The 44,278-nt window shown below is 72.3% G+C and carries 38 protein-coding genes; 12 read left to right on the top strand and 26 right to left on the bottom strand.

Annotation, left to right across the window (positions count from 1 at the left end; all coding sequences use genetic code 11):
• From ABWO84_RS14430 to ABWO84_RS14415, 4 genes are all read right to left on the bottom strand, one after another.
• Nucleotides 1–697: VOC family protein (locus ABWO84_RS14430; protein WP_353115759.1), on the bottom strand; the 697-nt coding region annotated here is incomplete at its 3' end.
• A gap of 1 nt (nucleotide 698) precedes the next feature.
• Nucleotides 699–2,201 (bottom strand): 5-carboxymethyl-2-hydroxymuconate semialdehyde dehydrogenase, encoded by a 1,503-nt coding sequence (gene hpaE / locus ABWO84_RS14425; RefSeq protein ID WP_353115757.1) that lies wholly within the window; start codon nucleotides 2,199–2,201, stop codon nucleotides 699–701.
• Entirely contained in the window at nucleotides 2,201–2,893 is a 693-nt protein-coding gene (locus tag ABWO84_RS14420) for a GntR family transcriptional regulator (protein ID WP_353115755.1), read from the bottom strand. The genes hpaE and ABWO84_RS14420 overlap by 1 nt, the downstream gene beginning before the upstream one ends.
• Nucleotides 2,890–4,395: a fumarylacetoacetate hydrolase family protein gene (locus ABWO84_RS14415; protein WP_502915421.1), complete on the bottom strand. Its 1,506-nt coding sequence runs from the start codon at nucleotides 4,393–4,395 to the stop codon at nucleotides 2,890–2,892. Before ABWO84_RS14415 ends, ABWO84_RS14420 begins: the two co-directional genes overlap by 4 nt.
• A gap of 71 nt (nucleotides 4,396–4,466) precedes the next feature.
• On the opposite strand from ABWO84_RS14415, the gene ABWO84_RS14410 reads away from it, so the two are divergent.
• A complete protein-coding gene (locus tag ABWO84_RS14410; RefSeq protein ID WP_353115751.1) occupies nucleotides 4,467–5,849 on the top strand; it encodes an MFS transporter in 1,383 nt (460 codons plus the stop codon).
• A gap of 126 nt (nucleotides 5,850–5,975) precedes the next feature.
• Here the strand turns inward: ABWO84_RS14410 and ABWO84_RS14405 are convergent, their stop codons facing one another.
• Entirely contained in the window at nucleotides 5,976–6,680 is a 705-nt protein-coding gene (locus ABWO84_RS14405; protein WP_353115749.1) for an IclR family transcriptional regulator, read from the bottom strand.
• A 148-nt stretch (nucleotides 6,681–6,828) separates the two neighbouring features.
• Between ABWO84_RS14405 and ABWO84_RS14400 the strand changes: the two genes are divergently transcribed.
• On the top strand, nucleotides 6,829–8,700 hold the full coding sequence (locus ABWO84_RS14400) for an FAD-dependent monooxygenase (RefSeq protein WP_353115747.1): 1,872 nt from the start codon (nucleotides 6,829–6,831) through the stop codon (nucleotides 8,698–8,700).
• 25 nt (nucleotides 8,701–8,725) lie between these two features.
• Here the strand turns inward: ABWO84_RS14400 and ABWO84_RS14395 are convergent, their stop codons facing one another.
• Together ABWO84_RS14395 and ABWO84_RS14390 are read right to left on the bottom strand one after the other, a co-directional pair.
• Nucleotides 8,726–9,571 (bottom strand): PhzF family phenazine biosynthesis protein, encoded by an 846-nt coding sequence (locus ABWO84_RS14395; protein ID WP_353115745.1) that lies wholly within the window; start codon nucleotides 9,569–9,571, stop codon nucleotides 8,726–8,728.
• Nucleotides 9,572–9,614: 43 nt separating this feature from the next.
• Nucleotides 9,615–11,273, bottom strand: coding sequence for a thiamine pyrophosphate-binding protein (locus ABWO84_RS14390; protein ID WP_353115743.1), 1,659 nt, complete (start codon nucleotides 11,271–11,273; stop codon nucleotides 9,615–9,617).
• Nucleotides 11,274–11,421: 148 nt separating this feature from the next.
• On the opposite strand from ABWO84_RS14390, the gene ABWO84_RS14385 reads away from it, so the two are divergent.
• Nucleotides 11,422–11,931 (top strand): phosphoribosyltransferase, encoded by a 510-nt coding sequence (locus ABWO84_RS14385; protein WP_353115741.1) that lies wholly within the window; start codon nucleotides 11,422–11,424, stop codon nucleotides 11,929–11,931.
• Nucleotides 11,932–11,943: 12 nt separating this feature from the next.
• On the opposite strand, the gene ABWO84_RS14380 is transcribed toward ABWO84_RS14385, so the two are convergent.
• Nucleotides 11,944–12,717 carry an IclR family transcriptional regulator gene (locus ABWO84_RS14380; RefSeq protein WP_353115739.1) on the bottom strand — a complete coding sequence of 258 codons (774 nt, stop codon included), beginning with the start codon at nucleotides 12,715–12,717 and terminating at the stop codon, nucleotides 11,944–11,946.
• 168 nt (nucleotides 12,718–12,885) lie between these two features.
• Here ABWO84_RS14380 and dhaK point away from each other — a divergent pair, with 168 nt between their 5' ends.
• From dhaK to ptsP, 3 genes are read left to right on the top strand one after another with little or no spacing between them, the layout of a single operon-like run.
• On the top strand, nucleotides 12,886–13,881 hold the full coding sequence (gene dhaK / locus ABWO84_RS14375; protein ID WP_353115737.1) for a dihydroxyacetone kinase subunit DhaK: 996 nt from the start codon (nucleotides 12,886–12,888) through the stop codon (nucleotides 13,879–13,881).
• 41 nt (nucleotides 13,882–13,922) lie between these two features.
• Nucleotides 13,923–14,567, top strand: coding sequence for a dihydroxyacetone kinase subunit DhaL (gene dhaL / locus ABWO84_RS14370; protein WP_353115735.1), 645 nt, complete (start codon nucleotides 13,923–13,925; stop codon nucleotides 14,565–14,567).
• Nucleotides 14,567–17,068, top strand: a complete 2,502-nt coding sequence (gene ptsP, locus ABWO84_RS14365) for a phosphoenolpyruvate--protein phosphotransferase (protein ID WP_353115733.1) — start codon at nucleotides 14,567–14,569, stop codon at nucleotides 17,066–17,068. The genes dhaL and ptsP overlap by 1 nt, the downstream gene beginning before the upstream one ends.
• 69 nt (nucleotides 17,069–17,137) lie before the next feature.
• Here ptsP and ABWO84_RS14360 read toward each other — a convergent pair whose 3' ends face one another.
• The 4 genes from ABWO84_RS14360 to pdhA form a co-directional block, all read right to left on the bottom strand.
• Nucleotides 17,138–18,466, bottom strand: a complete 1,329-nt coding sequence (locus ABWO84_RS14360; protein WP_502915422.1) for an MFS transporter — start codon at nucleotides 18,464–18,466, stop codon at nucleotides 17,138–17,140.
• 121 nt (nucleotides 18,467–18,587) lie between these two features.
• Nucleotides 18,588–19,946, bottom strand: coding sequence for a dihydrolipoamide acetyltransferase family protein (locus tag ABWO84_RS14355; protein WP_353115729.1), 1,359 nt, complete (start codon nucleotides 19,944–19,946; stop codon nucleotides 18,588–18,590).
• Nucleotides 19,943–20,968, bottom strand: a complete 1,026-nt coding sequence (locus tag ABWO84_RS14350) for an alpha-ketoacid dehydrogenase subunit beta (protein ID WP_353115727.1) — start codon at nucleotides 20,966–20,968, stop codon at nucleotides 19,943–19,945. The genes ABWO84_RS14355 and ABWO84_RS14350 overlap by 4 nt, the downstream gene beginning before the upstream one ends.
• A complete protein-coding gene (pdhA, locus tag ABWO84_RS14345; RefSeq protein ID WP_353115725.1) occupies nucleotides 20,965–22,068 on the bottom strand; it encodes a pyruvate dehydrogenase (acetyl-transferring) E1 component subunit alpha in 1,104 nt (367 codons plus the stop codon). Before pdhA ends, ABWO84_RS14350 begins: the two co-directional genes overlap by 4 nt.
• A 180-nt stretch (nucleotides 22,069–22,248) precedes the next feature.
• Here pdhA and ABWO84_RS14340 point away from each other — a divergent pair, with 180 nt between their 5' ends.
• From ABWO84_RS14340 to ABWO84_RS14330, 3 genes are all read left to right on the top strand, one after another.
• Complete coding sequence (locus ABWO84_RS14340; protein WP_353115723.1) at nucleotides 22,249–22,686, top strand: Lrp/AsnC family transcriptional regulator; 438 nt, start codon at nucleotides 22,249–22,251, stop codon at nucleotides 22,684–22,686.
• A gap of 132 nt (nucleotides 22,687–22,818) precedes the next feature.
• On the top strand, nucleotides 22,819–24,258 hold the full coding sequence (locus ABWO84_RS14335; RefSeq protein WP_353115721.1) for an aldehyde dehydrogenase family protein: 1,440 nt from the start codon (nucleotides 22,819–22,821) through the stop codon (nucleotides 24,256–24,258).
• 3 nt (nucleotides 24,259–24,261) lie between these two features.
• Nucleotides 24,262–25,737, top strand: coding sequence for a GMC family oxidoreductase (locus ABWO84_RS14330; protein WP_353115719.1), 1,476 nt, complete (start codon nucleotides 24,262–24,264; stop codon nucleotides 25,735–25,737).
• 3 nt (nucleotides 25,738–25,740) lie between these two features.
• On the opposite strand, the gene ABWO84_RS14325 is transcribed toward ABWO84_RS14330, so the two are convergent.
• From ABWO84_RS14325 to ABWO84_RS14300, 6 genes are all read right to left on the bottom strand, one after another.
• Nucleotides 25,741–26,913 (bottom strand): acyl-CoA dehydrogenase family protein, encoded by a 1,173-nt coding sequence (locus ABWO84_RS14325; protein ID WP_353115717.1) that lies wholly within the window; start codon nucleotides 26,911–26,913, stop codon nucleotides 25,741–25,743.
• On the bottom strand, nucleotides 26,913–28,187 hold the full coding sequence (locus ABWO84_RS14320) for a beta-ketoacyl-[acyl-carrier-protein] synthase family protein (RefSeq protein WP_353115715.1): 1,275 nt from the start codon (nucleotides 28,185–28,187) through the stop codon (nucleotides 26,913–26,915). The genes ABWO84_RS14325 and ABWO84_RS14320 overlap by 1 nt, the downstream gene beginning before the upstream one ends.
• Nucleotides 28,184–29,704, bottom strand: a complete 1,521-nt coding sequence (locus tag ABWO84_RS14315; protein WP_353115713.1) for a class I adenylate-forming enzyme family protein — start codon at nucleotides 29,702–29,704, stop codon at nucleotides 28,184–28,186. The genes ABWO84_RS14320 and ABWO84_RS14315 overlap by 4 nt, the downstream gene beginning before the upstream one ends.
• 257 nt (nucleotides 29,705–29,961) lie before the next feature.
• Complete coding sequence (locus ABWO84_RS14310; RefSeq protein ID WP_353115711.1) at nucleotides 29,962–31,617, bottom strand: amidohydrolase; 1,656 nt, start codon at nucleotides 31,615–31,617, stop codon at nucleotides 29,962–29,964.
• 1 nt (nucleotide 31,618) lies between these two features.
• Nucleotides 31,619–32,455 carry a MoaF C-terminal domain-containing protein gene (locus ABWO84_RS14305; RefSeq protein WP_353115709.1) on the bottom strand — a complete coding sequence of 279 codons (837 nt, stop codon included), beginning with the start codon at nucleotides 32,453–32,455 and terminating at the stop codon, nucleotides 31,619–31,621.
• A 54-nt stretch (nucleotides 32,456–32,509) separates the two neighbouring features.
• On the bottom strand, nucleotides 32,510–33,952 hold the full coding sequence (locus ABWO84_RS14300) for an APC family permease (RefSeq protein ID WP_353115707.1): 1,443 nt from the start codon (nucleotides 33,950–33,952) through the stop codon (nucleotides 32,510–32,512).
• Between the two features lie 219 nt (nucleotides 33,953–34,171).
• Between ABWO84_RS14300 and ABWO84_RS14295 the strand changes: the two genes are divergently transcribed.
• Nucleotides 34,172–34,915 (top strand): SDR family NAD(P)-dependent oxidoreductase, encoded by a 744-nt coding sequence (locus tag ABWO84_RS14295; RefSeq protein ID WP_353115705.1) that lies wholly within the window; start codon nucleotides 34,172–34,174, stop codon nucleotides 34,913–34,915.
• A 28-nt stretch (nucleotides 34,916–34,943) separates the two neighbouring features.
• Nucleotides 34,944–35,759, top strand: a complete 816-nt coding sequence (locus ABWO84_RS14290; RefSeq protein WP_353115703.1) for an SDR family NAD(P)-dependent oxidoreductase — start codon at nucleotides 34,944–34,946, stop codon at nucleotides 35,757–35,759.
• Nucleotides 35,760–35,783: 24 nt separating this feature from the next.
• Here ABWO84_RS14290 and ABWO84_RS14285 read toward each other — a convergent pair whose 3' ends face one another.
• The 8 genes from ABWO84_RS14285 to ABWO84_RS14250 all read right to left on the bottom strand — a co-directional run bounded on the left by ABWO84_RS14285 (nucleotide 35,784) and on the right by ABWO84_RS14250 (nucleotide 43,374).
• A complete protein-coding gene (locus ABWO84_RS14285; RefSeq protein WP_353115702.1) occupies nucleotides 35,784–36,434 on the bottom strand; it encodes an HAD-IA family hydrolase in 651 nt (216 codons plus the stop codon).
• Between the two features lie 64 nt (nucleotides 36,435–36,498).
• Nucleotides 36,499–37,191, bottom strand: a complete 693-nt coding sequence (locus ABWO84_RS14280) for an ABC transporter ATP-binding protein (protein ID WP_353115700.1) — start codon at nucleotides 37,189–37,191, stop codon at nucleotides 36,499–36,501.
• Nucleotides 37,188–38,960, bottom strand: coding sequence for a branched-chain amino acid ABC transporter ATP-binding protein/permease (locus tag ABWO84_RS14275; RefSeq protein ID WP_353115698.1), 1,773 nt, complete (start codon nucleotides 38,958–38,960; stop codon nucleotides 37,188–37,190). Before ABWO84_RS14275 ends, ABWO84_RS14280 begins: the two co-directional genes overlap by 4 nt.
• A complete protein-coding gene (locus ABWO84_RS14270) occupies nucleotides 38,947–39,807 on the bottom strand; it encodes a branched-chain amino acid ABC transporter permease (RefSeq protein ID WP_353115696.1) in 861 nt (286 codons plus the stop codon). The genes ABWO84_RS14275 and ABWO84_RS14270 overlap by 14 nt, the downstream gene beginning before the upstream one ends.
• A gap of 59 nt (nucleotides 39,808–39,866) precedes the next feature.
• Nucleotides 39,867–41,030 (bottom strand): ABC transporter substrate-binding protein, encoded by a 1,164-nt coding sequence (locus ABWO84_RS14265; RefSeq protein WP_353115694.1) that lies wholly within the window; start codon nucleotides 41,028–41,030, stop codon nucleotides 39,867–39,869.
• 23 nt (nucleotides 41,031–41,053) lie between these two features.
• Complete coding sequence (locus ABWO84_RS14260; RefSeq protein WP_353115692.1) at nucleotides 41,054–41,443, bottom strand: nuclear transport factor 2 family protein; 390 nt, start codon at nucleotides 41,441–41,443, stop codon at nucleotides 41,054–41,056.
• A 13-nt stretch (nucleotides 41,444–41,456) separates the two neighbouring features.
• Nucleotides 41,457–42,245, bottom strand: a complete 789-nt coding sequence (locus ABWO84_RS14255; RefSeq protein WP_353115690.1) for a MoaF C-terminal domain-containing protein — start codon at nucleotides 42,243–42,245, stop codon at nucleotides 41,457–41,459.
• Nucleotides 42,246–42,258: 13 nt separating this feature from the next.
• Nucleotides 42,259–43,374 (bottom strand): zinc-dependent alcohol dehydrogenase, encoded by a 1,116-nt coding sequence (locus tag ABWO84_RS14250; protein ID WP_353115688.1) that lies wholly within the window; start codon nucleotides 43,372–43,374, stop codon nucleotides 42,259–42,261.
• Between the two features lie 209 nt (nucleotides 43,375–43,583).
• Here ABWO84_RS14250 and ABWO84_RS14245 point away from each other — a divergent pair, with 209 nt between their 5' ends.
• A complete protein-coding gene (locus ABWO84_RS14245) occupies nucleotides 43,584–44,252 on the top strand; it encodes a class I SAM-dependent methyltransferase (protein ID WP_353115686.1) in 669 nt (222 codons plus the stop codon).
• Nucleotides 44,253–44,278: the final 26 nt, after the last annotated feature.

Raw genomic sequence — 44,278 nt, 5'->3', positions numbered from 1 at the left:
GCCCGTCGCCGCCGGTCATGGCGGTGTCGTGCACGGTGGGCTTGCGGCGCATCCAGGCGGCGTAGACGGTGCCCTCGTCGTCCTGGATGTCCTCGGTGACGCGGAAGCCCAGCGACTGCATGAAGTTCACCGCGCGCGGCACGTCGGGGGTCACCTGGTTGAAGTGGTCCAGGCGCACCAGCTCGCCGGGGGTGTGCAGGTCATAGCGCCACGACAGCCGCTCGACGTGCTCCACGTCGTGGAAGAACTCGTAGGGGAACCCGAGCGGGTCGACCACGCGCACCGACGCGCCGATGCCCTTCGTGAAGCCCTCCGGCGCGCGGCGCACCTCGCAGCCCAGCTCGCGGTAGAACGCCTCGGCCCGGTCGAGGTCCTCCGGCGTGCGCACGCGGTAGGAGAACGCGGCGACCGCCGCGACGTCCCCCCGGCGCAGCACGAGGTTGTGATGGATGAACTCCTCGGTCGACCGCAGGTAGATCGAGTCCTCGTCCTCCTCGGTGACGTAGAGGCCGAGCACGTCGACGTAGAACACGCGGGAGGCCGCGAGGTCGGTCACCACGAGCTCCATGTAGGCGCAGCGCAGGATGTCCGGCGGCGAGGCCTGCGGCGTGGGCACCGGGTTGTCCGTGCGGATCGGGGCCTCCTGCGACACGTAGTAGCCGGCCGAGGTCAGGGTCATGTCTTCGCGGTTGGTCATGTCAGCGTCCTTGCTTGCCGAAGGTGGGGTTGTGCGGGGCGCCGAGCGTGATGTGCACGCTCTGCTGGTCGGTGTAGAAGTCGATCGAGCGGTAGCCGCCCTCGTGGCCGAGGCCGGAGGCCTTCACCCCGCCGAAGGGGGTGCGCAGGTCGCGCACGTTGTTCGAGTTCAGCCACACCATGCCGGCTTCGACGGCCTGGGCGAAGTTGTGCCCGCGCCGGAGGTCGTTGGTCCACACGTAGGCGGCGAGGCCGTACTTGGTGTCGTTCGCGAGGGCGAGCGCCTCCTCGTCGGTGTCGAACGGGGTGATCGCCACCACCGGGCCGAAGATCTCCTCCTGGAAGATCCGGGCATCGGGCTTCACGTCGGCGAACACCGTCGGCGCGACGTAGTTGCCGGTGGGGAAGCCCTCGGGGCGCCCGCCCCCGGCGACGAGCCGGCCCTCGGTCTTGCCGATCTCGACGTAGCTCATGACCTTCTCGTAGTGCTCCGGGTGCACCAGTGCGCCGACCTCGGTGGACGGGTCGTGCGGGTGGCCCACCTTCACGCGCTGCGCCTGCGCGGCGTAGCGCTCGACGAACTCGTCGTACACCTCGCGCTGGACGAGGATGCGGGAGCCGGCGGTGCAGCGCTCGCCGTTGAGGGAGAAGACGCCGAAGATGCAGGCGTCGATCGCGACGTCGAGGTCGGCGTCGGCGAAGACCACCGCGGGGCTCTTCCCGCCGAGCTCCATCGAGAGGCCCTTGAGGAAGGGCGCGGCGTTGCCGAAGATGATCTGCCCCGTGCGGCTCTCGCCGGTGAAGGAGATGAGCGGCACCTCGGGGTGCTTCACCAGCGCGTCGCCGGCGTCCTCGCCGAGGCCGTTGACGAGGTTGAACACGCCCTGGGGGAGGCCGGCCTCCTCGAAGATGCCCGCCCACAGCGAGGCGGAGAGCGGGGTGAACTCGGCCGGCTTCAGCACCACCGTGTTGCCGGTCGCGAGCGCGGGTCCGAGCTTCCAGGACTCGAGCATGAAGGGGGTGTTCCACGGGGTGATGAGGCCGGCGACGCCGATCGGCTTGCGGTTGACGTAGTTCATCTGGCGGCCGGGCACCTTGAACGCGTCATCGGCCTGGGCCACGATCAGGTCGGCGAAGAACCGGAAGTTCTCGGCTGCGCGGCGGGCCTGGCCGAGCGCCTGGGTGATCGGCAGGCCGGAGTCGTAGGACTCCAGCTCGGCGAGGCGGGCGTCGCGCGACTCGACGATGTCGGCGATGCGGTGCAGCACACGGGAGCGCTCGCGCGGCAGCATCCGCGGCCACGGCCCCTCCTCGAAGGCCCGCTTCGCCGCGGCGACGGCGCGCTCGACGTCGGCCTTCTTGCCGGCGGCGGCATGCACATAGGTCTCGTTCGTGACGGGGTTGAGCACCTCGAAGGTGTCGCCGTCGAGGGAGTCGACGAACTCGCCGTCGATGTAGTGCTGGATCTTCTCCGGCAGGTCAGCCGGAACATACACGTCGGTCATCATCGTCCTTCCGATGCGGGGGCGGTTGCGGGGGTGCTGTGCCGCGACGTCAGGAACGCGTCCATGGTGCGCCAGCGGTGGTCTCGGGCGGCGAGCTCGATCTCGAGGGGATCGGCGCCGCGGCGGATGAGGTCGAGGATCTGCACGTGCTCCTCCACGGAGTGGCGGGCGCGGCCGGGCACGAACGCGAAGGTGGAATCGCGGATGCCGGACAGGCGCGACCAGCCGCGGTGCACGAGGTCGAGCAGATGCGGGTTGGGGCAGGGCTCGTAGAGCACCGAGTGGAAGTCGCGGTTGAGGGTGGTGAACGCGTGGGCGTCGAAGTGGTCGAGCAGACCCAGCATCCGGTCGTTGATCGCCGAGGCGCGGTCGAGCGCCTCGCCGTCGAGGAACGGCGCCGAGAGCGCGGTCGCCGCGCCTTCGACGAGGCCGAGCGTCTGCATCGTGTGGGCGTACTCCGACTCGTCGACGAGCGCGACCCGGGCGCCGACGTTGCGCTCGAACGTCACCAGGCCCTCGGCCTCGAGCCGGCGGATCGCCTCGCGCACGGGCACGACGCTCATCCCGAGCTCGTCCGCGATGCCGCCGAGCACGAGACGGTAGCCGGGGCCGAAGGCATGGCCCGCGATGCGCTCGCGGATCCAGGCGTAGGCGACCTCGGACTTGCTGCCCCGGTCGAGCACGGTCGTCATCCGCGCGCCTCGTACTTCGCGCGCCACTCGGCGTTCATCGGGAACAGGCCGTCCACCGGACTCCCCGTGGCCACCTGCTCGGCGATCCAGGCGTCCTCGTCCTCCTGCGCGAGGGCCTCGTCGACGACCTCGTCGACGAGCGCGGGCGGGATGACGATCACGCCGTCGCCGTCGCCGACGATGATGTCGCCGGGCTGCACGGTCGCCCCTCCGCAGGCGATCGTCACGTCGACGTCCCACGGCACGTGGCGGCGTCCGAGCACGGAGGGGTGCGCCCCTCGGGAGAAGACCGGGAGGCCGATCTCGGCGACCGCGTCGTAGTCGCGCACTCCGCCGTCGGTGACCACGCCCGCGGCCCCAAGGGTCTTCGCCCGGAGGGCGAGGATGTCGCCCAGCGTGCCGGTGCCCGCTTCGCCGCGCGCCTCGATCACCACGATCTCGCCGGGGCGGATCGCGTCGAACGCGCGTTTCTGTGCGTTGTAGCCGCCGCCGTGGGTGCGGAAGAGGTCCTCACGGGCCGGCACGAAGCGCAGCGTCTTCGCGACGCCGACGATCTTCGCGCCCGGAAGGTTCGCGGCGACGCCGTCGATGAAGCAGGAGTGCAGACCGCGCTTGCGCAGCTGACTGGACAGTCCCGCCGTGGGAGCGGCCTCGAGCTTCGCGCGCAGCTCGGGGGAGAGGGCGTCGGATGCGGGCTCGTCCTCCGCCGGGAGGCCGGCGGCCTCGCGGGACCCCCACGCCTCGGTGCGCTGCAGGTCGTCGACCGCGGGCAGGGAGCCGAGCGCGGGGTCGAAGGGGACCTCGCCCTGGACGACCGTGGTGCGCAGGGCGCCGCTGGTGGGCGCGCCGGGGGCGGTGGGGGCGTCGACCTCGATCTCGACCACGTCGCCCGGGCCGATCACGCTGGACCCGGCCGGGGTGCCGGTGAGGATGACGTCGCCCGGCTGCAGCGTGAAGTGCTGCGAGAGGTCGGCGACCAGCTGCGCGAGGGGGAAGATCATGCCGCCGGAGGTGTCGTCCTGCCGCAGCTCGCCGTTGACCCAGGCGCGCACGCGCAGGGCCTCGGGGTCGACCGTGCGCGCGTCGATGTAGTCCGGGCCGAGCGGGGTGAAGCCGTCGCCGCCCTTGGAGCGCACGTTGGAGCCCTTGTCGTTCGCGCGGAGGTCGTAGACGCCGAGGTCGTTCGATGCGGTCACCCACCCCACGTGCGACCAGGCGTCGGAGAGGGGGACGCGGCGGGCGGCGGTGCCGATCACGAGGGCGATCTCCGCCTCGAAGGCGAGCAGCTCGGCGCCGGCGGGCCGCTCGACCGTGCCGCCGCTCTCGCCGATCGAGCTGAGCGGCTTGAAGAAGTAGGAGGGGGCGGCAGGCCGTCTTCCGCGCTGGTCGGCGCGCGAGGCGTAGCTGAGGTGGATCGCGATGATCTTGCCGGGCCGGGGGACGGTTGCCGTCACGGGGCGCCTCCTTGCGTCTTGTGGGTCGTATTCGAAATCGTATATCATCTCGTCACGCCCCGGCAAGCATCGAAAGCGCCGCCGCCGCAGACACCGACGTCACCTCGAAGGAGAGACACATGAGTGGCCAGCCAGAGGACGGGTTCACCCCGACCGGAACCATCGCGAGCCACGCGGATCGCCGCCGCGTCGTCTTCGCCACCGTGATCGGCACCACGGTCGAGTGGTACGACTTCTTCATCTACTCCTCGGCGACGGCGCTCGTCTTCGGGCAGCTGTTCTTCTCGCCGTTCGGGAAGGGGACCGAGCAGATCCTCGCCTTCCTGACGATCGGCATCAGCTTCCTGTTCCGCCCCCTCGGCGCCTTCCTCGCCGGGCACTTCGGCGACCGGATCGGGCGCAGGGCGGTGCTGATGATCACGCTCATCCTGATGGGCGCCTCGACCGCGCTCATCGGCCTCCTGCCGACGGCGCAGGTGATCGGCTTCGCCGCTCCCGTGTTGCTGATCCTGCTGCGCGTGCTGCAGGGCGTCTCCGCCGGCGGCGAGTGGGGAGGCGCGGTGCTGATGGCCGTCGAGCACGCCCCCAAGAAGAAGCGCGGGCTGTTCGGCGCCGCTCCCCAGATCGGCGTCCCGCTCGGTCTCCTCCTCGCCTCCGGGGTGATGGCCGTGATGGCGACGATCGCCCAGGGCGACGCGTTCACGCAGTGGGGCTGGCGCGTGCCGTTCCTGCTGTCGTTCGTGCTCATCCTCGTCGGGTACTACGTGCGCCGCCGCGTGGAGGAGAGCCCGGTGTTCGTCGAGATCGCCGAGCGCCGCGAGCAGACCCGGATGCCGATCGTGCAGCTCTTCCGCAAGCACGCCCTGCTGGTGATCGTCGCCGCGCTCGTCTTCGCGGGCAACAACGCGGTGGGCTACATGACCACCGGCGGCTACATCCAGAACTACGCCACCGACCCGGAGGGCCCGCTGAGGCTCGACAAGAGCCCGGTGCTCTGGGCCGTCGCGGGCTCCGCGGTCACGTGGCTGATCTTCGCCGCCTTCGCCGGGTGGATCTCCGACCGCATCGGACGGCGGACCACCTACATCGCCGGATGGATCCTGCAACTGGTCGGCGTCGTCGCCCTGTTCCCGCTGGTGAATCAGGGGGGCATCTGGTCGCTGTTCGCGGGCCTCGCGATCCTGACGGTCGGCCTCGGTCTCACCTACGGCCCCCAGGCGGCGCTCTACGCGGAGCTGTTCCCTGCGTCGATCCGGTTCTCCGGGGTGTCGATCTCCTACGCGATCGGCGCGATCCTCGGCGGCGCGTTCGCCCCCACGATCGCGAAGGGGCTGGTGGAGGCGACCGGCACGACGACGTCGGTCACCTGGTACCTCGTCGGCATGACCCTGCTCGGCCTGATCGCGACGCTGCTGCTGCGCGACCGCACCGGGATCCCCCTCGGGCCCGACCACGAGGCCGAGCAGTCGGTGAGCCCGATCCGCGGCCTGTCCCGCACCTGACCCGGAGCGCGTCATCTCGGCGCCCGGAGGGTGGTCGTCGAACGAGCGGAGCGAGACGGAACGAGTGGCGGGGATGTGCGTCTCGTCTCGGGCGCCTGCGGCGTCCCCGCCCGACGGCGGTGCGCGTCAGCCGCCGAGCGCGTCGCGGATGGTCCGGGCCGAGCGCTGCAGGCGGACGGCGATCTCCTCGTCGGTGAAGGCCGAGGCCACGTGCACGACCGCGAGGGCGGCGGGGCGCTGCCCGCGCAGCTCGAGCGGCACGGCGACGGACTGCACGGTGGGGATGACCTCGTCGTGGCTGGTCGCGTGCCCCTGGGAGCGCACGAGGGCGACCTCGGCGCGCAACTCGTCGCCGCGCTCGCCCCAGTCGGCCCACTCCGCATCGGCGAGCTGCGCGAGGATCGCCTTGCCCGGGGCCCCCACGGTGACGGGGTGCCGCGCTCCGGGCCGCTGGGCGACGCTCGCGACCGTGTGCCGGGGCTCGACGCTCGTCAGGGTGATGCACTCGCGGCCGTCCAGCACTGCGAGGAAGCAGGTCATGCCCAGGTCGTTGGCGACCGCGGTGAGCTCGGGCAGCGCCTCCGCCTGGAGGTCGTGGGCGACCCCCGCGGCGAGGGCCGCCATGCGCGGCCCCAGGGCGGCGAGGCCCGAGGCGTCGCGCACCACGAGCCCGTGGTCCTCGAGCGTGCGCAGCAGCCGGTAGGCGATCGACCGGTGCACTCCGAGCCGGCCGGCGATGTCGTCGATCGAGAGGGCGCCGCGGGTGTCGGAGAGGATCTCGAGGATCCGGACGCCGCGGCTGAGCGTCTGGGATGCGGGGCCGTCGGCCATGGATCCTCCTCGACGTGAGGCCCGGTCTTGATCCGTCGCGGGCCGAGCGGGTACGCTGTGTTCAATAGTAGAACATCATGTTCGAATATAGAACACGTTCTCCTTCGAGAGCAACCCCGACGGCGCCGTCAGGAAGGAATCGACGACGATGCAGTTCCACCACCACGGATACGTCTCCGGAGACCCGCGGGTCCTCCCCGCCGAGGGCACCGGCGTCGACCGCCCTGTTGAGCTCCCCGACGAGATCGACGTCCTGATCGTCGGCTCCGGTCCGGCGGGGATGCTCCTCGCCGCGCAGATGTCGCAGTTCCCCGGCGTCACGACGCGCATCATCGAGAAGCGCGACGGGCGGCTCGTGCTCGGTCAGGCCGACGGCATCCAGCCCCGCAGCGTCGAGACCTTCCAGGCGTTCGGCTTCGCCGAGCGGATCATCGCCGAGGCGTACAACATCGGCTGGATGAACTTCTGGGGACCCGACCCGGAGCGCCCGGAGAACATCGTCCGCACCGCGCGCACGGCCGACTACGCCTACGACATCTGCGAGTTCCCGCACCTCATCGTCAACCAGGCCCGCGTGCTGGACTACTTCGCCGAGGCGGCGGCCGACGGGCCGGGGCGGATCCTCCCCGACTACGGCGTGGAGTTCACCGGGCTCACCGTGCACGACGCGGGGGAGCATCCGGTCGAGGTGCGCGTGCGCCACGTCGCGGGGCCGCGCGAGGGCGAGGAGCGCACGATCCGCGCGAAGTACGTGGTGGGCTGCGACGGCGCCCGCAGCGGTGTGCGCGACGCGATCGGCCGCACGCACGTCGGCGGCATCTCCGCGCACGCCTGGGGCGTCATGGACGTGCTGGTGAACACCGACTTCCCGGACTGGCGCACCAAGTGCGCGATCAACTCCGAGGCGGGGAACATCCTGCACATCCCCCGTGAGGGCGGGTACCTCAGCCGCATGTACATCGACCTCGGCGAGGTCGCCGACGACGACAACCACGAGGTGCGCAAGACCCCGATCGAGGCGATCATCGCCAAGGCGAACGCCATCCTGCATCCCTATGCGATCGACGTGAAGGAGGTCGCCTGGCACAGCGTGTACGAGGTCGGCCACCGCATCACCGACGGGTTCGACGACGTGGACGCGGGCTCGACGGCCGCGCCCCGGGTGTTCCTCACCGGCGACGCCTGCCACACCCACAGCGCGAAGGCCGGGCAGGGGATGAACGTCTCGATGCAGGACGGGTTCAACATCGGCTGGAAGCTGGGCGCCGTGCTGACCGGCCGCAGCCCCGAATCGCTGCTCTCGACCTACGGCGCCGAGCGCCGGCCTGTCGCGCAGCAGCTCATCGACTTCGACCGCGAGTGGTCGACCCTGATGGCGCGCAAGCCCGAGGAGATCTCGGATCCCCAGGAACTCGCGACCTACTACCTGGCCACCGCCGAGTTCCCCTCGGGGTTCATGACGCAGTACACCGCCTCGATGATCACCGGAACGGACGCGCATCAGGGGCTGGCGACGGGCTTCCCCCTCGGCAAGCGCTTCAAGTCGGCCGAGGTCGTGCGGGTGGCGGACGGCAACGTCGTGCACCTCGGTCATCACGCCAAGGCCGACGGACGCTGGCGCGTCTACGCGTTCGGCGACGAGAGCGGCGCGGGCGTCGACGCCTGGGCCGCGGCCGCCGAGCCGCTGTTCGCGCGGTTCACGCCCACCGCCGCCGACGTCGACGCGGTCTTCGACGTGAAGGCCGTGTACCGGCAGGCCGCCGAGGATCTCGACGTCACGTGCGCGCCGGCGCTGTTCCAGCCGAAGACCGGACCCCTCGGGCTCACCGACTGGGAGAAGGTCTACGCCTCGGGTCCGTCGAAGTGGACCGCGGCCGACGTCTTCGCCGATCGCGGCCTGTCCGCCGACGGTGTGGTGATCGTGGTGCGCCCCGACCAGTACGTCGCCGCGATCCTGCCGCTCACCGCCGTGGACGAGCTCGCCGGGTTCCTGGAGGGCGCCTTCCTCCCCGCGTCCTGAGCCCCCGAGGAGACGGGCGGGACGCTCAGTCCCGGATCGCGGTCGCACCCCCGGAGACGACGATCCCGCCCTCCGACGGGATGCGCACGGTGAGTATGCTCGGGCGGCCGACGTGCCCGCCCTGGCGGATGTGCACGATCCGCTCCGGACGGCCCACGGCGCGCAGGTAGGCGCCGACCGATGCCGCGGCGGACCCCGTCGCGGGGTCTTCGGTGATCCGGCCGACGGGGAAGAGGTTGCGCGCGAGGTAGACGCCGTCGCCTTCGGGATGCAGCACGGTGACGGTGCCGGCCCAGCCCTGTTCCCTCATGAGCGCGGCGACCTCGCCGGGAGCGAACCGGAACTGGTGGAACAGTTCCCGATCAGCGAGCACGATCACCGGGTGGCGGTTGCCGGCGAAGGACTCGCGCGGAGGGAAGCCGGGGGAGAGGTCGTCGTCGTGCAGGCCGAGCATCCCGAGGAGGCGGGTGAGCACCGGGGCGTCCAGCTCCCGCACCGCCGGCTCGACGCTGGTGAACGCGACGGTCACCCCCTGTACGTCCGCGGACGCGGTGAGCACGACGTCTCCGGCCGCCGTGGCGAAGGTCATCTCCCCGGGACCGTCGCGTTCGGCGAGGGCGACGGCGGTCGCCACGGTCGCGTGGCCGCAGAACGGCACCTCCGCGGCGGGGGACCAGTATCGCACCCGGTGGCGCCCGTCGGCTTCCCGCCCGGTCACGAAAGCGGTCTCCGAATAGCCGACCTCGGCGGCGATCCGCTGCATCCGCTCGTCGTCGAGCCCTGCCGCGTCGAGCACCACGCCCGCGGGGTTGCCGCCGTCGGGGGTCTCGGCGAACGCGCTGTAGCGCAGGATCTCGGGGGAGCCGGTCATGTCGGCGAGCCTACCCGCGCCGCGCGGCGAGCGCCCTGCGGCGTCAGGAGTTCACGCGGATGATCTCGCGCTGGTACGGCGCGATGACGTCTCCCGAGACGCGCAGGTCGAGCACGAGGAAACGGCGCTCCGCGGGGTCCTCCCGCGTCCACGCGGCGAGCCGCTCGAGGTCGTCGAGGGACCGCACCGCGACGCCCTCCGCACCGACCGCTCCGGCGAACGCAGCGAAGTCGACCTCGGGGATGCGCATCGGCTCCTGGGCGAGCCCCTTGAGACCGTAGAGGTTGACCTCGGCGCCGTAGGCGGCGTCGTTCCAGACCACCGCGATGCCCCGCCCGCCGGCGGCGCGCACCGCGGACTCGAGGTCGGCGATCGCCATGAGGCCGCCGCCGTCGCCCGAGGTCAGCACGATGGTGGAGTCGGGACGGGCCCGCGTCGCGCCGACCACGCTCGGCCAGCCCTGGCCGATCGCCTGGAAGGCCGTGCCGATCATCATCATGCGGTCGGGGGAGGCGACCGGCCAGTACATGTTGGCCCATCCGATGAAGTGCCCGCCGTCGGAGACGACGACGCGGTCCTCGGGGAGCAGCTCGGCGATGCGCCGGGCAGCCGCGCGGGGGTCGAGACGCCCGTCGGCGGCGAGGTCGTCGCCGTGCTCGTACGCGCGGGACGCCGCGACGTCGACGCTCTCGCGCCACGGAGCGGCCGGGGCGCCGTCCCGCACGGCTCGCACGCGCAGCACGAGCGTCTCCGCCACCACGCGCGCGTCGCCGCGCACGAAGCCGCCCACGTGCGCGTGCGTGGCCGCGGGGGCGACGTCCACCTGGAACACGCGCGTGCCCGGAGCGAACAGTTCGCCGAACCGCATCGTGAACTGGTTGAGGGAGGCGCCGAACACGACGGCGACATCCGCGTCGCGCACCAGCTCCATCGCCCCGTCGGCGCCGAACCCGCCGGTCACGCCGAGGTCGAACCTCCGGTCGGGGAACAGCCCGCGGCCGAGCGCCGTCGAGGCCGTCAGCGCGCCGGTCTCCGCGGCCAGCTCTCCCAGCGCCGCGCCCGCGCCGGAGAGCCAGGCGCCGCGCCCGGCGAGCAGGAAGGGTCGTGCGGCGCCGGCCAGCGCCGCGGCGATCTCGTCGAGCATCCCCTCCGCGAACTCCCCGCGAGGGGCGAGCGGAGCGGGCGTCCGCGGAGCGTCGACCGCGGGCACCTCCCCGGCGTCGAGGGTCGCGACGTCGTAGGGGATCGCCAGGACGACGGGAACGCGGTAGGTCAGGGCGTGCTCGATCGCGATGACGACGGTCGCCGCGGCGTCGGCGCGACCCACCGTGTAGGTGCGGGCGCCGACGCCCGAGGCGAGCGCGATCTGGTCGACGTCCCAGGGGCGGGGGCCCGAGGTGGGCTCGTCGCCGACGACGAGCACGAGCGGCACGTGCGCCTGCACCGACTCGGCCAGCGCCGTGAGCGTGTTCGTGAAGCCGGCTCCGTAGGTCGTCGTCGCGGCGGCGATGCGGCCGGAGGCGCGGAAGTGCGCATCGGCGGCGACGACGGCGCCCTGCTCGTGGCGCACCGCCGTGTAGGTGGCGTCGGTCTGCTTCTCAAGGGCGTCGAGGAAGTACGCGTTGCCGTTGCCCATCACGCCGAAGACGTGGTCGATGTGGCGGGCGGTCGTGAGCGCGACGTGGGCGGAGACGGAGGGCATGGCGGAGCCTTTCGAGACGGGACGGATGATTCCGTATGTGTCTCGCCGCGCGCGTCGATGCGTCGTGGGCTTCGTGCCCCTTTTTCGGGCACCGGCCGGGATGCCGGACACGTTCATCTTATCGGGGACGGCGTGCGAGAGTAGATCCATGACGGATGCACCGCACGAGCGCGAGACGCTCACCTGGGACGGTTTCGGAGAAGCGACGCGGGATCTCGCGCGGCGCATCCTCGCCAGCGGCTTCGAGCCGGAGGTGGTGGTGGCGATCGCCCGCGGCGGGCTGCTCCCGGCCGGAGCGATCGCGTACGGCCTCGGCGCCAAGAACTGCGGTGCGATCAACGTGGAGTTCTACACCGGCATCGGCACCGTGCTCGATGCTCCCGAGGTGCTCCCGCCCGAGCTGGACATGGACTACCTCGACGGGCGCCGCGTGCTGCTCGTCGACGACGTCGCGGACTCGGGGCGCACGCTCCGCCTTGCGGTCGAGCTGCTGCAGGCCAAGGGGGCCGAGGTGCGATCCGTCACGATCTACACCAAGCCCACGACGGTGATCCAGCCCGACTACGCGTGGAAGGACACCGATCTCTGGATCGACTTCCCCTGGTCGTTCAAGGGCACGGTCCGCGAGGAGGACCTCGGCCTGCCGCCGACGGCCTGATCCGGCCGGAGGTCAGTCCTCGGCGGGCGCGACCCGGGGCGGCCAGGCGGTCGCCCCCAGCTCGCGGGAGATGTTGCGGGCGCTCTCGCGCAGCGCGTCGAGCACGGCGTCCGAGGCGGGCATCGCCGAGGTGGGGAGCACCACGGCGACCGCGGCGACGATGTCTCCGTGCGCGTCGGCGATCGGGGCGGCGATCGACGACTCCCCGAGCACGGCCTCGTCGGTCTCCGTCGCAGTGCCCCGCTCGGCGATGGCGGGCAGCTCGAGGGTGAGGCGCGCGGCATCCGTGATGGTGTCGCCGGTGAGGCTGCGCAGCGGCTCGGAGAAGACGGTGCGCTGGAAGCCGACGTCGTGCGCGAGCAGGACCTTGCCCATCGCCGAGGCGTGCGCCGGGATCGCCATCCCGGTCTCGAGCATCTGCTGGCTGTCGTCGGGGCGCAGGTTGTGGTGGATCACGAGGACCTCGCTGAAGTGCGGAGCGCCGAGCCGCACGGCCAGGCCGGTGCGGCGGGACAGGTCCTGCGTCCAGCGCATCGCCCGCGCCCGCACGTCGAGCGAGTCGAGATAGACGTTGCTGAGCTTGAGCAGCGAGGGGCCGAGCATGTACCGCTGCCCGCCGCGCTCCTTCGCGACCAGGCCGTGCGCGCGCAGCGACGAGACGATGCCGTGCACGGTCGAGGGTGGCAGCGACAGCGCGGCGGCGAGGTCGGTGATGCCGAGATGGCGCGCTCCCTGGAGCAGCTCCAGCACCTTGGCGGCACGATCGATCGCCTGGATCATCGGCATCCGCTCCTTCCGGCGGGGTCGTCCCGGTCGTCCTTGACATTCGTGGCTCGTGCCCGCATATTCGACATTAACGAATAGTGTTCCGATTTCGGAACCCCGTCGCGCAGATGCGGCCCCTCGTGCGCGCGGCGGATGCCACGGTCGTGACTGCACACGAGGAGGATGCAGATGAAGAAGCTCATCAATGCCCCGGAGGGCGTGCTCATCGAATCGCTCAAGGGCCTCGCACTCGCCCATCCGGAGCTCTCGGTCGACCTCGGCCACCGGGTGATCACCCGCGCGGTGCCGAAGGACCAGGGCAAGGTCGCGCTGCTGTCCGGCGGCGGATCGGGCCACGAACCGCTGCACGGCGGCTTCGTCGGTCCCGGGATGCTGGACGCCGCATGCGCCGGAGAGGTGTTCACCTCGCCCACCCCCGACCAGATGCAGGCGGCGACCGCGGCGATCGATCGCGGCGCGGGGGTGCTGCACATCGTGAAGAACTACACCGGCGACGTGATGAACTTCGACATGGCCGCCGAGCTGGCCGCCGCGGACGGCATCGAGGTGCGCTCGGTCGTGGTCGACGACGACGTCGCCGTGCAGGACTCCCTCTACACCGCGGGCCGCCGGGGCGTGGGACTCACGGTGCTGCTCGAGAAGCTCGTCGGCGCGGCCGCCGAGGAGGGCAGGGACCTCGACGCGATCGCCGACCTGGCCGCCCGCATCAACGGGCAGGGGCGGTCGATGGGAATGGCGCTGACGAGCTGCACCGTGCCCGCCGCCGGCAAGCCCACCTTCGACCTGCCCGACGACGAGATGGAGATCGGCATCGGGATCCACGGCGAGCCCGGCCGTCACCGCGTGCCCCTCGCGCCGGCGCACGAGATCGCCGCGCAGCTGGTGGAGCCGATCCTCGCCGACCTCGACTTCGCCGGCTCTCCGGCGATCGTGATGCTCAACGGGATGGGCGCCTCGCCGCTGATCGAGCTGTACCTCATGTACGGCGAGGTCGCCGCGCTTCTGGAGAAGGCCGGCGTGCGCGTCGCGCGCAACCTCGTGGGCAACTACATCACGTCGCTCGACATGGCCGGATGCTCGGTCACCGTGCTCAAGGCCGACGAGGAGCTGCTGGGCCTCTGGGACGCGCCCGTCGTCACACCGGGGCTGCGCTGGGGCGCGTGAGCACGGACACCGACGGACACGACACGGAACAGGACGCACCCATGACCGACACCATCGACACCGCGACGCTCATCGACTGGCTGCACCGCTTCCGCGATGCCGTGACCGAGAAGAAGGACTGGCTCACCGAGCTCGACTCCGCGATCGGAGACGCCGACCACGGGGCGAACATGTCCCGCGGCATGCAGGCCGTCGCGGAGAAGATCGACGCCGCGCCGCCGGCGACCGTCGACGAACTGCTGAAGACCGCGGGCATGACCCTCGTGGGATCGGTCGGCGGGGCGAGCGGCCCGCTCTACGGCACCTTCTTCCTGCGGATGGGGATGACCTCGGGCGCCGTGGCCGAGCTCGACGGGACGGCGCTCGGCGCCGCGCTGCGGGCGGGCCTGGAGGGGATCGTGGCCCGTGGCAAGGCGGAGCCGGGGGACAAGACCCTCTACGACGCGATGTCGCCGGCGACCTCGGCGTTCGACGCCGCGATCGCCGCGGGCGAGGACCTCGGGGCAGCGACCGCGGCCGCGGCCGGTGCGGCCGCGGAAGGTCGCGACGCCACGCTGCCGCTGGTGGCGCGCAAGGGACGGGCGAGTTATCTCGGGGAGCGCAGCGCCGGGCATCTCGATCCCGGGGCCGCATCGACCACCCTGCTGTTCGAGACCCTCGCGGCGGCGGTCGCGGCACGCGGCTGATGATCGGCATCGTCGCGGTCTCGCACAGCGCTCGGCTGGCGGAGGCGGCGCTCGAGCTCGCACAGCAGATGGTGCCCGGCGGCGCGGTGCCCGTGCGTCTCGCCGCCGGGGCGGGGACCGAGCCGGACGGCACGCCGATCCTCGGCACCGACGCGACCGCGGTGTCGTCCGCGATCGACGAGCTGGCAGCCGGCTCCGAGGGTGTGCTGGTGCTCATGGACCTCGGCTCCGCGGTGATGAGCGCCGAGCTCGCGCTCGAGCTGCGGATGAGCGATGCGCCCGTCCGCCTGGTCCCGGCGCCCTTCGTGGAGGGCCTGCTCGCGGCGACGGTCGCGGCGAGCTCGGGGGCGGGCCTGGACGAGGTCGCCGCGGAGGCGTCGTCGGCACTGGTGGCGAAGTCCGCGCAGCTCGGCGCGGAGGAGGACGTCTCCGGCCCAGGCCCGGGGGGCCCGCGGGCCGGAGACGGGGGTATGCCGCGCCAGCGGGTGGTGCGGGTGCGCAATCCGCTGGGGATCCACGCCCGTCCCGCCGCGCTCATCGCGGAGGCGGCACGCGGCTCCGACGTGCGCCTGGTGCGCCTGCCGGACGGACCGGACGCTCCGGCCGCGAGCCTGTCGCGCCTGCTGCTGCTCGGCGCCCGCGAGGGCGATGAGATCGCCCTGCACGCGGCCCCGGACGACGTCCCGGCCGTCGAGCGCCTCGTCGCCCTCTTCGACGACGGTTTCGGCGAGGTACCGTACCCCGGAGGGCCGGCGTCAGCGCGTGAGGTGTCCGTACCGTACCCCGGAGGGCCGGCGTCAGCGCGTGAGGTGTCCGTACCGTACCCCGGAGGGCCGGCGTCAGCAGCCGATGCACCCGCCCGTGCCCGCGGCGTGAGCCCGGGCCGCGCGGTCGGTGTCGTGGCCGTGCTCGGCGCGGCGGTCTCCGAGCCCCCCGGCGGCGCGGTCGTCGCCGAGGAGGATCGGGCGGGGGTGGCCGCGCAGATCGCGCCCGCGGCGGCCGCCGTCTCGGCGGGTCTCCGCGAGCGCGCCGCCGCGGCAGCGGGGGAGACCCGCGCGATCCTCGAGGCGACGGCGCTGCTCGCCGACGATCCCGAGCTTTCGGCGGCGGCCGCCGGCCTCGTACGCACCGGAGGGCTCTCCGCGGCGCGTGCGGTGTGGGAGGCCTCCGCCGGGCAGGAGCGGGCGCTCTCGGCGCTCGGGGGACGGATGGCCGAACGCGCCGCCGACCTCCGCGACATCCGTGATCGCGTCGTCGCCGCGCTCCTGGGCGTCGAGGTCCCCGGCGTCCCGGAGACCGAGGAGCCCTTCGTGCTGGCCGCGGTCGACCTCGCTCCTGCCGACACGGCGGCGCTGGAGGGCAGCGCGTGCGTCGCGCTCGTGACGGAGCAGGGCGGTCCCACGTCGCACACCGCGATCATCGCCCGTGCGCTGGGGCTGCCGGCCGTCGTCGGGTTCGCCGGGACGTCCCGGCTGCCGGTCGGCACCCGCGTGCTGGTGGACGGCGACAGCGGTGAGGTCCTGGTCGATCCCGATGACGCCGCGGTGGCCGCGGTGGCCGCCGCATCCGCCGTCCCCTCCTTCGACGGTCACGGTGGTCTTTCCGACGGCACCGCGATCGCGCTCCGCGCCAACGTGGGCTCGGCGGCGGAGGCGCAGGCGGCCGCGGAGGCGGGTGCCGAGGGGATCGGCCTGTTCCGCACGGAGTTCTGCTTCCTCGATCGTCAGGACGCGCCGGACGTCGCCGAGCAGACCGGGGCCTACCGTGCCGTGCTCGCGCCGTTCCGCGGACGCCGGGTGGTGGTGCGCACCCTGGACGCGGGATCGGACAAGCCGCTGCCGTTCGCGAACGCCGCGCACGAGGACAACCCCGCTCTCGGGGTGCGGGGGCTCCGCATCGCGCAGGGCAATCCCGGCCTGCTGCGGGATCAGCTGCGTGCGATCGCGGCGGCGGCCGGGGAGACGGGGACGGACGTCGAGGTGATGGCGCCGATGGTGGCGACCGTCGACGAGGCGGCGTCCTTCGCCGAGGAGTGCCGTGCCGCCGGCATCGCGCGGGCCGGGATCATGATCGAGACGCCCTCGGCGGCCCTGCTCGCGGAGGAGATGCTCGGGGTCGTGGACTTCGTGAGCCTCGGGACCAACGATCTGGCCCAGTACACGATGGCCGCGGATCGGCTGGCCGCCGAGCTCGGCGACCTCAACGATCCGTGGCAGCCGGCTGTGCTCCGTCTGATCCGCCTGGTCGGCGAGGCCGGACGGGCCGCGGGGAAGCCGGTCGGGGTGTGCGGTGAGGCCGGAGCCGATCCGGTGCTGGCCCCCGTCCTCGTCGGCCTCGGCGTCACGAGCCTGTCCATGGCGCCGCGGGCGCTCGCCCGGGTCGCGGCGGCGCTCCGCGTCGTGTCGGCCGAGGACTGCCGCCGTGCGGCCGGGGCTGCGGCGTCGGCCGCCACCGCCGCCGCCGCCCGCACGGCCGCGCTGACCTCCCTTCCGCGTCCCTGAGCGGCGTCAGAGAAAGGCGCGTCCGGAGGCTCCCGGACGCGCCTTTCTCTGACGCCGTGCGCCCCGGGGTCAGGGGGCGACGCCGAGGTCGATGCCGGGACGGTCCTTCACGAGGCTCACCGCGATGAGGGAGATCACCGTGATGATCGCGATGTAGAGCCCGATGTGCCAGGAGGCGCCGGTGGTCTCGAGGATCGCCGACGAGATCGTCGGCGCGAACGCCCCGCCCAGGATCGCCCCGATCGCGTAGCCGATCGAGACGCCCGAGTAGCGCACCTGCGCGGGGAACATCTCCGCATACAGGGCGGCCTGCGGACCGTAGGAGAGCCCCAGCCCGATGGTGAGGACGAACGCCGCCACGAAATAGAGCACGAGGCTCTTCGAGTCGATGAGGAACCACATCGGGATGGCCCACACCAGCACGAGGACGTATCCCACCTGGAAGGTGCGCACGCGGCCCCACCGGTCGCCGAGCCAGCCGCCGACCAGCGTGAAGATCAGCCATCCGAAGGACGCGAGCGCCGTGGTCATCAGCACTCCCGGGAGCGGCAGGCCGAGCCCCTTGGAGAGGTAGGTGATGAAGAACGCGATCAGGAGGTATCCGGCGGCGTTGTTCGAGATGAAGATGAAGGCGGCGAGCAGCACCTCCTTGGTGTGATGCCGGAAGAGCTGGCCGAGCGGGGCGGACGCCTCACGGCGGCGCTCCTGCAGCTCGGTGAACACCGGCGACTCCTCCACCGCGCGGCGGATGATCCAGCCGACGAGCACGAGCACGATGGAGAAGAGGAAGGGCAGACGCCAGCCCCAGGCCTGGAAAGCCTCGGTGCCGAGCGTGGTCTGCACGAGGTAGAGCACGCCGGTCGCGACGATCATCCCGATCGGCACCCCGATCTGCGGGTAGGCGCCGAAGAAGCTGCGCCGGCCCCGGGGAGCGTGCTCCACCGCCATGAGGGCGGCCCCGCCCCACTCGCCTCCCGCCGAGAAGCCCTGCAGCACGCGGAGCAGGACGAGCAGGATCGGCGCGGCGGCGCCGATCACCGCGTAGGTGGGCAGCAGCCCGATGAGCGCGGTCGAGGCGCCCATGAGGATGAGGGTGAGCACGAGCATCCTCTTGCGTCCGAAGCGGTCGCCGAGGTGCCCGGCCACCACGGCGCCGAGCGGACGGAAGAGGAACGAGATGCCGATCGTGGCGAACGACAGCACCTGCGCCAGCCCGGGGTTCTGCGCGGCGACCGGTGCGAGGAAGAGCGGGCCGAGCACCAGTCCCGCGGCCTGCGCGTAGATGAAGAAGTCGTACCACTCGATGGAGGTGCCGACCAGCGTGCCGATGAGCACTTTCCGCTGCTCGCGGCGGCGCTCCGGGCTGAGCGGTTCTGCGGTTGCTGAGGTCACGGGGATCCCTTCGCGGCGCGACGCTGCGCCATCCTGACTCACCACTGACCGAACGATCGGTCAGTGGTGCACCAGCATGGCACAACTCGTCGGGCGGCGCACTCGAACGCCGCCCGACGCAGGCCGGTCAGACCCGCCCGAAGGCCCGCAGCGGATGCTCGATCAGCTCGACCACGCGGCGCAGGAAGCCCGCGGCATAGCCGCCGTCGCACACCCGGTGGTCGAACACCAGGGAGAGCTGGGCGATCCGGCGCACCACGATCTCGCCGTCGACCACCCAGGGACGCTCGATCATCCGGCCGATACCGAGGATCGCGACGTCGGGGTGGTTGATGATCGCGGCCGAGCCGTCCACGCCGAAGCCGCCGTAGTTGTTCAGGGTGAACGTCGACCCCTGCAGACGCTCGGGAGGCATCCGCCCCGCCCGGGCCGTCTCGGCCAGTTCGCGCAGCGCGGCGTCCAGGCTCTCCACCCGCAGCTCATGGGCGCGCGGGATGACCGGCACCATCAGCCCGCGGTCGGTGTCCGCGGCGACCCCGAGGTTCACGCCCTCGAAGGAGACGATCTCGCCTCCGTCGTCGCTCAGACGCGAGGCGAGCAGCGGATACTCCTCGAGGGCGATGAGCACGAACCGGGCGACGAGCGCGGTGAGCGAGGCGGGCCTGGCGCCCTCGGCGGCCATCCGCCCGCGCACCTCCCAGAGCCCGGTGGCGTCGACATCCACCCACACGGTCGCCTCGGGGATCTCGGCGCGGCTGCGGCTGAGCTTCGCGCTCACGGCCTTGCGGAGCGGCGACATCCGCTCGCGGGAGAGCACGCGCAGGCCGTCGACCTCAGCCGCGCCGGGCGCACCGGCGGCGGGTGCCACGGAGACCGGCTGATCGACCGCGCCGTCGACGGCGGCCCGGAGCACATCGGCGCGGGTGATCGCCCCGTCTGCGCCGGTCGGCACGATCGTGCGGACGTCGAGTCCGAGGTCGCGGGCCAGCCGGCGCACCAGGGGATTGCGCACCGCGACCGGGCCGGGCCGCTCCACGGCGGCGGCCGGGCTCGCGACAGCGGACATCGCCCCCGTCGCCGCTGGCGGGGGCGCGGACGGGCGGCGACGCCGTCCGGAGCGGGCCTTCTCGGAGGTCCCGTACCCGATCAGCACGTTCCCCGATCCGGCCCGCTCCTCGGCGCGGTACGCCTCGTGCTCGACAGACGGCCCCGCGGAGTCCTCCGACGGCGGCGCCCCCTCATCCGCGACCTCGAGCACCGGCGCGCCGACGTCGATCGTGTCGCCCGGGGAGCCGTACAGCGCGAGCACCACGCCGGCGAACGGGCTGGGCAGCTCGACCACGCTCTTGGCGGTCTCGACCTCGGCGATCGGCTGATCGGTGGCGATCGTGTCGCCCACGGCGACGAGCCACTGCACGAGCACCGCCTCGGTGAGGCCCTCGCCGAGGTCGGGAAGGCGGAACACCCTTGCGGTCGCGGTGCTCATTCGCCGTCCTCCCAGTGCAGCGAGTCGATCGCGTCGAGCACCCGGTCGACGTCGGGCAGGTACCAGTGCTCGAACTTCGGCGGCGCGAACGGCACGTCGAAGCCCGTCACGCGGCGCACCGGGGCCTCGAGGAACTCGAAACAGCGCTCGAAGACCCGCGCCTGGATCTCGGATGCCACCGACACGTAGCCGGGGGCCTCCGCGATCACGACCGCGCGCCCGGTCGAGCGCACCGCCGCGGTCACCGTCTCGTCGTCGAAGGGGGCGAGCGATCGGACGTCCACCACCTGCACGCTGCGCCCCTCCTCGGCGGCGGCCTCCGCGGCCTCCCGCGCGAGGGGCACCGAGGTGCCGTAGGCGATGAGCGTCACGTCCGAGCCCTCGCGCACGACCTGCGCGGAGCCGAGGTCCGCCGTGATCGAGGTGTCGACCTCACCCTTGGCCCAGTAGAGCTTCTTCGGCTCCAGGAACACCACCGGGTCGGGGGAGGCGATCGCCGCCCGCAGCAGCGAGTACGCGTCCTGCGGGGTCGACGGCGACACGACCGTGAGCCCGGGCGTGTGCGTGTAGTACGCCTCGGAGGAGTCGCAGTGATGCTCCACCCCGCCGATCCCGCCGCCGTAGGGGATGCGGATGACCATCGGCACGCGCACCGCGCCGCGCGTGCGGTTCGCGAGCTTCGCGACATGGCTGACGACCTGCTCGAACGCGGGGTAGGCGAACGCGTCGAACTGCATCTCCACCACGGGGCGCATGCCGTTCATCGCCATCCCCACCGCGGTGCCCACGATGCCCGACTCGGCGAGCGGGGTATCGAAGCAGCGGTCCTCCCCGAAGCGGGCGGTCAGCCCGTCGGTGATGCGGAACACGCCGCCGAGGGCGCCGACGTCCTCGCCGAACACCAGCACGGACGGGTCGTCCGCGAGGGCGTCCGCGAGGGCGCGGTTCAGGGCGCCCGCCATGCTCATCGTCTCGACCCCGGACTCGGTGGTCTCGGGCATCCGCACATCGGCGATCGTCATCGTGCACCTCCGGCATCGGTGAGGGAGTCCCGCTCGAGCTCGCCGCGCAGCAGCGCCCACTGCTCCTCGAGCTGCGGGGAGCGCTCGGCGCGCACGAAGCGGAACAGGTCCTCGGGATCGAGATCGGCGTCGGCGTTCATCACGCGGCGCAGCTCGGCGGCGATCTCCTCGGCGCCCTCGGCCAGCCCGCGCTCGGCCTCGTCGTCGAGGGCGCCCTCTGCGCGCAGGTACGCGGCGAGCCGCAGCAGCGGGTCCCGGGCGATCCAGGCCTGCACCTCTTCGCGCTCGCGGTAGCGGGTGTCGTCGTCGGCGTTGGTGTGCGCCTGCATGCGGTAGGTGTGCGCCTCGACGAGCGAGGGGCCGCCGCCGGAGCGGGCGCGGTCGATCGCCTCGCCCATCACCGCCAGCACCGCTGCGGCGTCGTTGCCGTCCACGCGCCGACCGGGCATCCCGTAGCCGATCGCCTTGTGCGCGAGCGAAGGGGCGGCCGTCTGCCGCGAGAGCGGCACGGAGATCGCGAACTCGTTGTTCTGCACCAGGAAGACCACCGGCACATGGAACACCGCGGCGAAGTTCATCGCCTCGTGGAAGTCGCCTTCGCTGGTCGCCCCGTCGCCGCACAGCGCGACCACGACCGTGTCCTCGCCACGGAGCTTGGCGGCGTGTGCGAAGCCGACCGCGTGCAGCAGCTGCGTCGCGAGCGGTGTGGCCTGCGGGGCGACGCGGTGCTCCGCAGGGTCGTAGCCCGAGTGCCAGTCGCCCTTCAGGAGCACCATCGCGTCGGCGGGGGCGATTCCCCGCGCGATCACGGCGACCGAGTCGCGGTAGGTCGGGAACAGCCAGTCGTGGTCGCCGAGCAGCAGCGAGGCGCCCACCTGGCACGCCTCCTGGCCGTGCGACGACGGGTAGACGGCCAGCCGTCCCTGCCGCACGAGAGCGGTGCACTGGTCGTTGATCCGGCGGCCCTCGAAGAGCCCGCGGTAGGCCCGCAGCAGCATCTCCCGATCCGGCAGCGGGGCCCGCTCATCGGCGGTGCGCCGTCCGTCCTGGTCGATCAGCTGCACCGGTGCGTCATCGGGGAGCATCCATCGGTCGTCCATCGCCCGCCTTCCTTGCCGAACTCGTCCCTCCAGGATGCGAGCGGGGCGTCAATCGTCCAAGTACTTGCTTGCAGAATCGTACGAATGTCGACGAACATCACCTTGATGCGACAAACTGTCAGAAATCGATGACGATTCGGCGGCCGAGGGGGCGGCGCGACGAGGACGAGGAGGCCCCGCATGGTCGAGCTGGACGAGACGGATCACGCGATCCTCCGGATGCTGCAGCGCGACGCGCGCGCGTCGATGACGGCGATCGGCGAAGCGGTGCACATCTCGCGCGCCGGCGCCCACGCCCGCATCAAGAGGCTCACCGACGCCGGCGTGATCACGGGCTACTCCGTGCGCACAGACCCGGTGCTGCTCGGGCAGCATGCGTCGGCCTACGTGATGATGGCGATCGAGCAGGCGAGCTGGCAGGAGGTGCAGGCACGGCTGCGCGAGATCCCAGAGGTCGAGCACATGGCGCTCGTCGGCGGAGACTTCGACGTGCTGCTGCTCGTGCGGGCGAGCGACGCCCGGCACCTGCGGCGCATCGTGCTCGAGGACATCCAGGCGATCCCGCACGTGCGCTCCACCCGCACCACGCTGATCTTCGAGGACTTCCAGCAGGTCTGATCGGCCCTCGCCCGGGCGAACCGTACGCACAGGGACATCCCCGGCGCGCTGGGCGACAAGACGGCGCTCCCGCCCCCGACCCACAATGGGGGAAGGGCCGACCGCCCGCCTGCACGCCCGAAGGAGACGCCGATGTCCGACACCGCCGCAACCGCAGCAGCCGCGCTGCTCGACCGCATCCAGGCCCCCGAGGGGCGGGGGCGGGAGATCCCCGACGCGGCCACGCGCGAGGTCATCGGCCGCGCCCCCGTGCAGTCCGTGGCCGAGCTCGACGACGCGATCGCGCGCGCCAGGGCCGCGCAGCCCGGATGGGACGCGCTCGGGCACGCGCGGCGCAGCGAGCTGCTGCTCGCCGCGGCCGACGCGATCGATGCGAACGCCGAGGCGCTCGCCCATCTCCTCTCCCGTGAGCAGGGCAAGCCCCTGAACGGGCCGAACGCCCGCTTCGAGCTCGGTGCCTGCTCGGCCTGGCTGCGCACGAACGCCGCCACCGAGCTCCCCGTGCAGGTGCTCGTGGACGACGAGACCCTGCACGCCGAGCTGGTCTACAAGGCCGCCGGCGTGGTGGGGGCGATCGGTCCCTGGAACTGGCCGCTGATGATCACCATCTGGCAGATCGGACCGGCGCTGCGGATGGGCAACACCGTGGTCGCCAAGCCCAGCGAGTACACGCCGCTGAGCGTGCTCGCCCTGCTGTCCGTCATGAACGACGTGCTTCCCGCCGACGTGCTGATCGGCGTCTCCGGCGACCGGGCGACCGGTGCCCGTCTCGCCTCGCACCCGGACATCGACAAGGTGATGTTCACCGGGTCGACGGCGACCGGCCGGAAGATCATCGAGAGCTCCGCCGGCAACCTCGCTCGTCTCACGCTCGAGCTCGGCGGGAACGACGCGGGCATCGTGCTGCCCGGCACTGACCCGCAGGCGATCGCGGAGGACCTCTTCTGGGGGGCGTTCATCAACACCGGGCAGACCTGCGCCGCGATGAAGCGCCTCTACGTGCACGACTCGATCTACGACGAGGTCGTCGACGCGCTCGCGGGCATCGCCGCCGCCGTGCCGATGGGCAACGGCCTCGACGAGGAGAACGTGCTGGGGCCCCTGCAGAACAGGGCGCAGTTCGACATCGTCAGCCGTCTGGTGGAGGACGCCAGGGCACGCGGTGCGCGCATCGTGACCGGCGGCGAGGCCGCCCCCGAGCTCGGAGAGCTGTTCTACCGTGCCACGATCGTCGCGGACATCGACGACGACGCCGCGCTCGTGCAGGAGGAGCAGTTCGGTCCCGCGCTGCCGGTGATCCGCTACTCCGACGTGGACGAGGCCTTCGCCCGCGCGAACGCCGTCGACGTCGGCCTCGGCGCCTCGGTGTGGTCGAGCGACCCCGAGACGGCTCGCGCGGCGGCGACCCGCATGCAGTCCGGCACCGTCTGGATCAACTCCCACGGCGGCCTGCATCCCATGGTGCCGTTCGGCGGCGTGAAGAGCTCGGGCTACGGCCTGGAGTTCGGCGTCGAGGGGCTCAAGTCGGTGTCGGTCACCCAGGTCGTCAGCGGCCCCGGCCGGAAGGGCTGAGAGATGGCGCGCTCCGTCATCGTGGTGGGGGCCGGTACCGCGGGCTCCATCCTCACGCGCCGTCTGGTCGACGCGGGACTCGAGGTCACGCTGATCGAGGCCGGCGGGTACGACACCAATCCCGCGATCCACGATCCCTCCCGCGCCGGCGAGCTCTGGCACTCCCGCGAGGATTGGGACTTCCGCACCGTGCCCCAGGAGCACGCGGCCGGTCGCCGCCTGCACCTGCCCCGAGGGCGCGTCACCGGGGGCTCTCATGCGCTCAACGCCATGATCTGGGTGCGCTGCGCGGCCTCCGACTTCGACGGCTGGGAGGCCGCCGGGGCGACGGGCTGGGGCTGGGACGCCGTCGAGCCCGTGTACGAGGCGATCGAGAACGATCTCCTCCCGGTCACCGACGACTATCCGCTCGTGCCGGTCCAGCAGTCGATCGTCGCGGCGGCGCAGCAGGAGGGGCTCGCGCTCAACCCGGACTACAACGGCGGGACCCTGGACGGGGTGTCGCAGGAGCAGGTCACCCTGCGGGACGGCCGCCGCGTGAACACCTGGATGGCCTACGTGGAGCCGGTGCGGCAGGCGCCGGGCCTGCGGATCGAGACGGACGCCGAGGTGCACTCCGTCATCGTCGAGGAGGGGCGGGCCGTCGGCGTGCGCCTCGGCGAGGGGGCCGCGCAGCGCGAGCTGCGCGCCGACGAGGTCGTGCTCGCCGCGGGTGCGATCGGAAGCCCGGCCATCCTGCTGCGATCGGGCATCGGCCCCCGCGACGGGCTCGAGGCCCTCGGGATCGAGGTCGTCGTCGCGTCCCCCGAGGTCGGGGCGAACCTGCACGACCACCTCCTCTCGCCGGTGATCTTCACCACGGCGCGCGAGGTCGGCCCGCCGCAGCCCGGTGTCTCGGTCACGCAGACGCACCTGTTCTGGCGCAGCTCCCCGGAGCTCGCCGCGCCCGACACGCAGCCGATCCACTTCTCGGTGCCGATGTGGGGCGAGCTCGAGCCGCGCGGCGCCGACGGGTTCTCGCTCATGGCGGGCCTCATCACGCCGCACAGCCGCGGCAGCCTCTCGCTGTCCGGGACGGGTCTCGACGATCCGCTGGTGATCGACCTCGGCGCGCTGTCCGACGAGCGCGACGTCGCCGCGCTGGCCGCCTCGGTGCGGCAGTGCCGGCGGATCGGCGCGCAGCCGGCGCTTGCGGAGGAGTGGGGCGCCGTCGAGGCCTACCCCGGTCCCGAGGTCACCGACGACGGGGTGGAGGACTGGGTGCGCCGCACCGCGATCACCTATCACCACCAGGTCGGCACGTGCCGGATGGGCTCCGACAGCGCGGCGGTCGTCGACCCGGAGCTGCGCGTGCGCGGCGTCGCCGGCCTGCGGGTGATCGACGCCTCGGTCATGCCGACCGTGACGACGGGCAACACCAACGCCCCGGCGGCGATGATCGCCGAACGCGGTGCGCGGATGCTCCTCGCCGCCGGATAGCGCTCAGTCGTCGAGGAGCGCCGCAGCGTACATCGGACGGGCAGCGTCGGCGCTCGGCGGATGGAACAGTCCCGCCGTGGCATCCCGATAGAGACGGCTCAGCTCGTGGCCGTTGTCGAAGCCCGAGCCGCTCGTGCACATCAGCGCCGTCTCCGCGGCGCGCCGGGCGGCGTTCGAGGCGTTGAGGCGTGCGCTCACGAGCAGGAGCGGCCAGTCGGCACCGTGGTCGGCGAGCTCGTCGAAGTCACGGCAGCAGGCCTCCAGCTGCGCGGGCACGGCGAGATACTCGACGTAGGCGTCGGCCAGCCGGGTGCGCGACTCGGGCACCTCCGCGTAGGTCGTGCCGGCCTTCGCCGACTTCCGTGCCTTCAGGCCGGCGGCGGCGAGATCGAGGGCGCGTCGGGCGACCCCCGCGTACACCGAGCCGATGAGCAGCTGGAAGTTGCTCGTGATCGCGAAGGTCAGCAGATCGGGGACGCGGCCGGCGGGGATGCGGCGGGACACCCGCTCCGGGCGCATCCGCACGTCCTTCAGGATCGTCGCACGGCTCTGCGAGGCGCGCATCCCGAGCACGTCCCACTGGTCCGAGACCGTGATCCCGGGGGTGTCGCGCTCCAGGAAGCCGTAGACCAGCGTGGGGTTCTCCGGATCTGACGAGTCCAGTCCGTGCGTGATGAGCCGGGTCCACACCGGGGACAGCGAGGTGAAGATCTTGACCCCGGAGAGCAGGTACGAGCCGTCCTCCTGGGGCACGGCGGCGGTCCTCGACCCCTGCATGACCCAGTCGTTCGACGGCTCGCTGATGCCGAAGGCGAAGATCTCGCCGGCCAGCACCTCCGCGAAGACCCCGTCGAGGGAGTGGTCGCCGCGGTCGCCCATCGCCTTCACGACACCGGTGCACATGAGGTGCATGTTGATGGCGAGGGCGGTGCCGGGGGCGGCACCGGCGAGCCGCTGCTGCAGGTGCGACACCTCGTCGAGGCTCAGTCCCGGACCGCCGGCGGACTGCGGCACGAAGAGCTGCAGGTAGCCGCGCTCCGTGAGCTCGGCGAGGTCCTCGTCGAAGAACCGGTTCTCACGGTCGTACACGGCGGCGCGCTCCCGGAAGCGCGCGAGCAGGTCGTCGGGCAGATAGCGCTCGGCGAGCTCGGCGCGGCGGGTGAGACGGTCGGTCATCATGCCTCCTTCGAGGGCGGGACGGATGGATGTGAGAGCACGACGGCGCCGTTGTGGCCGCCGAAGCCGAACGAGGGCGAGAGCACCCGGCGGAGCGAACCGGTCGTCCGGGCGGTTCCGGAGACGATGTCCCAGTCGGCGAACTCCGGATCGTCGAGGTTGCGGGTGGGCGGGATGATCCCGGTGCGGAGGGTCTGCACCGCGATGACCGCCTCGACGGCGCCGGAGGCGCCGAGGAGGTGGCCGGTGCTCGACTTCGTGGCGGTGAGGGGGATGCGAGGGGCGCGGTCGCCGAACACCGCGCGGAGTGCCGCGAGCTCGGCGGCGTCGCCCGCTGCGGTGCCGGTGCCGTGAGCGTTGACGTGGTCGATGTCAGCGGGGGAGAGGTGCGCGTCGGCGAGGGCGGACGACACCGCTTGCGCGGCGCCGCGGCCCTCCGGATGCGGCGCGGTGGGGTGGTGGGCGTCGCTCGACTCCCCGAATCCCTCCAGCACGGCGAGGATCTCCGCCCCGCGGCGCTCCGCGGCCTCGGCGTCCTCGAGCAGCAGCGCGGCGGCGCCCTGCGACATCACGAAGCCGCGTCGCCCGCGGTCGAACGGGCGGCTGGCGGCGGCGGGGTCGTCCTCGTAGCCGGAGGCCAGCGCGCGCAGGGTGGCGTTCGCGGCGAGGTTCACCGCGTTGAGGCAGTCCTCCATGCCGACCACGAGCACGGCGTCGGCGTAGCCGTGGCGGACGCGGCGCAGCCCGTCGCCCAGCCCGATCGCGCTGCTCGCGCAGGTGGCGGTCACGCCGTGGGCCGTGCCTCGCGCCTCGTAGCGCTGGCTGAGCAGCGCCGCCGCCGCATCCGGGGCGCCGTGCACCACGAGGCTCAGTGGCACGCTGCGGGGTCCTCGGGCGTCGAACGCCCGTGTCGCGGCCTGCATGGCGTCGACCGGCCCCGAGCCGGTCGCGGCGAGCACCGCGAAGCGCTCGGGGGCCCAGGGGGGACCCTGGTCATGCGCGCCGGCCTGTCGCATCGCCTGGTCGGCGGCGGCGATCGCCCACAGCTGCACGGGGCTCAGCCGTCGTGCGAGCGGCGGGTCGACGACGCCCGCGGGGTCGAACCCGCGCACCTGTCCGCCGATCCGCACGGGCAGGCCGTCGAACTCCTCGCCGTCGAGCCGTGCGATGCCGCTGCGTCCGGTCGACACCGCATCCCAGAGCCGCTCCACGCCGAGGCCGCTCGGGGTGATCGCTCCGAGGCCGGTGACCGCCACGCGGCGCGGCGCGGTCACAGTCGCACCGCCCGGGAGCCGTCGGCGAGGAGGTCCGCCGTCGCGGCGCGGCGCACCTTTCCGCCCGTGGTGCGGGGGAGCTCGGCGACGGCGTACCAACGGCGGGGGACGAACTGCGGTGCCAGCTCCGTCCTGGCGCGATCGAGGAGGGCCGTCTTCCCGGGCAGCGCGGCCGGGGCGCCCTCGAGCGCGAGCACGATGACGCTCCCGAGCTTCGGATCGGGGAGCGCGGCCGCGCAGACCGCCCCGATCCCCGGCATCCCGTCGAAGGCGCGCTCGACCTCGGGCAGCGCCACCTTGTGGCCCCCGGTGACGACGATGTCGCCGGCGCGTCCGGCGAGGCGCAGACGGCCGCCGACCAGCCGTCCCTGGTCGTGCACGGTGGCCCAGCCCTCGTCGTCGCGGAGCCGCTCGGACGTCGTCGCCGCCAGATAGCCGTCGGAGCAGGCGTCCGCCCGGATCCACAGTTCCCCGAGCCCGCCCTCGGGAACGTCGTCTCCGAGCGCGTCGCGGATGCGCGCGCCGATCCCGTCGTAGACCGCGATGAGGGTGCCGTCGCCGTCGCGGCTGTCTCCGATGAAGCCGATCTCGGCCGCGCCGTAGTAGCTGATGAGCCGCACCCGTGGCAGCACGTCCGCAAGCCCGGTGCGGATCGAGGACGGCAGGTTCGCCCCGCCGGTGACGACGAGGTCGAGGTCCGCGAACCGTGCGGGGTCGCGCCGTGCGGCATCCGTGAGCGCCCGCACGACGGCGGGGACGGCGACGATCCTGGTCACGCGCTCCGCCAGGATGCGCCGGGCCATGCGCACGGGGTCGAAGGAGTCCGCGACGTGCACGCCGCCGCCGGTCGCGAGGCACTCGATGAGCGCATAGAGGGTGAGGCTGTACGAGACGGGGCCGGGCGCGAGGGTCTCGAGGCCGGGCAGTGGGTCGAGGTGCGCGCTCGAGACCGCGACGTTCGCGCGATACTGGCGACGCGTCTTGAGGAAGGCCTTCGGATCGCTCGTCGTCCCCGAGGAGAACAGCAGCAGGAAGGCCTCGTCGTCCTCGCGGACCGTCGGCGGGGGCGCGGGCTCGGCCTCCTGCGCGCTCCGGAGGAATTCCGGGAGCGTGACCAGCGCGCCCGTCCAGCCGGCGGCGGACAGCGCGTCGGCGAGGGCGGGGTCGTCGCTCACGACGACGCCGATCCCCGCGGCGACGATGATGCGCACGCGGTGCGCGAGCGGCCACAGCGGGTCGATCGTCGCCGACACGGCGCGGTATCCCGCGAGGGCGGCGATGATCCGGGAGGTGTGGAACGCCGAGGCGACGCTCACTCCCGTGATCGGCACGCCCCGGGTCTCGGGGGCCGGGTGCGGGGGATGGGGCTGTGCACGGTGGAGGCCGTCCACGACGGCGAACACCCTCCGGGAATCCTCGACGAGCTCGGCGTAGGAGAGCGCCCCGTCCTCGCCGACGATCGCGGGCTGGTCGGGCCGTTCGCGCGCCGTCTCGAGCACGGTCCTCGTGATCGGCACGGCCACCTCCCGGGCTGAAACGGCTCCGTCCAGTCTAGAACCCGGGGTCCGGGGCGGGCCGCGGACCGTCCCGTTTCGCGGAGGGTGTCCCGTTCCGCGGGTGGTTCGGGTGGGGTTGTCCGGGATTCGTGACGGGGTCTGTGGTTCGGGGAGGGCCGGGCGGGTGTCCCGTTTCGCGGAGGGTGTCACGTTCCGCGGACAGACCCTCCCGTCCCGTCCGGGATTCGTGACACCATCCGGCGGGCGGGACGGCGCGGTCACCCTTCCGGCCGGGACCACACCTCCCGGCCGGCGAACCAGGTGGACAGCACCCGAGCGTCGATGATCTCCGTGGCGGGACCGCCGACGGCATCCCGGTCGAGCACGACGAAGTCGGCCGACTTGCCGACCTCCAGAGACCCGGTCTCCGCCCCCAGCCCCATCGCCTCCGCGGAGTTTCGGGTGAACACGCGCAACGCCTCCTCGGCGGTGATCGCCTGCTCGGGCCAGAGCACGCCGGGTGCGCGTCCGAGCGGATCGGCTCTCGTCACGAGGCCCTGGATCCCCTCGAGCGGGTTCGGCGACTCGCTCACGGGCCAGTCCGAGCCGCCGGCGACGAGGGCTCCCGCGTCGAGGAGGGCGCGGTTCGGCTGGGAGTGCTCCGCCCGGTCGCCGAGCACTTCAGCAAGAGCCTGCGGGATCACGCCGGGGAACCAGATGAACGGGGAGATGTCGGCCGCGACGTCGAGCGCGGCGAGCCGGGGGATGTCCGACTCGGCGAGGAACTGGCCGTGCGCGATCTGGATCGGCGTCGTGAACCCGTCGGCCCGCAGCCTCTCGGCGACGTCGAGCACGAGGCGCGCCGACCCGTCGCCGGTGCAGTGCACCTTGGCTCCGAGACCCCGCTCGGCGACGGAACGCAGCCAGCGGTGCAGCTCCGCGAACGTCATGGTCGTCTCGCCGTGGAAGTGCGCTCCGTGCGCGGCATCCTCCAGATACGGCTCGAGGAACGAGGCGGTGCGCGCCGGCGGCACCCCGTCGAGGAAGATCTTCACGAAGTCGGGGCGGTGATGCGCGGTGCGATGCTCCTCCCCGCGGGCGATGAGCGGTGCGCCGATCGGATCGAAGCCGAAGATCTCGTCGTTGATGAGCAGCGAGGACACCACCCAGGCGTCGAGCTCGCCGTCGCGGTCGAGCGCGGCGAGGGCGCCGAGGATATCGGTCGAGACCCCGGCGTCCTGGAAGGCGGTGATGCCGAAGGAGCTCGCCAGCTCGATGCCGCGTCGTGATGCCGCCCGGTGCTGGTCGGCGGTGAGCCCTCCGGACCGGTCGTAGGCCTCCTGCACCGGGATGCCGGCGGCCTCGAGCAGCACGCCGGTGGGTGCGCCGTCGGTCTCGTCGAGCAGTGTGACGCCGCCCGGGGCGGGCGAGCCCGTCGTGATCCCCGCCAGCTCGAGGGCCCGGGTGGACGCCCAGCGGTTGTGGCGGGAGTCCTCCACGATCATCACCGGCCGTCCGCCGGCCGCGTCGTCGAGCATCCTCCGCGTCGCGGTGCTCGAGAGGGAGGGCAGGAGCGTCGTGGCGACCACTCCGCCGACGATCCACGCATCCTCGGGCAGCCCGTGCGCCTTCTCCCGCACCCGGTCGAGGATCTCCGCGAGGGTGAGGGACGGCGGGAGCACGAGCTCGAAGAGCTCCGTGCGGCCGGCGAGGGCATGGTGGTTGTGCACGTCGACGAACCCGGGGTAGACCGCCGCGCCGCCGAGGTCGAGCATCCGGGTGGCGGGTCCCCGGAAGACCTCCGCCTCGGCGCGTGATCCGATGGCCGCGATCCGGCCGTCGCGCACGGCGAATGCCTCGGCGGCGGGGGCGCCGGTCGACACGGTGCGGATCGTCGCCGCGGTGACGATCAGGTCGGCGGACGCGGCGGTCATCTCAGAGCTCCCCGAACGAGGCCGGCTCCAGCTCGGGCGTGTGGTGCGTCGTGGAGAGCAGCCGCCCCCAGGCGCCGAAGGTGAAGTGCGTGGGCACCTCGCCGCTCTCATCCAGGCCGAAGAGCACGCCGTGCGAGCGGATGCGCGTGACATCGCGGTGATCGGCGATCGTCACCGAGGCGCAGGGGATGACCTTCTCACGCCAGGCGAAGACGTAGATCCCCGGACGCACCTCCCACACGCTGTTCTCATCGGTGTCGGCGAGGCCGCGCTCGGGGCCGGCCAGGCACTGCCACGAGTACCAGCGCTCCGAGAGGTAGACGTGCTCATAGGCGTGCTCGGTGCTGTAGACCCACTCGACGCGGCGGCCGATCAGGGCGGTGGTCGGGTGCGCTTCAGCGCCCGAGGTCCCGCCGCCCTCGATCTCCGCGGGCGCGAAGGCGTGCCGCACCCGAGTGCGGCCCCGCTCGGGAGGGAGGATCCGGCTGACCACCGAGAGCACGCGGCCGTGCCTCAGATCGACGACGAGCGAGACGGCCTCGGTGGGCCGGTGCTCGTGGTGGAACTGCACGAAGAACAGCTCCTCGTCGACCTCGAAGGCTTCGTAGGCGTCGTCGCCGGATGCCGCGGGGGTGTCGTCCCCGGCGCCGGGGGAGTAGTCCCACGCGACCCGGTCGGCGGTGAAGCGGTGCGTGATGCGTGTGCCGTTCGGGGCGGTGACGATCACCTCACGGCCGGCGAGGGCCGTGGAGTGCGGCGCCTTGTTGGCGTCGAACCCGGGGGCGAGGCCGTCGAGGGGCAGCCAGGTCGAGGTGTCGGCGGGGTCGAGGGCGGTCATCGTCTCTCCTTGTTTCTCTGCGGTGGGGTCGGCTCTGCGGTGCCGGGCGCGTCGTCAGCGGTTGCTGAAGCTCTCGAGGTCGGCGGACAGGCCCCGGTAGACGGCGGGCCTCGACCGCTTGAGGTAGGCGGCGTACACGATGCCGCCGATCAGGGCGAGCGCCAGCAGCAGCGGCATCAGGCGGATCGCCAGCTCCTGCGATCCGGCGACGATGTCGAAGTTCACCACTGCGAGGACCGAGATCGACGCGATGCCGAGGAACCCGATGCCCGGGGCGATGAACGTGCTCCACCACCGCGTGTCGTGCTGGCGGCGGAAGTGCACCACGATCGACAGCGCGGCGAGGCCCTGCAGGATCAGCATGCTGAGGGTGCCGAACCCCAGCATCGCCGGGACGAGGGTGACCATCGGATCGGCGCCGGCGAGGAAGAAGACCACGGCGACGATCGCCGCGAACCCCGCCTGCACGATCCCGGCGATCTGCGGGGCGCCCGAGGGGCGGGTGCGCGCGAAGGCGTGCGGCAGGATGCGCGCCCGGCCGAGCGAGTAGAGGTAGCGGCCGGCCGAGTTGTGGAACGCCAGCATCGCGGCGAACAGGCTGACCAGCAGCAGGATCTGCATGACCGTGGTGAGAGGACCGCCGAGGTACTTCTCCGCGAGCGAGAAGATGAGGTCCCCGTCGGGGAGGTGCTCGAGCGCGGTCGACTGCGCCTGCGCGACCCCGGTCGCGCTCACGACGGCCCACGCGGTGACGCCGAGGATCACGCCGATCGCGGTGATCGCGGTGTAGGTGGCGCGGGGGATCGTGCGCAGCGGTCGCTTCGCCTCCTCGCTGAACAGCGCCGTCGCCTCGAAGCCGAGGAAGCCGGTCGCGGCGAGCAGCATTCCGATCGGCAGGGAGCCGCCGAAGACGGCCTTCGGGCTGAACGCCGAGACGTCGTAGCCGGTCTGCACGAGCACGGAGACGTCGAACACCACCAGCATCAGCACCTCGAGCACCAGACACACCCCGAGGATCTTCGATGAGAAGTCGACCCCGATCCGCGCGAGCACGAAGCAGACGGCGATCGAGATCAGACCCCACACGATCCAGTGCAGGTCGAATCCGGTGAGATCGCGGATGATCGTCTGCATGAAGAACCCGCTGGTGCCGATCGTGCCGACCACGAAGAAGTTGTAGCCGAGGGTGGCGATGAGCCCGGCGACCAGGCCGCCGGTGCGTCCCAGGCCCTTCACGACGAAGGCGTAGAAGCCTCCGGCGTTGACGAGCTGCTTCGACATCTGCGCGTAGCCGACCGCGAAGAGGAGGAGGGTCGCGGCGACGAGGAAGAACGACATCGGGGTGCCGCCGCCGTTGCCCAGCGCGATCGCCAGTGAGGCGACGACGACGATTCCGGTGAGGGGTGCCACCGCGGCGAGAACCAGGAACACGATCCCGGCGACGCCGAGGGCGCCGGACCGCAGGGCGGTGCTGGGTGCGGACATCTGCTCGGTCACATCGGCTCCTTCGCTCGACGAGGGGGCGGACCCGCAGGCACGGTGACCACCCCGATGGGGGATGTCTGCGAGTCTGCCGCGTCGTCGTCGCGGCCACTTGACCGTGAGTGAAGGGCCGTGGTGCCAGCGCGCACACCCGCGCCGCCGCGGTTCGGGCCGGCTCCTGCGCCGGAGCAGGATGTTCGCAGGCGGTGCGAGCGACGCACCACGGGAGGCGATATGGACCTCGGGCTGCGCGGACGGACCGCGCTCGTCACCGGCGCGGCCGGCGGCATCGGCCGCGCGGTCGCGCGTGCGCTCGCCGCGGAGGGGATGCGCGTCGCGCTGCTCGATCGCGACCGGGAAGGGCTGCACGACACCGCGCGCGTGTGCGGAGGCGTCGTCGTGCCGGCCGACGTGACCGATGAGGAGCAGGTGTCCGCCGCGGTGCAGGAGGCGGGGCGGGTGCTCGGCGGGCTGCACGCGGTGGTGTGCTGCGCCGGGATCTCCGGGCCGGTCGGCACCGGGATCGAGCAGACCTCCCGCACGCAGTGGGACGCGGTGTTCGCGGTCAACGTCACCGGAGCCTTCCTCGTGCTGAAGCACGCGATCCCTCTGCTGCGGGCGGCTCCGGAGGCGGTCGCGGTGCTGATCGCGAGCGACTCGGCGGTGGTGGCCTCTCCGGGCATGGCGCCGTACTGCGCCTCGAAGGCGGCTCTGGTGCAGCTCGGTCGTGCTCTCTCCGTCGATCTCGCCGGCGACGGCATCCGGGTCGCTACGGTGTCCCCGTCCGTGGTGGACACGCCCATGAGCCGCGACGACCTCGGCGTCGACGGCTTCGACGGCGCCGCGTTCCCCGTGCAGACCGCCGACGAGGTCGCCTCGCACGTCGCCTATCTCGTATCGACCAGGGCCCGTGCGGTCAACGGCTCGGGCATCCTCAGCGATTTCGGATTCAGCGCGCGCTCGGGCTTCCCCGCCTGAGCGCCCTCATCGGACAACAGGAGTGGACATGGGTAACACCGTCGGTTCGTGCGTCTCCGGGCACGTCGTCGTCATCACCGGGGGCGGCACCGGCATCGGCGCCGCCGTCGCCGAGCGGTACGCGGCGGAGGGGGCGCACGTCGTGGTCGTCGGACGGCGGGAGGAGCCGCTGCGCGCCGTGGAGCGCTCGGTCGGCGCCCACCCGATCGTCGCCGACGCGGCCGACAGCGCCGACGCCGCGCGGGCGGTCGCCGAGGTGCTGTCGCACTTCGGACGCATAGACGTGCTGGTCGCGAACGCGGGCGGACACGGCTTCTCCCCTGTGGGGGAGACCGACGACGCGGGCTGGGAGCAGGCGCTGCGCGCCAATCTCACGACGGCGTTCGTGACGGCGCGCGAGGCGCTGCCGGCGCTCATCGAGGCGAAAGGGCAGATCGTGGTGATCTCGTCGCTGGCGGGGCTGTTCGCCGGGCCATCGGTGGCCGGGTACACCGTCGGCAAGCACGCTCTGATCGGGCTCACCCGGACGCTCGCCCGGGACTACGGGCGGCATGGCGTGCGGGTGAACGCCGTCTGCCCGGGCTGGGTGCAGACGCCGATGGCCGACGACGAGATGGACGAGTTCGCCGAGCACGCGCAGCTGGAGTCGCGCGAGGAGGCCTATGCGACGGTCACGGCCGACGTGCCGCTGCGGCGCCCCGCGCGTCCGGCCGAGATCGCCTCGGCCGTGCGGTTCCTCGGCTCCTCGGAGTCGTCGTACATCACCGGAGCCGTCCTGCTCGTCGACGGCGGCGCGCACATCGTGGACGTGCCCACCCTGGCGTTCGACCACGCCGGGATGTGAGCCGGCGCCGGTCCGGCGCGGTCCTCAGGCGAAGGTGAGAAGGATGCCGTCGGGGTCCGAGGCGACGGCGATCCCGGTGAGGTCGGCGACGTGCACGTCGGGGGAGAACCGCCCGGCGTGCGGGCCGACGCCGACCACGCGCATCCCGGCGCCGCGTGCGGCGGCGATCCCGGCCTCGGAGTCCTCGAAGGCCACGCAGTCGGCCGGCGCGATGCCGAGGCGCTCGGCGCCCAGGAGGAAGCCCTGCGGATCGGGCTTCGAAGCGGTCACGTCCTCGGCAGTGACGTGTTCCGCCGGCACGGCGAGCCCGGCCGCCGCCATCCGAGCGGTCATCAGCGGCACGTTCGCCGAGGTCACGATCGAGTGCGGCAGGGCGCGCAGCGCGGCGAGCAGCCGGGCGGCCCCCGGGATCTCGACGACGCCGGCGACGTCGGAGCTCTCCCGGGCGAGCAGCATCTCGTTCTCGGCGAGGTTGACCGCGTGGTCGCGCTCGGGGAGCATGATCGCCATGCTCTGGTGACCCTGCCGCCCGTGCACGACGCTCAGCACGGTCTCGCGGTCGATCCCGTGCGGCTCCGCCCACTCCAGCCACAGGCGCTCGACGACGGCGGTCGAGTCGACGAGCGTGCCGTCCATGTCGAGGAGGACGGCGCGGGCGCGGAGGGTCTGAGTCATGCCCCTCAGCGTATCCGGCGCGGCTGAGGGAGGCGCAGCGCGGTCCCCTCCCTCGGCCGCAGCGTCATCCGCCCAGGTAGGCGCGGTGCAGCAGCTCGGCGTCGGCCTGCAGCTCCTCGGCGGTGCCGTGGAAGGACACCTTTCCGCCGGCGACGACCGCGGCCTCCTTCGCGATGCCGAGGGCGAGCTGGGTGAACTGCTCGACGAGCAGCACGCCCACCCCCGACTCCGCGATCTGCTGCACGATCGGTATGAGCCGCATGAAGACCACCGGGGCCAGACCGAGCGACATCTCGTCGATCAGCAGGATCGCGGGCTTGGCGGCGAACGCCCGGGCGAGCACGACCATCTGCTGCTCGCCGCCGGACAGCAGGGCCGCCGCCGAGTCGATCCTCTTCTCCAGCTCGGGGAAGGGAGCGAGCGCGGCCTCGAGCTCGCGCGGGGTGCGGGCGGTCAGCGAGAGGTTCTCGCGCACGGTGAGAGACGGGAACACGGCGCGTCCCTGCTCGATGTGCACGATGCCGCGGCGGGCCCTGGCCACTCGCGAAAGGCGGCCGATCGACTCGCCGTCGAGCGCGATGGACCCCGCCGAGTGCGGGGTGACCCCGGAGACCGACTCGATGAGGCTGGTCTTGCCGGCGCCGTTCGGTCCGACGAGCGCCAGCACCTCTCCGCCGCGGACGGTCAGCGAGACGTCGGAGATCACGGGGCCGGCGCCCCTGCTGACCGTGACGCCGTCCAGCACCAGTTCGCTCATGACAGCAGCTCCGTCTCGCCCATGTAGGCCTTGATCACGTCGGGGTTCGCGAGCACCTCGGCCTGGGGGCCGCTGGCCAGCACCCGTCCGAAGTCGAGCACGGTGAGCATCGGGCACACGGACCGGACGAGGTCGAGGTCGTGCTCGATGATGACGACCGAGAGCCCGTAGCGCTCCGGCAGGTCCCGCAGGCGCGCGGCGAGGGCGAGGTGCTCGTCGTGGGAGAGCCCGGCGGCGGGCTCGTCGAGGATGAGCAGGCGCGGCCGGGACAGCACGGCGGCGGCGACCTCCACCAGGCGGCGGGTGCCGACGTCCACGCTCGAGAGCCGCGCCCGGGCGGGCGGGCAGCCGAAGAACTCCAGCGCCTCGTCGATGTCCGCCCGCGCCAGCCGTCGCCGGGCGACGAAGCGCACGTAGGCGCCGACGGTCAGCAGCGGCGGCACGCGGTCCTGCTGGAACGTGCGTCGCAGCCCTCGTCGCGCGCGGCGCGTGGGCGAGAGGCCCGCGAGGTCGCGGTCGCCGAGCAGCACCCGCCCGCCGTGCTGGGGGAGGAAGCCGGAGATCGCGTCGACGAAGGTCGACTTCCCGGCGCCGTTCGGCCCGATGAGCCCCATGATCGATGCCGCCGGCACTTGGAACGTCACGTCGTCCAGGGCCTTCAGCGCACCGAACTGCACGGTGAGGCCCTCCACGGTGAGCACCGGGGCGGCGTCGAGCAGCGCCTCGTCGACCGTCGCCGTGGTGCGCGTGGTGATCGGCGGGGCATCCGCGTCGGCGTCCGCGGGGAGGGCGGTGAGGCGGGACTCGGCGTTGCGGCGGTCGCGGCGCCGCCAGATGAGGTCGCGGATGCCCTGCCCGAGGTTCGAGCCGCCGGTGAGGGCCTGCACGCCCAGCACGCCGAAGATCACGAACGCCCAGTCCTGCTGGATGTTCCAGCGCTTGAGCAGCTCGGGGACGAGCACCCAGAGGATGCCGCCCAGCACGGCCATGTCGATCAGGTGCGCGCCCGACATGATGGCGAGCACGTAGAGGGCGAGCGACTGCAGCGGGGTGAAGCTCGCGGCGAAGGGCAGCTGCACCTGCCCGGCGAGCAGGCCGCCGGCCACGCCGGCGAGTGCCGCGGAGACCGCGAACGCCGTGAGCTTGGCGGTCTGCACGCTCTGTCCGGCGGCTGCGGTGCCCCGCTCGGAGAAGGCGACGGCCTTCCAACTGGCCCCCCAGCGTCCGCGCTGCAGGAAGAACACCGCGAGGCAGCAGATCACCAGCACGATCACCGAGAAGAAGAAGAACCCCTTGTCGTTCTGGAACATCGAGGGCCGGTCGACCGGGATGGCCTGGGCCGATCCCGGGAACTGGATCTGCACCAGCGTGACGTCCGCCGCCGCGGCGAAGCCGAGCGTGACCACCGCGAGGTTCACCCCGCGCAGCCGGAGCGCGGGGAGCCCGACGAGGATCCCGACGACGGCCGCCGCGGCGGCGCCGGCGATGAGCCAGAGCAGGAAGCCGCCGGGTGCCTTGACGACGTTGAGCATCGACACCACCCAGGCGCCCACGGCGGCGAAGGTGAGCTGGCAGAGGGCGATCATCCCGGCCGATCCGGTGACGATGCCGAGTCCGAGGATGGCGATCGCGGCGATGACCGCGCTGATCGCGAGGAAGACGAAGTAGCCGGAGAGCGCGTTGCTCAGCACCAGGCCGACCACCACCGCGGCGATGCCGACGACGAACGGCCAGGAGTTCCGGAACCAGGAGCGGTCAGCGAGCGGCATCCCACACCTCCTTGCGCTGCGTCCAGAGCAGCAGGACGACGATGAACAGGAACGGGAGGAAGTTGCGCACGAGCGCGACCTCGTCGATCTGGGCCACGAGCCCGCCCAGCACGCCGAGCACGAGTCCTCCGACGACCGTGAGGTCGAGGCGGCGGAAGGCGCCCAGCAGCGCGGCGGCCGCGGCGGGGATGATGAGCAGGGACAGGCTCGTCGCGTCGTTCGACTGCGAGGGAGCCACGATGATGATCGCGATCGCGCTGATCACGCCCGTGACGAACCACACGGCGATCGAGAGCGGACGCGAGCGGATGCCGAGGAGCTCGGCGGTGGTCGGACGTTCGGAGAGGGCGCGCAGCTGCGTGCCGACGCGGGTGCGGCTGAGCACGATCCGCACGCCCACCGCGGTGACCACCGCCATGAGCACGGTCGCGACCGTGACCTGGCTGACCACCACGCCGCCCAGCGAGAACGCCGGGCCGGCGATGATCGGGGCGAACGGCTGCGGTTTGTTGCCGAACAGGATGAAGGACATCGAGATGAGCAGCAGCAGCGGTCCGACGGTCATGGCGGAGCGCGTCGTGGTGGACGCCTCGGACAGCCACGTCGCGGCGATCCAGCCGATCGCGGCGGCCAGCAGCCCCGCGATGAGGACGCCGAGCAGCGAACCGAGCCAGATGGGAAGCCCCAGCTCGCGGACGAACCAGACGGCGGTGAACGCGCCGAACATGCCGGTCGCCGCCTGTGCGAAGTTCACGACGCGGACCAGCCGCGACATGAGCGTGAGGCAGACGCCGAGCACGGCGTAGAGGCCGCCGGCGGCGAGCCCGGCGATGGCGCCTTGGAGCATGGCGCGTCCTTTCTGATGGATGGTCCGGCCGCCCGAGGGCGGCCGGACCGGTCACGTGGTCAGCTCTGGAAGCGGAACCAGTCGTCCGCGACCTTCTCCCACTTGTTCGTGCCGGACTTCAGGATGATCGGCCAGCCGGCGGTGTTGTCGACGCCGAACTTGTACGGCGTCCCGCTCATCGGGTTGTCGATCGCCTTCATGTCCTTCAGCGCCTTGCTGACGGACTCGCGGGTGATGTCGCCCTTGACGCTCTTCAGCGCCTCGATGAAGTACGTCGCGGCGAGGTAGCCGCCCTGGCTGAACGCGGTGAGCGGGATCTTGTTCTTGGTCATCAGGTCGCGCCAGTCCTTGTTGATGTCGTTCTCCTCGGTGAACGGGTAGAACTCGGCGGGGACGTAGATGCCCTTCCCGGCGTTGCCGATGGCCTTGGCGAAGTTCTCGCTGTAGACGCTGGTGAGGTACAGCCAGGTCACGTCATCCCATCCCTGCGCGTTGGCGGCCTTGACCTGGCCGATGGCGTCGGGCTCGACCGGGTTGATCGCGAGCGCCTTGCAGCCGGCCTGGCGAGCCTTGACGATGTACGGCGTGTAGTCGCTGGCGCCGTAGGGCACCGTGTCGTCGACGTACTTCGGCTTCTTCCCGGTGAGCTCGGTCCACTTGTCGATCGCGGCCTGGTAGGTCGGGCGCGTGGAGCCGGCGATCTCGAGCAGCACGCAGATGTCGTCGAGCTTGAGCTGCTCGGAGCCGTAGAGGAGCGTGAGCGTCATGTCGTTGAACGGTCCGACGTTCGCGGGCGAGATGTTCTTGCTGTCGAAGCATCCCGTGTCGACGCCGATGCCGGGGACCGAGAGGATGCCCTCCTGCTCGTAGTACTTCGCGTTGATCTCGCACTCGATGAGGCTGGCGGAGCCGACCAGTGCGACGGCCTCGTCGCTGCCGACCAGCTCGCGAGCCGATGCCGTCGCCGTCGCCGGGTCGCCCTTGTCGTCGAGCATCTTGTAGTCGATCTTGCGCCCGTCGAGACCGCCGGCCTCGTTGAAGGCGTCGAACACGGCCTTCGCCGCCTGCGACGCTTCCGGGAACGTCGCCGGGCCGCTGATCGTGTTGACCGAGCCGACGACGATGGGGGCCCCGTCGCCGCCCGATCCTCCGCTCGTGCAGCCGGACAGGGCGAGCGCGCCGGCGGCGAGGAGCGCCGCTGTCGCGGTGATGCGCTTCTTCATGTGATTCCTGCCTCTCGTGGGGGTCAGTCGCGAATCGCGCGATTGACCATCTCGGTGTCGGTGATCTGCTCGAAGGCGACGACCTGTCCGCCCTCCAGCCGCCACACGTGCGCGACCCGGGCGGCGAAGAACCGGCCGGTCTGCTTGTAGGTGCCGGAGTAGGTGCCCACCCCGACGACGACGTCCCCGCCGTCGACGAGCTCGTCGATCGCGACGGTGTAGCCGTCCCACTCCTCGTGGATGCGGCCGAAGACCCCGGCGGCGACGGCGTCCGGTCCGACGTAGGTCCCGGCGTAGGGGAAGCCGGCGGCCTCGGTCCAGCGCACCTCGGGGGCGAACGGCGCGACCATCCCGTCCAGGTCCCCGCGGTCGCTCGCGTCGTAGTGCGCGCGGATGATGTCGGCGTTGCTCATGGCGGTCCTCCGTTCAGATCGGCTGGGCGTCGGGGTACGCGACGGAGCCGAGGGGGTAGATGTGACCGCCGGCGCGGGAGTGCTCGGAATCCCCGTCGCCGTTGAGCCCGAGGAAGATGCCGGTGGTCATGAGCTGGTATCCGAGGTCGTGCAGCCAGACGCTCGCGACGGCGATGCGGAACTCGCGGAAGCAGAACAGGTACAGGCCGTCGGCGAACTTCCACACCGTGGAGAGGTCCATGTCGCCGTGACCGCGCTGCACGCCCTCCAGGCACTGCCACGCATAGCGCTGGCTCGACACGTAGACGTGCTCGTAGAGGTGGTGCGGGCTGTACCGGTAGACGTTGCGCTTGCCGATGAGGTCGCGGCTGGGCGCGGGGACCTCTCCGGTCGGCACGCCGCCGTCGGTGGTCGCGGCCCAGAAGTCCTGGCTCACCTGCGGGGTGCCGGGGACCGCCTCCGCGGCGATGGTCGAGCGGACGACCGTGGCGCGGTGGGTCGCAGTGGAGTAGACGATCGTGAGGGCTTCGCGCTCGCGGCTGACGAGGGGGAGGTTGACGAACACGACGTCCTCGCGCACCGCGACCGCATCGTAGGGGTCCGTCCCCGCTCCGCCGAGGCCCTCCCAGCCGACCTCTTCGGCGTCGAAGCGCAGCGAGAGCGTCCCCCCATCGTCGAGGGCGAGCACCAGGGATGTGCCCGAGAGGTCGGCGGAGGGCAGCCGGTACGTGTCGATGCCGGCGGCGAACTCGTCGTAGGTGCGCCACTCGTCGAGGGCGGGATCCGTCGTGTCGTCGGTCATGATGTCCTTTCGGTCAGGGGCGGAGGTCGGGGTCGAGGGCGATCTTGATCACGGCGTCGTCGCGGGACGCGATGAGTGCGAAGGCCTTCTCGACCTGGTCGAGCGGCAGCACATGGGTGACGAGCTCCTCGAAGGGGAACTCGGCGCGGGCGAGCTGCGCGATCGCCGGCTCGAAGCCTCCCGCGGACAGGAAGCTGGGGAGCACGTCGATCTCACGCGTGAGCAGGTCCTCGTCGGCGAGCAGCGTGAGCTCTGCGCCCGCGCCGCAGGCTCCCGCGAGGACGACCCGTCCGCCGCGGCGGACCAGCCGCACCGCGTCGCGCTGCGCCGCCGTGGCTCCGGCGATCTCGATCACGACGTCGGCGAGGCGCCCGTCGAGCTCGGCGCGGACGGCGGCCGCGAGATCGTCCGTCTCCCGGGTGTTGATCACCGCGTCGGCGCCGAACCGCAGCGCGGGCTGCAGGCGCGACGGACGCGTGCCGACCACGATCACCCGTGCGGCGCCGGCGGCTCGGGCGGCGGCCGCGGCGAGCAGCCCGACCGGTCCCGGACCGATGACCACCACGACGTCGCCGGAGCCGACCCGGCCGCGGGCGATCGCCCGGTGCGCAACCGCGAGCGGTTCGGTGAGCACGGCGCGGTCCCAGGGCATCCCGGCCGGGAGGCGGTGGATCACGGCCTCGGCGGGAGCGATGAGGAGGTCGGCGTAGCCGCCCCACAGTCCGTGTCCGACGTCGCGCGGGATGTTCACCCCGAGCTGCCGTCCGGGGCGGGCGCCCGGCTCGTCGTGCTCACAGAGGTTGTAGCGTCCTTCGCGGCAGCGTGCGCATCCGCGGCAGGGGAGCAGCATCTCGACGGCGATCGGATCGCCGGGACGCAGCCCGCGCGCACGGGCCGCCTCATCGCCGAGAGCGGCGACCTCTCCCACGAACTCGTGCCCGGGGACGAGGGGGAACGGGTCGCCGATGTGCCCGTCGAGCAGGTGCAGGTCGGTGGCGCAGATGCCCACCCGCCGCACGCGGACCAGCACCTCGTCCACGGCGGGCTCCGGCACGGGGATCTCGTCCACGACCACCGTGCCGACGGCGGGGAAGACCACCTGGCGACTGACGTGCGCTGCTGCGGGCACTGCGGGACTCCTTCGACCCGGCCGCGCGGTGTTGCGCGGCCCGTGCCTCATGGTCGAACGTCCTCTCCCGCCCCCTCAAGGCATCGCGGACGATCGCGCGCCGAGAGTCAATCGGCGTGCCCGGACGGGCAAGGGGGCAGCGCTCTCGGCAGTGTGCTCGGGGTGCTTCTCCGGGGTGCTTCTCCGGGGAGCGCGGGTAGGGTGCGTGCATGAACGCGTTGACCGCTCGGGTGCTCGGATGGCTCGGCAGGGTCAACGATGCCCATCCCTGGTCGCACAACGACCGCCACATCCCGTGGATCCTGCGGGAGGCCCACGCGATCGGTCGCCGCGGCGGCACCCGTGCGCTGGATGTGGGCTGCGGCACCGGCAACCTCGTGGCCCGCCTCGCCGTCGAGCTGCCGGACGTCGTGGGCCTCGAGCCCGACGCGGAGACCGCTGCCCTGGCACGGAGCCGACTCGCCGCGACGGGGAACGCCCAGGTGGTGGAGGGCTCCTTCGCGGATCGCCCCGACGGCACGTGGGACCTGGTGACCTTCGTCGCCGTCCTGCATCACCTGCCTCTCGCGGAGACCCTGGCGACGGCACGGAGCCTCCTCCGCCCCGGCGGTCGGCTCGTGGTCGTCGGCGTGAGCCGGGAGGCCCCGGGCGACGCCCTCCTCTCCGTGGTGTCGATGGCCCTCAATCCGGTGGTCGGACTCGTCCGGCATCCGCGCCGTGCGCAGGGGAGGCCGGCGAGCATGACGGCGCCGACTGCGGACGCCGCCGAGACCTTCGACGAGATCGCGGACGTGATGCGTCGCGAGCTCCCCGGGGTGCGCATCCGCCGCGGCCTGTTCTGGAGGTACCGTGCCCGGTGGGTCGCCCCTGCGGGGTAGCCTGCGTCCGTGCCCGGTGGGTCGCC

This window comes from Microbacterium sp. (genome assembly GCF_040394595.1).
Classification (GTDB): domain Bacteria; phylum Actinomycetota; class Actinomycetes; order Actinomycetales; family Microbacteriaceae; genus Microbacterium.
This window is presented reverse-complemented; position numbering and strand designations above follow the sequence as displayed.

Bases quoted from the DNA above. Each gene is read 5' to 3' on its own strand.
- ABWO84_RS14285 (WP_353115702.1), bottom strand. From the start codon at position 36,434: ATGACTCAGACCCTCCGCGCCCGCGCCGTCCTCCTCGACATGGACGGC.
- ABWO84_RS14270 (WP_353115696.1), bottom strand. From the start codon at position 39,807: ATGCTCCAAGGCGCCATCGCCGGGCTCGCCGCCGGCGGCCTCTACGCC.
- ABWO84_RS14330 (WP_353115719.1), top strand. From the start codon at position 24,262: ATGGCGCGCTCCGTCATCGTGGTGGGGGCCGGTACCGCGGGCTCCATC.
- ABWO84_RS14255 (WP_353115690.1), bottom strand. From the start codon at position 42,245: ATGACCGACGACACGACGGATCCCGCCCTCGACGAGTGGCGCACCTAC.
- ABWO84_RS14310 (WP_353115711.1), bottom strand. From the start codon at position 31,617: ATGACCGCCGCGTCCGCCGACCTGATCGTCACCGCGGCGACGATCCGC.
- ABWO84_RS14415 (WP_502915421.1), bottom strand. From the start codon at position 4,395: ATGATATACGATTTCGAATACGACCCACAAGACGCAAGGAGGCGCCCC.
- ABWO84_RS14335 (WP_353115721.1), top strand. From the start codon at position 22,819: ATGTCCGACACCGCCGCAACCGCAGCAGCCGCGCTGCTCGACCGCATC.
- ABWO84_RS14265 (WP_353115694.1), bottom strand. From the start codon at position 41,030: ATGAAGAAGCGCATCACCGCGACAGCGGCGCTCCTCGCCGCCGGCGCG.
- ABWO84_RS14350 (WP_353115727.1), bottom strand. From the start codon at position 20,968: ATGACGATCGCCGATGTGCGGATGCCCGAGACCACCGAGTCCGGGGTC.
- ABWO84_RS14355 (WP_353115729.1), bottom strand. From the start codon at position 19,946: ATGAGCACCGCGACCGCAAGGGTGTTCCGCCTTCCCGACCTCGGCGAG.
- ABWO84_RS14340 (WP_353115723.1), top strand. From the start codon at position 22,249: ATGGTCGAGCTGGACGAGACGGATCACGCGATCCTCCGGATGCTGCAG.
- ABWO84_RS14260 (WP_353115692.1), bottom strand. From the start codon at position 41,443: ATGAGCAACGCCGACATCATCCGCGCGCACTACGACGCGAGCGACCGC.
- ABWO84_RS14405 (WP_353115749.1), bottom strand. From the start codon at position 6,680: ATGGCCGACGGCCCCGCATCCCAGACGCTCAGCCGCGGCGTCCGGATC.
- ABWO84_RS14305 (WP_353115709.1), bottom strand. From the start codon at position 32,455: ATGACCGCCCTCGACCCCGCCGACACCTCGACCTGGCTGCCCCTCGAC.
- dhaK (WP_353115737.1), top strand. From the start codon at position 12,886: ATGAAGAAGCTCATCAATGCCCCGGAGGGCGTGCTCATCGAATCGCTC.
- ABWO84_RS14290 (WP_353115703.1), top strand. From the start codon at position 34,944: ATGGGTAACACCGTCGGTTCGTGCGTCTCCGGGCACGTCGTCGTCATC.
- ABWO84_RS14280 (WP_353115700.1), bottom strand. From the start codon at position 37,191: ATGAGCGAACTGGTGCTGGACGGCGTCACGGTCAGCAGGGGCGCCGGC.
- ptsP (WP_353115733.1), top strand. From the start codon at position 14,567: ATGATCGGCATCGTCGCGGTCTCGCACAGCGCTCGGCTGGCGGAGGCG.
- ABWO84_RS14385 (WP_353115741.1), top strand. From the start codon at position 11,422: ATGACGGATGCACCGCACGAGCGCGAGACGCTCACCTGGGACGGTTTC.
- ABWO84_RS14295 (WP_353115705.1), top strand. From the start codon at position 34,172: ATGGACCTCGGGCTGCGCGGACGGACCGCGCTCGTCACCGGCGCGGCC.
- ABWO84_RS14420 (WP_353115755.1), bottom strand. From the start codon at position 2,893: ATGACGACCGTGCTCGACCGGGGCAGCAAGTCCGAGGTCGCCTACGCC.
- dhaL (WP_353115735.1), top strand. From the start codon at position 13,923: ATGACCGACACCATCGACACCGCGACGCTCATCGACTGGCTGCACCGC.
- ABWO84_RS14245 (WP_353115686.1), top strand. From the start codon at position 43,584: ATGAACGCGTTGACCGCTCGGGTGCTCGGATGGCTCGGCAGGGTCAAC.
- ABWO84_RS14400 (WP_353115747.1), top strand. From the start codon at position 6,829: ATGCAGTTCCACCACCACGGATACGTCTCCGGAGACCCGCGGGTCCTC.
- pdhA (WP_353115725.1), bottom strand. From the start codon at position 22,068: ATGGACGACCGATGGATGCTCCCCGATGACGCACCGGTGCAGCTGATC.
- ABWO84_RS14390 (WP_353115743.1), bottom strand. From the start codon at position 11,273: ATGCCCTCCGTCTCCGCCCACGTCGCGCTCACGACCGCCCGCCACATC.
- hpaE (WP_353115757.1), bottom strand. From the start codon at position 2,201: ATGACCGACGTGTATGTTCCGGCTGACCTGCCGGAGAAGATCCAGCAC.
- ABWO84_RS14410 (WP_353115751.1), top strand. From the start codon at position 4,467: ATGAGTGGCCAGCCAGAGGACGGGTTCACCCCGACCGGAACCATCGCG.
- ABWO84_RS14275 (WP_353115698.1), bottom strand. From the start codon at position 38,960: ATGCCGCTCGCTGACCGCTCCTGGTTCCGGAACTCCTGGCCGTTCGTC.
- ABWO84_RS14380 (WP_353115739.1), bottom strand. From the start codon at position 12,717: ATGCCGATGATCCAGGCGATCGATCGTGCCGCCAAGGTGCTGGAGCTG.
- ABWO84_RS14325 (WP_353115717.1), bottom strand. From the start codon at position 26,913: ATGACCGACCGTCTCACCCGCCGCGCCGAGCTCGCCGAGCGCTATCTG.
- ABWO84_RS14395 (WP_353115745.1), bottom strand. From the start codon at position 9,571: ATGACCGGCTCCCCCGAGATCCTGCGCTACAGCGCGTTCGCCGAGACC.